52 protein-coding genes, 2 pseudogenes and 1 riboswitch (1 of these 55 running past the window's edge) are annotated in these 57,671 nt (G+C 56.9%); of the genes and pseudogenes, 12 read left to right on the top strand and 42 right to left on the bottom strand.

The annotated features are described in order from the left end of the window. The 5 genes from NYE74_RS26855 to NYE74_RS26835 form a co-directional block, all read right to left on the bottom strand. Positions 1–1,072, bottom strand: partial view of a helix-turn-helix domain-containing protein gene (locus NYE74_RS26855; RefSeq protein WP_341005332.1) — the 5' portion only. It extends 512 nt beyond the left edge of the window; the window shows 1,072 of its 1,584 coding nt (coding positions 1–1,072); the start codon lies at positions 1,070–1,072; the stop codon falls past the left edge of the window. Further along, entirely contained in the window at positions 1,069–3,117 is a 2,049-nt protein-coding gene (locus NYE74_RS26850; RefSeq protein WP_341005331.1) for a sensor histidine kinase, read from the bottom strand. Before NYE74_RS26850 ends, NYE74_RS26855 begins: the two co-directional genes overlap by 4 nt. A 560-nt stretch (positions 3,118–3,677) precedes the next feature. Next, complete coding sequence (locus tag NYE74_RS26845; RefSeq protein ID WP_240752350.1) at positions 3,678–4,556, bottom strand: carbohydrate ABC transporter permease; 879 nt, start codon at positions 4,554–4,556, stop codon at positions 3,678–3,680. A gap of 34 nt (positions 4,557–4,590) precedes the next feature. Next, a complete protein-coding gene (locus NYE74_RS26840; protein WP_036626448.1) occupies positions 4,591–5,469 on the bottom strand; it encodes a carbohydrate ABC transporter permease in 879 nt (292 codons plus the stop codon). 59 nt (positions 5,470–5,528) lie between these two features. Further along, a complete protein-coding gene (locus NYE74_RS26835) occupies positions 5,529–6,863 on the bottom strand; it encodes an extracellular solute-binding protein (RefSeq protein WP_036626449.1) in 1,335 nt (444 codons plus the stop codon). A gap of 513 nt (positions 6,864–7,376) precedes the next feature. Here NYE74_RS26835 and NYE74_RS26830 point away from each other — a divergent pair. Then, positions 7,377–8,291 (top strand): transposase, encoded by a 915-nt coding sequence (locus NYE74_RS26830; protein WP_036626451.1) that lies wholly within the window; start codon positions 7,377–7,379, stop codon positions 8,289–8,291. Positions 8,292–8,839: 548 nt separating this feature from the next. Here the strand turns inward: NYE74_RS26830 and NYE74_RS26825 are convergent. From NYE74_RS26825 to NYE74_RS33415, 5 genes and pseudogenes are all read right to left on the bottom strand, one after another. Continuing rightward, positions 8,840–10,151 (bottom strand): annotated as a pseudogene (locus tag NYE74_RS26825) (family 1 glycosylhydrolase). A 33-nt stretch (positions 10,152–10,184) separates the two neighbouring features. Continuing rightward, on the bottom strand, positions 10,185–10,457 hold the full coding sequence (locus NYE74_RS26820) for a hypothetical protein (protein ID WP_036626452.1): 273 nt from the start codon (positions 10,455–10,457) through the stop codon (positions 10,185–10,187). A 46-nt stretch (positions 10,458–10,503) separates the two neighbouring features. Beyond that, positions 10,504–10,731, bottom strand: a complete 228-nt coding sequence (locus tag NYE74_RS26815) for a hypothetical protein (RefSeq protein ID WP_124332781.1) — start codon at positions 10,729–10,731, stop codon at positions 10,504–10,506. Beyond that, complete coding sequence (locus tag NYE74_RS26810; RefSeq protein WP_124332782.1) at positions 10,695–11,066, bottom strand: hypothetical protein; 372 nt, start codon at positions 11,064–11,066, stop codon at positions 10,695–10,697. The genes NYE74_RS26815 and NYE74_RS26810 overlap by 37 nt, the downstream gene beginning before the upstream one ends. 157 nt (positions 11,067–11,223) lie before the next feature. Next, a pseudogene (locus NYE74_RS33415) lies at positions 11,224–11,289 on the bottom strand (hypothetical protein); the annotation flags it as partial. A gap of 137 nt (positions 11,290–11,426) precedes the next feature. Here NYE74_RS33415 and NYE74_RS26800 point away from each other — a divergent pair. Further along, entirely contained in the window at positions 11,427–11,615 is a 189-nt protein-coding gene (locus NYE74_RS26800) for a hypothetical protein (RefSeq protein WP_036626456.1), read from the top strand. A gap of 185 nt (positions 11,616–11,800) precedes the next feature. Here the strand turns inward: NYE74_RS26800 and NYE74_RS26795 are convergent, their stop codons facing one another. From NYE74_RS26795 to NYE74_RS26755, 9 genes are all read right to left on the bottom strand, one after another. Beyond that, positions 11,801–12,985, bottom strand: coding sequence for a DUF4272 domain-containing protein (locus NYE74_RS26795; protein ID WP_036626458.1), 1,185 nt, complete (start codon positions 12,983–12,985; stop codon positions 11,801–11,803). A gap of 40 nt (positions 12,986–13,025) precedes the next feature. After that, positions 13,026–13,514, bottom strand: a complete 489-nt coding sequence (locus NYE74_RS26790) for a hypothetical protein (protein WP_051985732.1) — start codon at positions 13,512–13,514, stop codon at positions 13,026–13,028. Positions 13,515–13,932: 418 nt separating this feature from the next. After that, a complete protein-coding gene (locus tag NYE74_RS26785; protein WP_051985733.1) occupies positions 13,933–14,817 on the bottom strand; it encodes an SDR family oxidoreductase in 885 nt (294 codons plus the stop codon). A 398-nt stretch (positions 14,818–15,215) separates the two neighbouring features. Continuing rightward, the gene (locus NYE74_RS26780) at positions 15,216–16,535 is read right to left on the bottom strand and encodes a F390 synthetase-related protein (protein ID WP_445323430.1); all 1,320 of its coding nucleotides are present in this window, start codon (positions 16,533–16,535) and stop codon (positions 15,216–15,218) included. A gap of 2 nt (positions 16,536–16,537) precedes the next feature. Next, on the bottom strand, positions 16,538–17,560 hold the full coding sequence (locus tag NYE74_RS26775; protein WP_270620275.1) for an MBL fold metallo-hydrolase: 1,023 nt from the start codon (positions 17,558–17,560) through the stop codon (positions 16,538–16,540). Then, entirely contained in the window at positions 17,554–18,546 is a 993-nt protein-coding gene (locus NYE74_RS26770) for an NAD-dependent epimerase/dehydratase family protein (protein WP_036626460.1), read from the bottom strand. Before NYE74_RS26770 ends, NYE74_RS26775 begins: the two co-directional genes overlap by 7 nt. Then, a complete protein-coding gene (locus NYE74_RS26765) occupies positions 18,543–19,970 on the bottom strand; it encodes a hypothetical protein (RefSeq protein ID WP_051985734.1) in 1,428 nt (475 codons plus the stop codon). The genes NYE74_RS26770 and NYE74_RS26765 overlap by 4 nt, the downstream gene beginning before the upstream one ends. Continuing rightward, positions 19,960–20,961, bottom strand: a complete 1,002-nt coding sequence (locus tag NYE74_RS26760; RefSeq protein ID WP_036628871.1) for a beta-ketoacyl-ACP synthase III — start codon at positions 20,959–20,961, stop codon at positions 19,960–19,962. The genes NYE74_RS26765 and NYE74_RS26760 overlap by 11 nt, the downstream gene beginning before the upstream one ends. Positions 20,962–21,200: 239 nt before the next feature. Continuing rightward, on the bottom strand, positions 21,201–22,085 hold the full coding sequence (locus NYE74_RS26755; protein ID WP_124332784.1) for a TIGR01777 family oxidoreductase: 885 nt from the start codon (positions 22,083–22,085) through the stop codon (positions 21,201–21,203). A 218-nt stretch (positions 22,086–22,303) separates the two neighbouring features. Here NYE74_RS26755 and NYE74_RS26750 point away from each other — a divergent pair, with 218 nt between their 5' ends. The 3 genes from NYE74_RS26750 to NYE74_RS26740 are packed head-to-tail and all read left to right on the top strand — an operon-like array spanning position 22,304 to position 24,773. After that, the gene (locus NYE74_RS26750; RefSeq protein WP_036626463.1) at positions 22,304–22,606 is read left to right on the top strand and encodes a putative quinol monooxygenase; all 303 of its coding nucleotides are present in this window, start codon (positions 22,304–22,306) and stop codon (positions 22,604–22,606) included. Between the two features lie 25 nt (positions 22,607–22,631). Further along, a complete protein-coding gene (locus NYE74_RS26745; RefSeq protein ID WP_036626464.1) occupies positions 22,632–23,807 on the top strand; it encodes an acyl-CoA dehydrogenase family protein in 1,176 nt (391 codons plus the stop codon). 3 nt (positions 23,808–23,810) lie between these two features. After that, on the top strand, positions 23,811–24,773 hold the full coding sequence (locus tag NYE74_RS26740) for an alpha/beta fold hydrolase (protein WP_063836337.1): 963 nt from the start codon (positions 23,811–23,813) through the stop codon (positions 24,771–24,773). Positions 24,774–25,016: 243 nt separating this feature from the next. On the opposite strand, the gene NYE74_RS26735 is transcribed toward NYE74_RS26740, so the two are convergent. From NYE74_RS26735 to ssuE, 7 genes are all read right to left on the bottom strand, one after another. Further along, positions 25,017–25,931 (bottom strand): transposase, encoded by a 915-nt coding sequence (locus NYE74_RS26735; protein ID WP_213511278.1) that lies wholly within the window; start codon positions 25,929–25,931, stop codon positions 25,017–25,019. Between the two features lie 513 nt (positions 25,932–26,444). Next, positions 26,445–27,185: an AAA family ATPase gene (locus NYE74_RS26730; RefSeq protein WP_036628873.1), complete on the bottom strand. Its 741-nt coding sequence runs from the start codon at positions 27,183–27,185 to the stop codon at positions 26,445–26,447. Between the two features lie 245 nt (positions 27,186–27,430). Next, on the bottom strand, positions 27,431–28,033 hold the full coding sequence (locus NYE74_RS26725) for an AAA family ATPase (RefSeq protein WP_036626466.1): 603 nt from the start codon (positions 28,031–28,033) through the stop codon (positions 27,431–27,433). A 407-nt stretch (positions 28,034–28,440) separates the two neighbouring features. Beyond that, on the bottom strand, positions 28,441–30,339 hold the full coding sequence (locus NYE74_RS26720; RefSeq protein ID WP_124332786.1) for a PTS beta-glucoside transporter subunit IIBCA: 1,899 nt from the start codon (positions 30,337–30,339) through the stop codon (positions 28,441–28,443). 214 nt (positions 30,340–30,553) lie between these two features. Continuing rightward, a complete protein-coding gene (gene licT, locus NYE74_RS26715) occupies positions 30,554–31,384 on the bottom strand; it encodes a BglG family transcription antiterminator LicT (protein WP_124332787.1) in 831 nt (276 codons plus the stop codon). A 301-nt stretch (positions 31,385–31,685) separates the two neighbouring features. Continuing rightward, positions 31,686–33,125 (bottom strand): 6-phospho-beta-glucosidase, encoded by a 1,440-nt coding sequence (locus tag NYE74_RS26710; protein ID WP_036626469.1) that lies wholly within the window; start codon positions 33,123–33,125, stop codon positions 31,686–31,688. 226 nt (positions 33,126–33,351) lie between these two features. Then, positions 33,352–33,897 (bottom strand): NADPH-dependent FMN reductase, encoded by a 546-nt coding sequence (ssuE, locus tag NYE74_RS26705; RefSeq protein ID WP_036626470.1) that lies wholly within the window; start codon positions 33,895–33,897, stop codon positions 33,352–33,354. 482 nt (positions 33,898–34,379) lie between these two features. Between ssuE and NYE74_RS26700 the strand changes: the two genes are divergently transcribed. Continuing rightward, positions 34,380–35,279: an SDR family oxidoreductase gene (locus tag NYE74_RS26700; protein ID WP_124332788.1), complete on the top strand. Its 900-nt coding sequence runs from the start codon at positions 34,380–34,382 to the stop codon at positions 35,277–35,279. A 568-nt stretch (positions 35,280–35,847) separates the two neighbouring features. Here NYE74_RS26700 and NYE74_RS26695 read toward each other — a convergent pair. The 7 genes from NYE74_RS26695 to NYE74_RS26665 form a co-directional block, all read right to left on the bottom strand. After that, complete coding sequence (locus tag NYE74_RS26695) at positions 35,848–37,044, bottom strand: IS4 family transposase (protein ID WP_115311341.1); 1,197 nt, start codon at positions 37,042–37,044, stop codon at positions 35,848–35,850. A gap of 438 nt (positions 37,045–37,482) precedes the next feature. Continuing rightward, on the bottom strand, positions 37,483–39,354 hold the full coding sequence (locus NYE74_RS26690; protein ID WP_124332789.1) for an NAD(P)H-hydrate dehydratase: 1,872 nt from the start codon (positions 39,352–39,354) through the stop codon (positions 37,483–37,485). Positions 39,355–39,368: 14 nt separating this feature from the next. Beyond that, positions 39,369–39,515, bottom strand: a complete 147-nt coding sequence (locus NYE74_RS26685) for a hypothetical protein (protein WP_164815296.1) — start codon at positions 39,513–39,515, stop codon at positions 39,369–39,371. Between the two features lie 150 nt (positions 39,516–39,665). Then, positions 39,666–40,343: an NAD(P)-dependent oxidoreductase gene (locus tag NYE74_RS26680; RefSeq protein WP_036626473.1), complete on the bottom strand. Its 678-nt coding sequence runs from the start codon at positions 40,341–40,343 to the stop codon at positions 39,666–39,668. A gap of 203 nt (positions 40,344–40,546) precedes the next feature. Beyond that, positions 40,547–40,924 (bottom strand): DUF1634 domain-containing protein, encoded by a 378-nt coding sequence (locus NYE74_RS26675; RefSeq protein WP_036626474.1) that lies wholly within the window; start codon positions 40,922–40,924, stop codon positions 40,547–40,549. A 1-nt stretch (position 40,925) separates the two neighbouring features. Further along, positions 40,926–41,759, bottom strand: a complete 834-nt coding sequence (locus NYE74_RS26670; protein WP_341005328.1) for a sulfite exporter TauE/SafE family protein — start codon at positions 41,757–41,759, stop codon at positions 40,926–40,928. A gap of 147 nt (positions 41,760–41,906) precedes the next feature. Then, complete coding sequence (locus NYE74_RS26665) at positions 41,907–42,353, bottom strand: GNAT family N-acetyltransferase (protein ID WP_341005327.1); 447 nt, start codon at positions 42,351–42,353, stop codon at positions 41,907–41,909. A gap of 167 nt (positions 42,354–42,520) precedes the next feature. On the opposite strand from NYE74_RS26665, the gene NYE74_RS26660 reads away from it, so the two are divergent. Beyond that, a complete protein-coding gene (locus NYE74_RS26660) occupies positions 42,521–43,453 on the top strand; it encodes a hypothetical protein (RefSeq protein WP_036626477.1) in 933 nt (310 codons plus the stop codon). Between the two features lie 1,083 nt (positions 43,454–44,536). Here the strand turns inward: NYE74_RS26660 and NYE74_RS26655 are convergent. The 6 genes from NYE74_RS26655 to NYE74_RS26630 all read right to left on the bottom strand — a co-directional run bounded on the left by NYE74_RS26655 (position 44,537) and on the right by NYE74_RS26630 (position 50,586). Continuing rightward, entirely contained in the window at positions 44,537–44,785 is a 249-nt protein-coding gene (locus NYE74_RS26655; protein WP_036626479.1) for a YezD family protein, read from the bottom strand. Positions 44,786–44,834: 49 nt separating this feature from the next. Continuing rightward, complete coding sequence (gene cysW, locus NYE74_RS26650) at positions 44,835–45,695, bottom strand: sulfate ABC transporter permease subunit CysW (protein WP_036626480.1); 861 nt, start codon at positions 45,693–45,695, stop codon at positions 44,835–44,837. Positions 45,696–45,736: 41 nt separating this feature from the next. Next, positions 45,737–46,567, bottom strand: coding sequence for a sulfate ABC transporter permease subunit CysT (cysT, locus tag NYE74_RS26645; protein WP_036626481.1), 831 nt, complete (start codon positions 46,565–46,567; stop codon positions 45,737–45,739). Positions 46,568–46,666: 99 nt separating this feature from the next. Continuing rightward, a complete protein-coding gene (locus NYE74_RS26640; protein ID WP_316561180.1) occupies positions 46,667–47,743 on the bottom strand; it encodes a sulfate ABC transporter substrate-binding protein in 1,077 nt (358 codons plus the stop codon). Positions 47,744–48,947: 1,204 nt separating this feature from the next. Continuing rightward, positions 48,948–50,018, bottom strand: coding sequence for a lactonase family protein (locus NYE74_RS26635; RefSeq protein ID WP_124332793.1), 1,071 nt, complete (start codon positions 50,016–50,018; stop codon positions 48,948–48,950). Positions 50,019–50,106: 88 nt separating this feature from the next. Then, on the bottom strand, positions 50,107–50,586 hold the full coding sequence (locus NYE74_RS26630) for an Rrf2 family transcriptional regulator (RefSeq protein ID WP_051985735.1): 480 nt from the start codon (positions 50,584–50,586) through the stop codon (positions 50,107–50,109). 319 nt (positions 50,587–50,905) lie between these two features. On the opposite strand from NYE74_RS26630, the gene NYE74_RS26625 reads away from it, so the two are divergent. Continuing rightward, on the top strand, positions 50,906–51,409 hold the full coding sequence (locus NYE74_RS26625) for a CcdC family protein (RefSeq protein WP_036626484.1): 504 nt from the start codon (positions 50,906–50,908) through the stop codon (positions 51,407–51,409). On the opposite strand, the gene NYE74_RS26620 is transcribed toward NYE74_RS26625, so the two are convergent. Both NYE74_RS26620 and NYE74_RS26615 read right to left on the bottom strand, forming a co-directional pair. Further along, positions 51,406–52,863, bottom strand: a complete 1,458-nt coding sequence (locus NYE74_RS26620) for a GGDEF domain-containing protein (protein WP_036626485.1) — start codon at positions 52,861–52,863, stop codon at positions 51,406–51,408. The two genes, NYE74_RS26625 and NYE74_RS26620, sit on opposite strands and share 4 nt — an antisense overlap. Before the next feature lie 182 nt (positions 52,864–53,045). Further along, entirely contained in the window at positions 53,046–53,258 is a 213-nt protein-coding gene (locus tag NYE74_RS26615) for a cold-shock protein (RefSeq protein WP_036626486.1), read from the bottom strand. Between the two features lie 330 nt (positions 53,259–53,588). After that, positions 53,589–53,699: riboswitch (TPP riboswitch) on the top strand. A 152-nt stretch (positions 53,700–53,851) separates the two neighbouring features. On the opposite strand from NYE74_RS26615, the gene NYE74_RS26610 reads away from it, so the two are divergent. The 4 genes from NYE74_RS26610 to NYE74_RS26595 are packed head-to-tail and all read left to right on the top strand — an operon-like array spanning position 53,852 to position 56,864. Continuing rightward, positions 53,852–54,901: an ABC transporter substrate-binding protein gene (locus NYE74_RS26610; RefSeq protein WP_115311250.1), complete on the top strand. Its 1,050-nt coding sequence runs from the start codon at positions 53,852–53,854 to the stop codon at positions 54,899–54,901. 36 nt (positions 54,902–54,937) lie between these two features. Further along, a complete protein-coding gene (locus tag NYE74_RS26605; protein WP_036626488.1) occupies positions 54,938–55,231 on the top strand; it encodes an MTH1187 family thiamine-binding protein in 294 nt (97 codons plus the stop codon). After that, a complete protein-coding gene (locus NYE74_RS26600; protein ID WP_036626489.1) occupies positions 55,228–56,001 on the top strand; it encodes an ABC transporter permease in 774 nt (257 codons plus the stop codon). The genes NYE74_RS26605 and NYE74_RS26600 overlap by 4 nt, the downstream gene beginning before the upstream one ends. 59 nt (positions 56,002–56,060) lie before the next feature. After that, positions 56,061–56,864: an ABC transporter ATP-binding protein gene (locus NYE74_RS26595; protein ID WP_036626491.1), complete on the top strand. Its 804-nt coding sequence runs from the start codon at positions 56,061–56,063 to the stop codon at positions 56,862–56,864. Here the strand turns inward: NYE74_RS26595 and NYE74_RS26590 are convergent. Beyond that, positions 56,861–57,484: an HD-GYP domain-containing protein gene (locus NYE74_RS26590; RefSeq protein ID WP_227872867.1), complete on the bottom strand. Its 624-nt coding sequence runs from the start codon at positions 57,482–57,484 to the stop codon at positions 56,861–56,863. The genes NYE74_RS26595 and NYE74_RS26590 overlap by 4 nt on opposite strands. Between the last annotated feature and the right edge of the window lie 187 nt (positions 57,485–57,671).

The following is a 57,671-nucleotide window of genomic DNA, read 5'->3' as shown; positions in this document are numbered from 1 at the left end:
CGATGGCCGCGGCCGAATGAAGGCAGGCCCGGAACGATTCGGGCGTGCACTCCGGGTCCGCCGCAAGCGTATCGGCCAATTCCTGCGTCCACGCTCTTAACGTCATCCGGTCATGGTCCAGCAAAATCATCCCCAGGGCGGTTTCCTCCTCCTGGGTCAATACCGTTTTTCCGCCTTTCCGTCCCGCCAAATCGGCATAATCAAACATCGTCCCCGGCAGCAAATCATGGTATCTGAATGCGGCGGCTGCCGTGACGTAACTCCGATGCGCCTGCTCCTCCCCCGCCACCGTCTCTCCCGCGGCCACCCGCAGCCGGCACTTGAGCAAGCCTTCAATCCGCTCGAAGGCGCCTTTAAACCGCTGGACCCCGGAAGGCTCACCGGCGGTAAGCGGGACGGCGCAGACGATGAATTCCCGGTAGATCAGCACCGCGGCGCCAGGGATCAAATCCTCCAGCATGTTCTGCACGGCAAACCGGAGCAGTCCGCCGGCCGCTCCGTTCGTCCCCCAGCCGTCGGCGCACAGAAGCAGCACCTGCCAGCGGTCCGCTTGTTTTGCCGCCCTTCTTCCTCCTGTTTCCGCATCTCCGGCGGCAAAAACGTCCCCGGCTAACGGCTCGCCCTCAACGATCCACTTAAGCAGCAGCCGCTGCCGCTCCTCGCGGGCCAGCCGCAATGCCCGCGAATCTTCGGCGCGGCGCTCCGCGATCCGCTGCTTGGCCTGCAGCACCGTCTTGATGATCTCCTCAGGCTTGCTCGTTTTGAGCAAGTAGTCGCCGACCCCTTGGCGGATCGCCTGCTGAGTATAGGCAAAATCCCCATAACCGGACAGGATGATGACCTCCAGCGCGGGCAGCATCCGTTTCGCTTCCTCGGCCAGTTGGAGTCCGTTTTTGCCGCTCATGCGGATATCCGTCATCAGAATATCCGGCTTCTCCTCCCGGATGCGCTTCAGCGCTTCTTCGGCCGAAGCCGCCGGAGCCAGCAGCGTCAGCCCCAGCTCGTTCCAGGCGATAACGCTCGCCAGTCCGGTCCGGATAATGACCTCGTCGTCAACGATCAACAATTTCATGGCGATACCTCCATGATCGGAATAGAGAACGAAACCTCCGTCCCCTCGCCTTCCCGGCTGTCCACTTCCAGTCCCGAGTCCCGGCCGTAATGCAGCAGCAGCCTTTCGTGCACATTGCCGAGCCCGTATCCGGTGTTGGGGACGGCTTCTCCCGGAGCGTCCCGCACGGTATCGGGATCGGGATCAGGATCAGGATTAGCCTCACTCCGAGCCATCTGCCCCCCATCGTAACCAGCCTCCTCCTGAGTCTCCCGCACAGCAGGAGCAGCAGCTCCGCTACGAGTCTCCAGGCCCCCGCCGGCAGCAGCTCCTCGGACCGCAGCGCCCGCTGCTCCGTGAGCCACAGCGGCAACTGCTCCTTGGGCCACAGCGGCAGCTGCTCTTTCACGAGTCTCCCGAACCGCAGCGGGAACAGCTCCCCCCCGAGTCCGCAGCTCCAGCACCCGGCGCACCTCGGCCAGCCGCTCCGAGGTCATGCCGGGTCCGTCATCCAGGACCGCCACTTTCATCCGCCTTCCTTCCCGCTGGATCAGAACGGTGATCGTTCCGGGACCTTCGCGTTTCTGAATGCCGTGGATCAGCGCGTTTTCCACCAGAGGCTGGAGCAGCAGCTTCAGCATCCATTTGTCCAGCAGCCCTTCATCAACGATATAGTCGACGGCAAATTTGTCGGGAAAACGGATCGACTGCACCCGCGCGTAATTCCGGATATGCGCCAGTTCCTGCTCCACCGGGCAGTACTCCTTGCCTTGATTCAGGCTGATCCGCAAAAAGTCGCTAAGCCCCTCAACCATCTCGGCTATCCGCTTCTCGTCCGCCATCAGGGCGATCCAATGGATCGAGGACAAGGTGTTGTACAAAAAATGCGGGTTGATCTGCGCTTGAAGCGCCCGCAGATCGGCCTCCTTCTTGCGCGCTTCGCCGCGGATGACCTCCCGCTTAAGCCGTTCGATATGCGCGCCAAGCATATTGTAGCTTCGGCCGAGCCGGCCGATTTCATCGCCCGTGGCAACCGGAAAACGCGGCAGCGGCCGCTCCGGATCGATCCGCGACAGATGGCGGGTCAAAACGCGCAGCGGCCGCGTGATCCGGCGCACCGTCAGCCAGATCAGCGCAGCGCAGACCGCCACGGACACCCCTACGACAGCGGCCGTCAGCGTCAGAATGTAGCGGTTTTCGGCGTGGTACTGCTCATACGGCACCGTCCCAAGCAAAATCCAGCCGGTGAGCGGCTCCCGGCGGTACAGGACGGTCGACTTTCCCCCGCCTTCGCCGTATATGACGCTGCCGCTCCCGTTCTGCTGCCGGCCGGCGTCTTCCGTCAGCAGTGCGAGCAGGCCGGGCGCATAGGCGGCCAACGGCCGGCCCAGCCGCGACTTGTCGGCGGAGGAGAGAATGGTTCCCTCCGCGCTGATCAGTTCAATCCTGCCCGCCCCCTGGCCGAAATCCGGCGCATTCCAATTCCGCGATACTTCCCGCTCATCCAGGCTGATCGCCAGCCATCCGAGACGGCGGAAATCGTAGATGCTGCGGATCGACCGAAACAAGGTAATGACCTGCGTATCCCCGGCATAATCACGAATCCGGTAAACGTCCGACCACCTTTTTCCGCCGGCGGCGATAGCTTCCTTAGCGGCCGCGGGAAGCTCGCTTTCGTACCAAGTGGCCGTGGACAAACCGACGTCAAACCGCTCCGGGTAAACGGCGATATTGGCGATATAATGCTTGGAGGCGGCCAGATTCGTCATGCGCCCGACAAGCGCCGTCCGTTCGGCTTCCACATCCTCGTTTCTGCTTAGATAGGCCTGTAAATCGCGCTCCCCGATCAGGAAGATCGACAGCGTCTCGATGTCCTCCAGCATAAACCGCAGGTTGGCGTCCATCTGCTTCAGCATGTCGCTGCCGGTCAGCTTGGTTTTTTCCTCGGTGATGTTGGAGGAGATCAAAAAGGCAAACAGACCAAGCGCCAGCATCGGCACGATCATAGACCCCGCGATCACTACCGACAGCCGCCGCTGCAGCGATGAAGTCAGCCAACCTCGCATGATGCCCCTCCCCTTCTCTCTAAGGTGATATGGAAACCGTCTACTCTGACTTGCTTTGTTGGCCCCCCGCCAAGGCCCGGACTTCGGTTTTGAGCCAAAATAAGGACTTAAATTGTCGTTATCCCAGAAATATCCTTCCATTCGAGAAAAATAAAGGCATTTTATGTCGCTATTTTCTCGACTCGCAAGGAAATTCCCGAATTCTGGTCCGTTCACAGGAAAATAAGTACATAAAACGCCGTTAATGGAAGTAAACACGCTAGAGCTTGGATAATAAGTACACAAAGTGCCGCTATTCTGAAGGGCGATGGTCCTCGTTCCAGATGTTCGTCGTCCCAGATGACTGTCGTTCCAGTGACCGCCGTTCCAGACGATCGCCATTCCAGTTAATCCTCGTTCCAGTTAATCCTCGTTCCAGTTGACCGCCATTTCCGGACGATCGCTCGCCCCAGCAGCCGACTGTCAAACCAAACGCCGCTTACCATATAGCTGAACAATTGATGTTGAACTATTGATTTGAACGGATCAGGGCAGCCGCGCGAAATGCTCTTACCTGCCCCCTATCCTTTCACCGCGCCGGCGGTCATCCCCTTCATCATCTGCTCCTGGAACAGCAAATAAAGCGCGATCGTCGGCAGCACGGACAGCGTCATCGCCGCCAGCGTCAAGCCGTAATCCGTTTGGTAGCCGTCCGCAAAGTTGGCGATGGCCAGCGGCAGCGTTTTGAGCACCGTTTTGTTGATAAACACGAGGGCGAACGAGAAATCGTTCCAAGCGTGCAAAAAGCTGATGATCGTGACCGTGGCCAGCGCCGGCACCGACATCGGCAGCATGATGCGGAAAAACAGACCCCACAGCCCGGTCCCGTCGATAAACGCGGCCTCCTCCAGCTCGCGCGGCACGCTCGTCAAATACGCCGTCAGCACGAAAATCGCCGTCGGCAGCGCAAAAGCGGTATAGGGCAATATCAACGCCCAATAGGTGTTCAGCAGCGACATCTGCTTCATCAGGATAAACAGCGGCACCAGCGTGCTGTGAATCGGGATCAGCATGCCGACCACGAAAAAGGCGAGCACCCCGCCCTTCCAGCGAAACTGGAAGCGGGCCAGCACAAAGGATGTCAGCGCCGCGATAAACAGCGTAAGCGCCAAAGATCCGGCCGACACCACCAGCGAATTGCCGAAGGCCGATCCCAGCCGCGAGCTTTCCCATGCCCGCAAAAAGTTGTCCCCGCGCCACACCTCGGGCAGCCCGAAGGGACGGGCATAAAAATCCGCATTCGTTTTAAAGGCGCTGATCACCAGCCAAAAAAACGGGTACAACGTTAAAATGCCATAGATCGTCAGTCCCGTCCATAGAATTCCATTCCTTATTTTTCGCAGAACGCCATGTCCGTCTCGCGGCGGCGCTTCTGCGGATATCGGCGTAGCCGTGTGCATCCCTGAATCCTCCCTTCTTGATTACGCCGTGCTCTCACGCCGCGCTTTTCCTACGGCTCGTCAGCCATTGGCTCGTTCCGATCAGCAGCAAACTGATCACCATAATCGTCGTCGAGATCGCGCTGCCAAAGCCGTAGCGGTAGGTCGAAAACGTCGAGTTGTACATATACGTCGCCAGCAGCTCGGTGGCGTGGGCCGGTCCGCCTTTCGTCATGATGTACACGAGGTCAAACGACTTCAGGCTCCCGGAAATGCACAGGACGACCGCGACCTGAACCGTGTTTTTGATCATCGGCAGCGAGATCGCCACCAGTTTGCGCCCCCCGGACACCCCGTCGATTTTGGCCGCGTCGTGGATTTCCCCGGGGATATTTTGCAAAGCGGATATGAAAATGATCAAATACAGGCCCGCATAACTCCAGATCAGCGGCGGCAGCAGCGAATAGATGGCGATATTCCCGTCCGACAGCCACTGCAGCTTCCAGCTCTTCAGTCCAAGCGCATCCAGCAAAAAGTTAAGAATCCCGATTTGCGGATGGTAAATGTACTGCCAAATCATCCCGATCACCACCGTCGAAAGCACCATCGGCAGAAAAACGGCCGAGCGCAGGAACCGCTGCACCCCGTTCTCCTTATGCAGCAGCACCGCCAATGCCAGCGCCAGCGGAATTTGCCCGAACACCGAAGCAAGCACGAAAATAATGTTGTTTTTCAGCGCCCGCCAAAAGACAGGATCCCGCAAAATTTCCGCATAATTGCCGAGCCCGTTGTACTTCGCCTCGCCGATGCCCGACCAGTTGAAAAAACCGTAATACGCCGACCAGACGACCGGTACAAACACGAACAGCGCATAGAGAATCACGGCGGGCGCCAGGCCCGTGAAGATAAAACGCCTGCTACGCAGCGCATTCATAAGTCTCACTTCCCCTTGATTAAAATAACCCCCTCCCCTCAAGGGGAAGGGGTCTAAGTTTAGTTCGCCGCTACGGCAGCCTGCGTATCCTGGATTTTACGGGCGATTGTCTCCGGATTGCCGCCCATCAGCAGCTCCTGCAGCCCGTTGTTGACCACCTCGACCGTGGCCGAGCCAAGCTTGGAATCATAGACCGGCACAATTTTGATCCCCTGTACCAAGTCGTACAGTTCCACGAACAGCGGGTGCGCTTTGCTCTTGTCCAGCTCGATGTTGTAGCTGACCAGGGTGCTGCTGTCCAGCGTCGCCTTTTGCCCGTCCGGCCCGGCCAGCGCGTAAAACAGCTTCATCGCCGCTTCCTTTTTGCCGCCATCCAGCTTCTTGCTGACGCCAAGACCCGTTCCCACGACGCCGGAGGTCGTAGCCGGATCGCCTTTGCCGCCCGCAATCGCCGGAACGATCGTGATATGCGTGTTGTCCAGCACCTCAGGCGGCGCGTTGTTAACCAGGTTGGCCAGCGCCCAACCGCCGTTGACGACCATCGCCGCGTTGCCCTGGAAGTACAGCTGCATCATTTGCGTTTCGTCCAGGCTGTTGAAGCCTTCCTGGAACGCGTTGATTTCCCCAAGCTTTTGGAAAGTCTTAAGCGCCTCGATAAATTCAGGGTCGGTAAACTTGGCCCCATTCTGCTCCACCGCTTTCAGAAACCAGTCCGTCCCCGTAATCCGATCCGCCACCGTGCTGAAAAACGTCGACTGCGCCACCCAGTTCGCTTTGTTGCCCAGCGCGATCGGAATCACGCCGTTGTCGTTAAACGTTTGGATCGCCGCCTCCAGCTCCTCCCACGTTTCCGGCACCTTGACGTTGTATTTTTTGAACAGTGTATCATTGTAAAAAATAAAAGAGCTCGGCGCCAGGTTCATCGGTACGGAGTAGATTTTGCCGTCCACGGTGTAACCGTCCAAGGCGTTCGGGATGAAGCCGTTTTTCCAGTCCGGGTTGGCGTTCAGTTCGTCATCGATCGGCTGCAGCAGATCGCCTTTGACGAACTCCTTCGTCATGGCGTCCGGCCACATCACGAACAAGTCGGGCATTTCGTCGGCCGCCGCCACCGTGCGCAGCCGGGTTTTCAGCCCGTCGGTCGGCAGCCCTTCGTCGACCACCTCGATGTCCGGGTTTTGCGCCCGGAAATCTTCAATGATTTTCCGCATCGCTACCGCCTTGGCGTCCTGCCCGGTCCAGTTATGCCAGATCGAGATGCTCACCTTCTCCCCGCCATTCCCGCTGCCGCTCCCGGCGGTTTCGCCTCCTCCGCCGCACCCGGCCAGCAAAAGCGCCAGCATGGCGGCGCTGCATATCATAGCGATCCATTTTTGGGTCAGTCTCTTTTTCATATCCGGTAGTTCCCCCCTCGTTTTATGCTTAACCCCATTGTAATGTTAGCGCTATCAATTTTGTAAGGTGACGATTCGCGGCATGAGGGGTGAAAAATTTCGGATGGGGCCCCGCGCGATTGGAGCGATTGATATGCGGTTTCTACCCGCGAGTAGAGTCAGGTTCTTATCGATCAACCCAAGCAACTGTTGTAAGGCAACCAGCCAATCGAATGTGCCGACTTCGTCGCACAGCAAATAAAACACGCCGCTGAAGGAGCGTGCGTTGTACTTTACCTAGTTTGTGCCTTGGTGCCCCTGCATGCTGCCTGCCTTTGCACGATTATCCCTTTCGTTCATGGAGCAGGGGATGGAGGCTAGAGCAAGGGTTCCAAAAAAAGAGAGAAGAAAAGGAGAGGGGAAAAATGAGGCGGTTCAGGTGACATTTTCGGCTTGATTAGAGAACGTATGTTTGGTATAATGAAATAAACGGAACTTATGTTCGTGTATTCTTGATTCGGGAGGTAAGCGGATATGGAAGCCAATGCGGGAACGGAACTTCAACCATTCAGCAGCCGTTTTAACAGCGAGCAGGACTGCATGGAGGCGCTGATCGCGATGAAGTGGCCAAACGGCTTCGTCTGCCCGCGCTGCGCTCAAACCCGGTGCAGCTATCTGACCTCCCGGCATATCCCTTTGTTCGAGTGCGGAAAGTGCAAGCATCAAACATCGCCTTTGGTCGGCACGGTTTTTGAAGGAACGCCTCTCCCCCTGCTCAAGTGGTTCGAGGCCCTGGATTTATTCCTGCTGGAGGGCGGCATCTCGGCGCTGCGGCTGAGCAAGGTGATCCGGGTCGCCTACAAGACCGCCTGGTCGATGCTGCACAAAATACGTCATGCCGTGGGGGAGTTCGATGCCCGGGAGCTGCTCTCTGGAGACGTGAAAGTGAACAGTGATCAGTATGGGCGTAATCCGTCCCGGTGTCAGCTTTCGCATCCGTACGCCTCGGCGGTCGTAGCCGGCTGCACGGTCACGGAGTCGGGCGAGCCGGAGCAGGTCAAAATCCGCCTGGTGCCGTATAAGCGGGGAGACGGGAAAATGGCAAACCGTCACGATCTAACCGCTTTTATTAGCGGGCATGTGGATGTCCGTACATCGGCGGTACAGTTGTTTCCTCAGGCCTTTCGGCTGTATGCTCCCTTGCGGAAAGTGGTGAGGGAGGCGTGGAAATCGCTGAAGAGTACGTATGGAGCCTTGGGACTGAAGCATCTGCAGGCGTACCTGAACGAGTACACCGTACGCCGCCGGCTGCGCCTGCAAGGAGGACGGCCCGGAGCGGAAGAAACGATGCGGCAGCAGTTGCTGCAGATGTGTGTGGCGATTCCGGCGATCCCTTACCGCCGGCTGATCGCGCGCCAACCGAACCAGCCCCTTGCGGCTGCGGCCTGATCGAGACGCTGGAAACGATGGGGGAGTTTGATGCAGATCAACTTAATGGGTCCTTGATCTCCTGTCTTGATTTTTGTCTTGATTTCCTGTCTGATCTGATTCACCTCCCCTAAACCTGATTCCTTCTCCTAAGCCCGTCTAAATTATCTCGAACCTATCTGCTTCTCCACAAATTTTTTTTCTCCCGAGTTTGTCTTTCTCTCTGCTACCTGATCAAACGGGATAATCGTGCAAAGTCTCCGGACAGCGAGTGTTGATCTGCCGCCCCCCCACTTCCCTGTCCTCAAGCTTTCAACACCCTTCCGCGTTTCTTGCCACGATCGGCTTTCGACTTGACTGGCAAGCAAGGATTATAAGGTTGAGCCAGACACCTCTTCCGTCCGCCTATCTTAATTCTTTGAACACCTTCAGCTCAGGGACTCAAGCTGATTTTTGTTCTCAGAAAGTTGAGTTATAAATTCTAAGGTGAAAAAACAAGGCCGCCCCAACGCAGTTCAACACTGCTCCGGACAGCCACGCCTTCGAATAAAGGTTGCTGAGTTCTTCCCCTAAGGGTTGCCAAGATATTCCCCATTAGAAGCGATGACTTTTTTGTACCAATAAAAGCTTTTTTTGCGGACCCGCTCCAGAGTTCCGTTCCCCTCGTCATCCTGATCCACGTAAATGAATCCGTATCTTTTTCGCATCTCGGAGGTGGAGGCGGAGACCTGGTCGATGCAGCCCCAGGTTGGTGTAGCCCCAAAGCTCCACCCCATCCTTGATCGCTTCGCCCATCTGCTCGATATGGCGGGCAAAATATTCGATCCGGTAATCATCCCGGATGCTGCCGTCCGCTTCGATCCGGTCGACCGCGCCAAGCCCGTTTTCCACGACGAACAGCGGAATCCGGTAACGGTCGTACATCTCCTTCAAAACGATGCGTAAGCCAACCGGGTCGATCTGCCAGCCCCACTCCGAGGATTCCAGATAAGGGTTGGCCAGCCCGGACGACAGATTGCCCGCCGCCTGTCCCGCCCCGCCGCGCACCGCGCCTTCGGGATTGGCGCTGGTCGTGACCGACATGTAATAGCTGAACGCTAGATAATCGACGAGATTGTCTCGCAAAATCGCTTTGTCCCCAGGTTGCATCTCGACCGCCACGCCGGTTCCTCCCAGTACCGCTTGATGAACGACGGGTAAACGCCCGCGCACCTGCACGTCCGTGCAAGCCTGAAAAGCCAACTGCTTCGGATTAACTTCACCTTCAACAAGTACGCCGGCTCCCAAAAAAGGCGCCTTCAAAGTACAATTAATCTCGTTAAAAGTCAGCCAATATTTAACCTTGCCTTTGTAGTGCATAAACAAAGTTTCCGCATAGCGGACGAACAGTCCGATCAGTTCCCGGGAAGCCCAGCCGTTGTAGCGCCGCACCAGCTCAACCGGCATCTCGTAATGAGAGATCGTCACCAAAGGCTCGATCCCGTGCTTCAACAGCTCGTCAAACACCCGGTCGTAAAACGCCAGCCCCGCTTCGTTGGGCGCCTCATCGTCCCCGTTCGGAAAAATCCGCGGCCAGGAGATCGACAAGCCGAACACTTTAAAGCCCATCTCCGCCAACAGCGCGATATCTTCCTTATACCGGTGATAAAAATCGATCCCCCGCCGTTTGGGGTAGTTGCCTTCCGTATCCGCGATCGCCTCCTCCAGCCGGGCGCGGGTCATGCCAAGCAGTTCCTCCAGGCTCCCGCGCTCCTCCGGCGGAACATAACGGACGACATCAGCGGTCGACAGCCCTTTTCCGGCTACGTTATAAGCACCTTCGACCTGGTTGGCCGCAACCGCCCCGCCCCACAAAAAATGTTTCGGAAAAACACTCGCCATAAACGAACCTCACCGCCTTATCATCTAAAAGTTCTAAGCCTGCACCGCCGCCTGCTCCCGCTCCTTCGCCTCGGCCGCTTGCTCATCGGCCAGCGCCTCGGCATCGGCCTTTTTAAAGAACGGATAGTACATCGCCACGCTGATCGCGATCAGCACGATTTGGAACAAGCCGACGCGCCAGCCGCCGGTCATCCAGCCGTTGAAAATGATAGGAATGCCCAGCGGAACCTGTACCCCGTTGAGGACGGACAAGATACCCAAAGCGGTCAGCAGGATGGCCAGTCCGCTCGTAATGATCGGCGTCACGATATGACTGCTTGATGTGGATGACCGGTTTTTTCGTAATCTCGTCCTACAGCGGGATCGTGGTCAGAATCAAGTCCAGCGGCTGGTCCTGCAGCTTGTCCAGCTCCGTGATGGAAGCCGTAATCACCGAAGCTTTGGGAAAAATCGACTCCAATTTCAGCCGGATCAAGTGCGCGCTGCCCCCGCCCGAAGAGCACACGACGGCGATCCGCCGGAACTGTTCGAGCCGCTGCTGCTTCATCCGCTCCAGATGGGTCGCAAAATGAAGGGCCACATAACCCGCCTCGTCCCGGGACATTTTGAAGCCGTATTTGTTCCCGCGAACCGGAACGAAATGACGAAGACGTTGGCGTATTCGCTGTACACATCCTCCACCAGCGGAAACATATGCATCAGCAGCGCCTCCCGCAGCTCCTCATCCCGGTTGAAACCGGTCAAAAACTCCTCGTCCAGCCTTTGTAAAATACGGCTCATCCCGCTGCGGAGCTCCGCTTTTTCCTCGTCCCCGATATGCTGGACGATCGTTTTGCCGGACAAATGCAGCGCCAAATACTCGACCTCGTCCTGCGGCAGCGAAATGGCATATTCGCCGGCGATCCAGTCGGCCACTTCCCTGGCCCTTGTTGTTCAGATCGACGTTGTTTTCACGTTGTTTTTTCATTTGCAGCCGGTAGGCCTTAAAGCTCGTTTCGTCCGTAATCTCCAGACGGTAACCTTGACCGCGGATCATCCGGATGCGAAAGCCGTTTTTCTCGCCGTCTTTGTTCAGGCCTCGGATCAGCTCTCTGACCGTCCGTTCCGCCAGTCCGAGCTGATGTGTCAGCTCGTTCATTTTTACCGGGACCTGACTGCCGGTCAGAAGGTCGACAATCTTGCGTTCCCTCATGATGCAATCCCTCATGTGCGATACTAGTATCTGATGAAGCAACTCAGTTGGTTATAGCTCTAAAGTAGGAGATGCCCGCGCATATGAACAGTTTGGATTCTGCAATTGGGAGCGGCAAAAATCACAGGATAGCGTTGGCCAGCCCCGAAATAGCGTACTTTTTGGGCGTTATTCTGGCATTGTTCCCCTTTGCGCGCAAAATAACGGCAAAAAATGTCTTTATTCCCCCCGCTGCCCTCCGGAAGTACCGCCTTTTTACCGCCCACGACTAAAATAACGACATAAAAGGGCCCTATTTTGCGAAAGGACCGACATATCGCGTAAATAACGCCCTTTTGTTCCGCTATTTCCCCCGCCTGGTCTAGCCAGGAAAACTAGTTTAACAAAAAAGGACCCGCCCCAGGGGCAGGTCCAGGTCCAGCAGTTCCAAATGAGTTCATGTACAGCTAATCACACATCACGTATCCATGCTAATGTCGTCCCACGCTTCATTCCGGTGGCCGATCATCCAGAATAGGCCGCGGCGGCGTTCCATCACGACGCTTTCGATCAGGCCGCCCGCCGGCTCCCGGCCTTGAATCCGGTCGTTAACGCAGGCCCAATGCAGCCGGTAGATTCGGTCGGCCTCGTCCAAAATCTCTTCCGGCCGGCGCAGCGACGTCCGCTCCAGAAACTCCGCAAAGCCGCCGCAGCTTGAAACCGCCTTAATCGCAAAATCGCAGTCGCACGTATGGTCCGGAAAATCGAGCGAATCCACCACCCCAAGCGCCCATAGCAGCGCCCAATAGGCTTCGTACTGCCAGGTCAGGTTGATGGCGTCCTGACGGGCAGGCTCCGCTTGCTCCAACAGCTCTCTCTCCGCTTCGGTCAGTTCATCCGCCACCCCGAATTGATCCAGCAGGCCGGTCACAAAAGCTTTTGACTCCGCCAGATCGCTCTCCTGGGCGACATCGCACGCATATTGGATGACGATCAGCAGAGCCGCCGCCCGGCGGGCGATCTCCTCCCTGGATTTGACCTTAAGCTCGCTTAACGGCGGGAGCTCAGGCAGATGCTCCAAATACGGAATTTGCTTTTCTTTGAGATAAGCCAAATTACTTTGCTTTCTTTCCGCTCCCTCCGGGGTGGAGCGATCTTCGCCCCGAATTTTTCGCGTGCAGGCTCGCGGACTGAAGTCCGCGGCATCGGACCGGCCGTCCGGATACACGATCACCCGGCCGTCCCGGTCCAGCAGCGTACCGTCGGGGATAAACCCGATCCCGTCGACCTTCGCGGCAAGCTTAATGAAGCGTTCCAGGGAGTCCTGGCCGTACTCTTTTTCCGTTTCGATCGCCAGCATCGTGTTGATCACGGAGATTTGGAGCAGCACGCGGCGCTTCAACTCCTCGTCTTCAAACGGAATGCTGTCGTAAAATCCCATCATCCCCGGAATGTTGTTATCGAAATAATCCGGATCGGTATCCTCCGAGGCCACGCGAATCGTGATTTTGTTGCTTTTGAACCAGCCTTTCGGCAGGAGCGAAAACTCCGTTTCGCCCGGACCTCCACCGGTTATTTTAAAACCGTCCCCAAACGCCTCGTGGATCAGCCCGCCGATATCGCGGATATCGTTCCGGGAGGCAAAAATCGTAAAATAAGGCAAAAAGCTTCCTCTCCTTTTACAAAAGCGGCGGTATCGTTCATCATATAAACGGTTTACGCGCTAAAATAAAAAAGCGATGCTCCCGGCTCGTGACGTGCCCGTCCCGTTCAACAGCCTCGTGCAGTTCAAGCAGCCGTTCAAAGCAGCGGTCCACGGAAAAGCCGGCAAATTCCCATTCAATGATTTTGGCGAAAAAAACAAACGCGCCGACATCCTTAAAGCGCAGCTCCGGGAAGTATTCCCGGCGCTCCAGCACCTCAAACCCGGCCGCCTTCAGTTCGCCTGCGGTTTGGGATAAATTATAGTCCGCCGGCGGCGACAGCGACAGCAGAAACTCTCCGCCGCCCGTGCCCATATCCAGCATGACCGTATCTCCGCTCATTCGCGCCTGTACGTTTGCTTTATAATCCCAAGGAAGCTCTTCTTCCTCCATCCGGCCGGCCAGATAGGAGAAATCCCAACCTTGAAAGCCTTTCGTTTCTTCCGCTTGCCACAGTTTTCTTAATTCGTCTCGGTTCATTGCGTTCATCGAACAATTGCCCCTCTCTTTTTTTGAATATTTTAAAAAAACAGAGCGGTGCATTTGCCTGATAACCCATCAATTAAGCCCGGTGAAACCGGTTACCAGTTTGTCAACTGCACCGGGCAATTACCGCAGAGCTTACATCTCATCGTCAAATCACCTCGCTTGTCCTCTCAGAAAGTATTCCCAAGGCCTTGAACCTTGCGCCCAGACCACTTGTTGCGGCCCGATGGGCTATCCCCTTTGCCCCGGACGCTTACTTCAACCATATCATGGGGTCCCACCGGCAACGCCTTCCATATGTACCGTTTTAATCATACCATGCCCGCGATGGGGAGCAACAGTCATCGAGCGCTTTGGTACGGCCTTGGTACGGGTTTGGTACGGGTTTGGCACGGCCTTAACACAGCGCTCTGGCACGACCTTAACGCAGCGCTTTGGCGAAGATCCATTCCAGCCACTTCCACGGCAGCAGCGCTTTGCTCCAAATCAGCAGGCGAGAGCCCTGCCCCAGCGCATACCGCAGGCGCGGAGCGCGCATGCCGGCGATTCGCCCGATCAGATCGGCCACCTCCTGCGGATCGGGCGCCGTCTCAGCCGCCTTGCGCGAATACCGCAGCACCGCCTCAAGCTGCGCTCGGTAGGGTGATCCGGGATCAATGCGAATCTCGCCGATTCCTTTGTTCCAGATCGGGGTACGGTAAGCCCCCGGCTCCACCAGCACGACCCGGACGCCAAACGGCCGTATTTCATGACGCAGGCTTTCCGAGAAGCCCTCAATGGCGAATTTGGAAGCGGCGTAAGGCGCATAACCGGGAAAACCGGCTAATCCGCTGACGCTGGAGACGTTGACCACCAGCCCCCGCCGCTGCGCGCGCATCACCGGCAGCACCGCCCGCGTCACCGCAATGACTCCGAACAGATTCGTCTCCATCTGGCGCCGCCAGTCTTCCATCGGCACCTCTTCGACGAAGCCCCCGACGGCCATGCCCGCGTTGTTCACCAGCATGTCCAACCGCCCGTACCGGCGGACGATCTCGTCCACGGCCGGTCCAATCGACGCGTGCTCCGTCACATCGAGACGGACGCAGCGGATCCGCTCCGCCGTCCCCTCGCGGGCCGCCCGCTGCTCAAGCTCATGCCTGCGCTCCAAGTCGCGCATCGCGGCCACGACCCGGTACCCTCTACGGGCAAGCGTCAGAACTGTGAGCAGGCCAAATCCGCTGGACGTCCCCGTAACGAGAGCGACCGGCAGGCCGCCGCTTACCAGGACGGCACCGTCACCCCGCTCAGCTAGTTGCTCCGCCATAAATCTTCCCCCTGTCTTGGTCTATCCACCCATTGCTACGAACCGCTAACATAACACGTTCCGGAAATAAATGATTATAGCCCGATACCTTCGAGCTTTCCCGCAAAAGCGCAGGCTTTGGAACCGATACGATCGCATGCCGGAAATTTAACGGATGTGTCAGCCGCTATTTTGCATAAAATGACCTTTTCTAATTTCTAACGGTTGTGAGCACCGTTAATAGCCTCAATCTGGGTAAAAGTAGCCGGGTTTCAGTAAAATAAGCGCGATGGCAACCCTTAGAGTTTGAAATCGGCGTTTTTGGAGCAAATAGTGGTTGTGGCAACCGTTAGAAATAACAATGTTGGTCAGAAACATTCGATGCAATGCATCGCTGTTGCTCTATTCTCTCCAAATGCCTATTCAGCAGCCTTTCGTTCCACCCTACGCAGCTTGGTCACCCCCGGAACGAAGCGGTACGGGCTAAAGCGGACCTCGGGCAAGTCGCTTTCCAGCCTGCGGCTCAGTTCCTGAAGCTGCCTGCTTACTTCGGCCTCAACGTCCGCGCGAGAACTGTCCGCCGCAAGCTGCAGCGAGATATCGAGCTCCCCGCCGGCGAGCTGGACAACCCGGTAATGCTCGATCGCAGCCGAGACGGCAATCACCGCCCGCGCCACAAAATCCGGAAACACCGCGACCGGTTCCCCCGTACGGCTATGAGGAAAATACAGGATATCGTCACAGCGCCCTTCGATCCGCACGATGGCGGTGAAGGGGCAGCCGCAGGGGCAGGGCTCCGCCGCTTCGGTCAGCACATCGTTCAGGCGGTAGCGCACGATCGGCTGGGTGGTGCGGGAGAAGTCGGTCACGATCGGCACGAAGCGCCGGGTGGCCGGGTCGAGGTATTCTTTTTCAATGTGGACGACATCCTCGTTCAAGTGCAGCGTCCCCCGCTCGCACGTCGCCCCCAAAAAACCTTCGGTGCACTGGTAGGCCTGGTGGACGGTTTGCCCAAACGTTCTCTCGATAACGTTCCGGTCCAGCGGATCCAGCACTTCGGCGACCGAGATCAGCTTGGACGGCCGCGCCGTCAGTCTGCCCGCCGTGAATTCGTCCGCCAGCATTCTCAGCATGGAGGGCGGGGCGACCCACACCGTTGGCCGGTACGCCTCCATGCGCTCCACCAGTCTGCCGACCGGGTCCAGCAGGTCAAAATACCGGAATTCCAGCTTGCCGCGCCGCACCGATTCGTACAGATTGCTGTTCGCCCGCAAGAAAAAGGCGATCTTCGCCGGCTTCCGCAGCCCTCCGGGCAGCAGCTTTGCCAGCACCGTGCCGGTCCAGGCATTCTGCTCCCGCCCGCTCACCAGAAACAGTCCGCGATTGCCCGACGTTCCGGACGACAGCCCGACCGTGATGCCTTTGATCACAGGGCTGAAATTGCGGGTAGCCTCCCCCGCGGCGGCCAACGCCAGCGCTTCCTCTTTCAGGATGCCGGCCGTATTGATCCGGTCGAAATGCTCCATCATCAGCGCCTTGTCCATCAGGGGAAAGCTTCGCCACGCCGAATCCTCAAGACCGTTCCACCATTCGCGGTAAAAAGCAGAGTTAGCCCGAACCCACCGGATGTGGCGAATCACCCGGCGTTCCTGCCAACACTCAAGACGGACCCGGCTGCTCCATTTTCGTCTCCGGCGCGTAAGCCAGTAATGATATACGATCCGCAGCGTACCCAAGATGCTCAACGTTCCATCGCCTCCGATCCCCACAACCTAAGCGCCTCGGTACAGTGGCTGGGCACGATCCGGATGTCCGGATACTTCCGGTGCAGCTCCGTCAACCGGTCGAAGCTGCGTCCGTATTCCCGCCTGTCCGACATGATGATCCCCGCCGCCGGATGCGGCCTGCGCCCTTCGCGGAACGCCCGGCTGGACCAGACCGCATCCGCGCAGAGAAAATAGTCGGCCTCCTCCGTACTCGCGAACAGTCCGATCATCCCCTCCGCATGGCCGGATACTTCCACGGCGATCACGCTGCCGTCCCCGAAGACGTCGAATCCTTCGGCAAAAGGAAACTCCGGCCCCAAGCGGAATCGCTGCGCACCCGTGTCAATGGGCTCCGATCTTGCGGCGAACCGCTCGGGGTCCGGCAGCAGGCCGGGCAGGAACCCGGCTCTAACGGCGGCCAGGGGACGCAGCGAGCGTACGGCCTCGTAGGCTTGGGGCAAATAAATCAGTTTGGCCTGCGGAAAATCTTTGACGCCCGCGATATGATCGGCATGAAAATGCGTCAAAATCACGTATTTGATCTGTTCCGGCTCCATGCCGAACCTCTCCCGCAGCCAGTTTGCGGCGCTGTCGCGCTCCTCGTACACCACCGGCGTAATATACCGGTACAGCGCATTCGGCAGCCGGGAGGTCTCCTCAAAAAAGCGGAAGCTGTACCCCGTATCCACCATCACCGGCCCGTGCCGCGGATGGACGATGCAGGCAAATCCCGCCGGGAACCGGACCGGGCGCAGCCGTCCGCCGCGCAGGGTCAAAAATTCCGGATGAACGCAGTACCCGGCCGCACCCAAATACAATTGCACCCTGACCTTTGCGGGGAAGCTTGACTGAGCCTTTGACGCTTCTGGCGGAAGGCTTGCTTTAGCCTTGGACGCCTCAGGCGGAGGGCTTGTTTGAGCCTTAGGCGCCCCAGGCGGGAGGCTTGTCAGGACCCCGGCCGCCTTAGCCGGAGCGGTCGTTTGGATGCTCTTCAACATGACCGTCCCCTCCACCATTCCGCAAAACGCCGCAGCCCTTCGTCCAGGCTGACGCGCGGAGCATAACCGAGCAGCGCGCGCGCAGCCGTAATATCAAGCGTCTGGCTGAGGGCGAGCGTCCCGGCGGTATAACGCGTTAGCAGCGGCTCGCCCAGCGCCGGGATCAGCCGGTGCAGCCCTTCCAGCACCGCAGCCGCTCCGTAGGCTTTCCGGTAGGAAATGACGCGGGTTTTCAGCGGCAGGTCCAGCATGCGGAACAGTGTCTCCACCAGCGCGGCGAATTCCCGCGGCTCGCCGTTCGTAATGTTATAGGCCCGGCCCGCCGCATCTTCGGGGGCGTTCCAGGCGTTCAGCAGCGCGTCCACGGCGTTGTCCACGTAGGTCGCGTCGATCAGCGCCTTCCCCCCGCCGATCAGCGGTACGCCGGATTTGCCGCTCGCGGCGACGATGCGCGGGAACAGCGCCTGGTCATTGGGGCCGAATACCGCTCTCGGCCGGATAATGACCGACGGCAGCCCCATGGCGTGATACCGCTCCACAACCTGCTCCGCCAGGCGTTTTGTGACGGCATAATGATTCGCTCCTTTCACCGGCAGCGGCTCGGACTCGCGGATGTCCAGGCGGGGGGCGTAATCGAAATATACGCTTGGAGTCGATACATGAATGAAGCGGCGCACTCCCTCTCGCAGGCTGGCCTCGGCGAGTATCCGGGCTACCTCCACATTGCAGCCGTAGAAGTCGCGGTATTTGCCCCATGGCGAGGATAACGCCGCGCAGTGAAAGACCGCATCCTGCCCAGTGCAAGCGGCGGCAGTGCCGCTCTCGTCACGCAAATCCTGATTGCGGAACCTGATGCCTTCAGCCTCGAGCCGCCGGCCCTGTTCGGGATTGCGTCCGATGCCGGTTACGTCCCAGCCCTCCCGGAGCAGCCGCCTGGCCAGATGTCCTCCCAAAAACCCCGTCGCCCCAGTTACCAATGCTTTCATAACGGTTCACCGTTCCATTCTATGTCGTAAGTTAACGCTTCTGTCAGCGTAATCCCCAGTCTGCGGGCACTGCGGAAGGCATCGTATACGACCAGCGCCTGCTCCAGCCATGGCCTAAAGTCATCCGTCCGGAAGACGGCGTCCCGGCTCCCCCGGGCCGCCGCCAGCCAGGAGCGAGGGTCTCCGCGCAGCAGCTCCCGCCATCCGCAGCCAAGCATCGGCAGAGCCAGCATCGCCTTGCTCCCCGGGCGCGGCCGGATGACGGCGCCTTCGGCCGCCAGCTCCCCGGGGCTGAGCAGCGCCCGTTCCAGGCCGATGCCAGGCTCGAACAGATGAATGCCGCTGGTCGCCCGGGGATTGCATTCGATCCCGTAAAGTTTGCCGCCGTTTTGCTCGATCAAGTCGAAACCGATCTGCCCGCTGAATCCTGTTCCGTTCAAAAAGCGGCGAACCCATTCCTGGGCCCCTTCATGCTCCATATATTCAAAATGGACGCTCGCCCCCGTTTTCCCGGTCCGGTAACGACTGCCGTAGGCGGCATGGGCCACGATGCGTCCGTCGTGCACAACGCTGTAGGTGCACACCGCCCGGCCGGCAATATAATCCTGCGCCACCCAGGGCGCCGCCTCCGACAGCTCGCTTCCTCCCGGAGGCGGCGGCTGTATGCTCCTATGCGGCATAGCCAGGTCGCCCCTTGGGGGCATTGCCCTGCCGCTCCTTAGCGGTATACTCCCGCCGCTCCGTGATGGTATAGCCCTGCCGCTCTCTAGCGGCGTTGTCCCGCCAGGACCGCCTGGCCCGCCACGGCCGTCTGACCCGTCACATTCGCGAAGACCGCGAGGGCGCTCCCCAGGCGGCTCCGCCGCCGCTGGGCTCTTCCACGGCCCCGCTCCCGCAGCCGCCGGCAGGATCACGCGGGAGGCGAAGCGCGAATAGGCCGGCTTCAGCACCACGCTCCTGCCTTCCGCAGCAGCAAGGCTCATCGTCGCCTGCCATGCCTCGCGGCTGTTCAACAGCGTCGTACGCGGGACGGGCAACCTCAGGGAAGCGGCGCGCTGAATAAAGCGGTATTTATGGTGCCATTCGTGCAGCAGCTCCAGCGGCGATACCAGCACACGGCAGCGGATCTTCAGCCGCTCTGCCCCGCCGGCGATAACGAAAGTCTCTTCGCACAGCGGAATCAACAGGTCGATGTCCCACTGCCCGATCACCGTCTCCAGCACGGCCAGGTAATCCTGCGGCTGCTGCCGCGGAGGAGGAACGTGAAAGCTCCGCTCCACCGCCGCGGATCGCCGGCACAGGTGATGACGCGCGCTCTCGGCCGCGAATACCCGGTGCCCGGCGCGATGCAGCAGGCGAGCAAGCTCCAGCGCAATCGGGGCCCGGCCTCCCGTAAGCAAAATCCGCAGCGGCCTAGTAGTCAAGCAGCAGCCCTCCCAGTGACAGGCCTGCCGCCGTCCCCAGCATCAGCACCCGGTCGCCGCGACGGATGCGCCGCTGCGCGATCGCTTCATGCAGCCCCATCGGAATGGAAGCGGCGATCGTGTTCCCATGGTTCCGAGTATTATCGAAGAAGCGGTCCTCCGCAATGCCTAGCTTCTTGCGCAGCAGGCGCATCGCCATCGCGCTGCCCTGATGCGGAATTACGAGCCGGATATCCTCCAAGCGTGTCCCCGACGGAGCCAGCAAACCGTCCAGAAATTCCGGAAGCAGCTTGGAGGCCATGCGAAAAATCGCCTGCCCGTTCATGCTGAACAGGAACGGCTCGGGGCGATCCGCCGAATATTGCGACGCATGGCGGCGCGTCCCGCCGCCAGCGATCTCCGAGTACCGGGCGCCGCGGCTGTATGTTTTCATGGAGGCGTATACGATCCGCGAGGCCTCCCCGGGTTCGGCCTGGCCGATCACCACGGCGGCCGCCCCGTCGCCGAACAGCGCCGCACTTTCCTTATCGGCCCAATTCAGCCCGGCCGAAGCAATCTCCGTCGCCACCAGCAGCACCCGCCGGTACCGGCCCGAATCGACCAGGTACGACATAACGTCAAGCCCGTTCAGGAAGCTTAGACAGGTGGCGTCCATATCAAAGGCCGGTACCCCCGAGTCCTCCTCGCCCATGGCTTGCTGGATGAAAACGGCCGTGCTGGGCAGCGGCTGCTCCTTCGTGCCGCTCGTGCACACCAGGCAGTCGATGTCGGCGAAGTTAAGCCCGGCGCTTTCCAGCGCCATTTCCGCCGCCCTCGCTCCCATATAGGATGACGTCTCCCCTTCGGCCGCATAGCGGCGCTCGCCAACCCCCGTGATTTTGCCGGTCCATCCGGCCGGAACGCCAAGCAGACGGTCCAGCTCCTCATCCGTGACGCGCCGCGAAGGCATGTATTTTCCCGTGCCGAGTATTTTTACTTTTCTAAGCTGCAATTTCCCCATCCCCACTTCTTGTTGTCCATAACTTTATTGGATTCACTCTCGATTCCCGGATGATCCTCCCCCTCGTTCTCCACCCTCTCGTTGGAAAAATCCAATAGATATTACAAAATCCGCAAAGCGAAAAAAGCCCATCCGTGAAACCGCCGGGGCCAGCAACAGCCAGCTCTGCCGGTGCAGCCAGTGCAGCCGGTGCAGCCAGCTCAGCCAGCTCTGCCGGCCGCAGCTGTCCGCTAACGCGACAAGATCTCCTTCAATGCCGCGTCCAGCGTATCGTACTTAAACGTGTATCCTGCCTGCAGCAGCCGTTCCGGCAGGACCCAGCGGCTCTTCAGCACCAGTTCGGTCTCCGTGCGGATAAGCCGCGCCCCGAGCTCCAGCATCCAGCGCGGCGCCGGCAGCCCGATGGGGATGCCCATCGCCCGGCGCAAGCCGGCCATCAACTCCCGATTGGTGACCGGATGCGGCGCTGAAGCGTTAAAGACACCATCCAGCTTGGGATGCTGCTGCAGAAACATCACGATCCGGAACAAGTCTTCCATATGAATCCAGCTGAACTGCTGCCGCCCGGAACCTTGCGGCCCGCCGAGCCCGAAGCGGACCAGATTGCGCATCGGCCCCATCACCCCGCCGTCATCCAGCACGATGGCAATGCGGAGCGCAATCTGCCGCGTGGCCGGAAGGTCAAAAGCGAAGAAAGCCTGCTCCCACGCCTTGGCCACATCAACCGAAAATCCCGCGCCGATTTCGCCGCCTTCCTCGGTCATGGGACGATCTTCCGCATGCCGGTAGATCGTTGCCGTACTTGAATTGATCCACAGCGCCGGAGGACGGCGGCACGCCAAAACGCACTCCCCGAGCAAGCGCGTGGTCTCCGTTCTCGACTCCAGGATCAGCCGGCGGTTTTCCAGAGTATAACGGCAGTTTACCGATCTGCCAGCAAGATTGACCAGCAAATCGGCCCCTTCCAGCGCCTGCGTCATTCCCGTCCGGTCATCCCAGGAAATGTGGGAAGCCTGCCTGGAAATCATGCCGATCTCATACCCCATTTCCCTAAACCGGCGCTCGAAAGCGCGGCCGACAAACCCCGTGCCTCCGGCCAGCACCACTTTGGGCATCGTAATCCACTCCTGTCGCGATAAAATGGAAAAGTCCGTGCTATATTGTCGTCATTATACCATGGTTTCGGAGCTGAATTTGCCCAAAGCCGCCAACCGCGCAAAATGGTCCGCCAGACCCATCGGTTCTGCTTTGCCAAACATTGCTAATCATTAAATTTTAAGCGATAATTTAAGCTGTCCGGATTACAGCCACAACGATAACGGAGGGATTTGCTATGAGCAAATACGGAATGTACGCCAGGTTTACCGCCAAACCCGGGGAGCGCGACAAACTGGCCGACATCTTGTTGGAAGCCGCCGCCGGGGCCGAGCCGGTCCAGGAATGCGAATTATATATCGTCAACATCTCCGATACGGAACCGGATACCGTGTGGGTGACGGAAGTCTGGAGCAATAAGGAGGCGCATGACGCCTCACTCCAACAAGAAGCGGCGAAAGCGTCCATCCAGCGGGCCATGCCGCTGATCGCCGGCGTGGAATCCATCCAAATCCGCCCTATCGGCGGCAAGGGCATATAACTCCGAAAAAAGGGGCGACACGCGAATGGATATTCAATATGATCCGTATATTCGCAGCGATCGGGAGCGTGGGCGCTTGCTCAGGCTGGAGGCGCTCGCGGCGCGGTTTGCGGACCGGGCTGCGGAGCATGACCGGCTGGGTACATTTCCGCACGAGAACATCGACGATTTGCGCGATTTTGGCTATATGAAGCTGACCGTACCTGAGGCGTTTGGCGGCGACGGCATTTCTTTATATGAAATGGTACAACTGCAGGAACGGCTGGCGATGGGGGACGGCTCCACGGCGCTGGCTGTCGGCTGGCATGCCGGCAAGGTGCTGAACTTGCGGGAAAGCCGCAGTTGGCCTGAACCGCTATGGGCGGAGCTATGCCGGGATATTGTGAAAAAAGGCGTCATGATCAACGCGTTCGCCAGCGAGCCGGCGACCGGAAGCCCGAGCCGCGGCGGCCGGCCCTCGACGACGGCTATAGCGGCGGAGGGCGGCTGGGTGCTGAGCGGCCGGAAAAATTTCAGCACACTGTCACCCGCGCTCGACCGCTGCATCGTCACCGCTTATTGTGAAACGACCGGTAAAACCGAAGAGTTCCTCGTCATGATGCAGGACGTAACGATTGAGGAAACCTGGGACACCCTCGGCATGCGGGCTACGGGCAGCCATGACGTCATCCTCGACCATGTTTTTGTACCGGAAAACCATTTGCTGAAACCCAGCGGCGCTGCAATCGACGACGGCGGCGGATGGCTGCTGCACATTCCGGCCTGCTATATGGGCATCGCTCTGGCCGCGCGTGAATTCGCCCTGCGCTTTGCCGCCTCCTGCCGCCCGAACAGCATCAAAGGCCCGATCGCCGAACTGCCGAACATTCGCCAGCTCATCGGCCAGATGGAACTGGAGCAGCGGACGGCCCGGCAGATGCTGTACGCCGCGGCGAACCGTTGGGACCGCCATCCTGAGCTAAGGCCAAAGCTGCGATCCGACCTCGGGCTCGCCAAACTGGCCGCCACCAACGGCGCGATCCGGATCGTTGATCTGGCGATGCGTATCGTCGGCGGAACGAGCTTGTCGAAAAGCCATCCGCTCGAGCGCTACTACCGCGACGTCCGCGCCGGCCTGCACAATCCGCCGATGGACGATGCGGTTATGGCATTGCTGGCGGGCGAGGCGCTGGAGGGAAAGCTGGAACAGAAGGGGCGCTAAAAAATGATTCAACCATGCGTTGTCCGCGGAAAAAAATTGCATGTCGAGATTTTCGGCAAAACAGGCTCGCCCGCAGTACTTTTTTTGCACGGCGGGCCCGGCGAGAGCAGTTACGAATTTGTGTATCACCAAGCGGAGAAGCTTGTGGCAGAACTTTTTGTCATTGCCATCGATCAACGGGGAGTCTGCCGTTCCGACAAGATTTTGGAAGACGAGCCTTTTGGCCTTAAGGATCTCATTGACGATTGCGAAAATCTCAGGCGGCAACTCGGCATCAAGCAATGGTCGGTGATCGGCCACTCGTTCGGCGGTTATTTGGCTTTGATCTATGCAGCGGACCATCCGGACTCTGTTGCGAACGTTATTTTTGAATGTCCCACGTTCGATTTTAAATGGACTGCGCTAAGCCTGTTGACGAAAGCAGCTTCTATTTTCAAAACTCTGGGCGATGCGGAGCGTTCCGAACAATGTTTGCGATTGACGGCGAGTAACCTTTCCGCGAGGGAGCTTTTTGACCGGTACATTCAGTTTGGAGAAGAACTGGGCGAAAAGAAAGAGCTCATTTACTCCCCATATGAGACGCTGACGGATGATTCTTTGTACACAGAAGAAGAATGGGACGAATTCGGAGAAAGAACGGATATTCACCTCAGCCGGCTAAGGGAAGAAGGGAAAATATTTGAATCTGCAGTTCCGCTTCTGTCCCGGTTGTCGGTTCCATCCCTCCTTATTCTGGGGGAGCACGATCCCGTCACATGCGAGCGTCATATTCGGGCGTATAAGGAAGCCGCGCAAGGCGAGATCATTATGATGAAGGGCTGCGGGCATACGCCGCATAAGGAACAGCCTGCACTATACAGAGATACGGTCAGCAAATTCATTCTTGCAAAGTCGAAAACCGATCGAGGCAAGAACCACGGAAGGGCGCCCGAAAGCTTGAGGATAGGGAAATGGGGTGGGTGTTAGATCAACGCTCGCTGTCCGGGCGCTTTGCACGATTATCCCGCTTGATCAGGTAGCAGAGAGAAAGACAAGCTCAGGAGAAAAAATATTTGTGGAGAAGCAGATAGGTTGAGATAATTTAGATGGGCTTAGGAAAGAAAATCAGGTTTAGAGGGTGAAACAGACCGGACAAGAGGTCAAGACAGGAGATTAAGGACCCATTAAGTTGATCCGCATCAAGTAACCCCTACCGTTCCAGCGTCTCGATCAGGCCGCAACCGCAAGGGGCTGGTTCGGTTGGCGCGCGATCAGCCGGCGGTAAGGAATCGCCGGAATCGCCACACACATCTGCAGCAACTGCTGCCGCATCGTTTCTTCCGCTCCGGGCCGTCCTCCTTGCAGGCGCAGCCGGCGGCGTACGGTGTACTCGTTCAGGTACGCCTGCAGATGCTTCAGTCCCAAGGCTCCATACGTACTCTTCAGCGATTTCCACGCCTCCCTCACCACTTTCCGCAAGGGAGCATACAGCCGAAAGGCCTGAGGAAACAACTGTACCGCCGATGTACGGACATCCACATGCCCGCTAATAAAAGCGGTTAGATCGTGACGGTTTGCCATTTTCCCGTCTCCCCGCTTATACGGCACCAGGCGGATTTTGACCTGCTCCGGCTCGCCCGACTCCGTGACCGTGCAGCCGGCTACGACCGCCGAGGCGTACGGATGCGAAAGCTGACACCGGGACGGATTACGCCCATACTGATCACTGTTCACCTTCACGTCTCCGGAGAGCAGCTCCCGGGCATCGAACTCCCCCACGGCATGGCGTATTTTGTGCAGCATCGACCAGGCGGTCTTGTAGGCGACCCGGATCACCTGGCGCAGCCGCATCGCCGAGATGCCGCCCTCCAGCAGGAATAAATCCAGGGCCTCGAACCACTTGAGCAAGGGCAGATGCGTTCCTTCAAAAATCGTGCCGACCAAAGGCGATGTTTGATGCTTGCACTTTCCGCACTCGAACAAGGGGATATGCCGGGAGGTCAGACGGCTGCACCGGGTGTGAGCGCAGCGCGGACAGACAAAGCCGTTTGGCCACTTCATCGCGATTAGCGCTTCCATGCAGTCCTGCTCGCTGTTAAAACGGCTGCTGAATGGCTGAAGTTCCGTTCCCGCATTGATCTCCATGTTTACTCGCCCCCGAATCAAGAATATACGAACATAAGTTCCGTTTATTTCATTATACCAAACATACGTTCTCTAATCAAGCCGAAAATCTCACCTGAACCGCCTCATTTTTTCCGCAGCTTTTTTTGTGTTTTTTCTTCTCTTTTTTTGGAACCCTTGACTTGCTCTAACCCCACTCCCTGCTCCTTAACGAAGGGGATAATCGTGCAAAGGCAGGCAGCAGGCAGGGACACCACGATACAACCTCTTTAGACAGTCCCCCTCACCTGGCGTCGATTTGTGACACAGCTCGAAACGTCTACGTGCAGAAGGTAGATACGCTGATCGCGCCGGGTCGTGACGCCTCTACATCCACCTCTGATTCAGCGTCAACTCCGGCAATGGATTGCTCTGCTTTATCCGGTTACATCCAGGCTTGCCTGCCGATTTTTTGCTGCGAAAGTTGAGTTACTTAGACCTTTAAGCGGTCACCCCCGAGACGACGCTTAGCCCTTGGCCTTAAGATCCGGCCCCCTAATCCTTAAGCAGCTCCCGCAGCATCCCTTCCCGGTTGTTTAAAAATTCCTTCATAATGATGTAATGATCGGTGTCTTCAAGCTTGACCGTGCGGATGCCGTCCGCCGTCAACTGGTAGATCGCGCTGTCGGGATAAGCCATTAGAACCGGCGAGTGGGTGGAAATGATAAACTGGGAATGCGCACGGACCAAATCGTGGATGCGCGACAGCATCGCCATTTGCCGGTACGGCGACAGCGCCGCTTCCGGCTCGTCCATGATGTAAAGGCCCCGGCCCCCGAAACGGTTCATAAACGCCGCGAAAAAAGACTCCCCATGCGACATCATATGTAGCGACCTCCCGCCGTAAGACGCGATCACAGAGCCCCCGCCCGGTTCACGGTCGAGTTTGTCGATTTCCGTGGCCAGGTTGTAATAGCTCTCCGCGCGAAAAAAGAACCCGTCCCGCGGCCGGAACGCCCCGCGCACCGTGCGGATGTAGCGGTGGAGCTCGGAGTGCGTCTCCGCCGTCGCGAAGTTGAAGTTCAGCGTTCCGCCCTCCGGATTGAAGCCGAGCGCGACCGCCACCGCTTCCAGCAGCGTCGATTTTCCCATCCCGTTTTCACCGACAATGTATGTGACCTTGGGATGGAACTCCATCTGATCCAGCGAAGCCACCGCGGGAAGGTGAAACGGATACCGCTCAAACGAGGGCACTTCCTCCCGCCGCAAGGCGATTTTTCGCAAATAAGCGTTCATATCCAAACCATTCTCCCCCTCCGTCCGAATGCGTCAGACTCATCCATTTTTCACATTTAATCAGCATGCCTGCAACACTATGCCGTTCCATTATAAAACAGATCCGACGGCTATTGTAATCGCCCCATTACCGGTTCAAGTGTAATCCACAACTAAAAACGCCTGTCCCAAAAACGGCCAAAGGCCGCCGGACAGGCGTTGCTGCTATTAGTATGTTATATGAGTTCCCTAGGGTTTTACGGACTCTAAACCTCGACGCCGACGCCCTGCACGAATTGGAATACGGTTTCGAGCTTCTCTTCCGTCAGGTCGCCGCTGTTGTCAAAGACATAAATCGATGAGGACGGGATATCCCAGTTGATTTCCGGCAAGAATTGGACGCGGTGTTTGAAGTCGTCCCAGTGCTCCAGCTTCCACGTATCGCGCTCGGTTTGCCGCTCGATGATCCTTTCTTTTTGCGTCTCCATATCCTTTAAAGTGACGACAACGACCTTGACGTCCACCTCGCGTTTGCTTAACCCCGCCGCCTGAAGCACCTCTTCAATCCAAGCTTTGTTTTTAAGCTCCGCCGTAAACGGGGAGATCATAAACACATTTTGGCCCGCAGCCAAATTTTCGATGCAAATGTCCTTGGTCGTGTCATACTCCAAATCGCGAAGATGATGTTTGTAAAAATCGGAGTCCCGGTCGTTAACGTCCAGCCCGTTCATCTCCAGTATCTTTTCGACGAAACGTCCGCCGACCGTATCGCGGTCCAAAAAAGCCGCCGGCATGCGAAACGCCAGCTTGCGGGCCACCGTCGTTTTCCCCGTTCCGGCGACGCCCACAAAAAAAACCAACTTCTGCATGATGTAGCGATCCTCCTTAAGTGTCTGCCTATTGCCTAATCCCATTGTACTATACAATTTTGAATCGGCACACCTGCAGTTGGACGGGACATGACGGGCGACATGCAACGGTCTGCCCGCAAGGCAAGGCATCCGAGTGAAACGCCAGCGGGCAAGACAAACGGACAAGACCAGCGGGCAAGGCCAACGCAACAGCGAGGAGAGCCTTACTTCTTGTTGCCGGAGCAAGCGCCCGGCCTGTTCTCGGAAATTTTACCGGGGCCTTTCCCACAGCCTATTCCCGAATTCACTGGGGCGATCCTCCTCGACCTATTCCGGATTTACCTGGGCGATATCCCTCGGCTTTTTCCCGGATTTACCAAGGCTATCCCTTAGCTTTTTCCCGGAAAAACCTTGCCGGGCTCCCTTTACGCTTCAGCGTCGTTGCCGACGATCCGTAGCAGTTCGTCCCCTTCGCTAATCTCTCCCTGCCGAAGCGGGAGCACCTCGGAATAATCGAACGTATTGGTGACGATTACCGGGGTAACCGTATGGTAGCCGGCCTCGCGGATCTTGTCCAGGTCGAATTCCAGCAGCAGTTGGCCGGCCGCTACACGATCGCCTTCTTTGATATACGAAGTGAAGTATTGACCATCCAGCTTGACCGTATCGATCCCGACATGGACCAGAATTTCCGCTCCGTTATCCGAGACGACCGCCAAGGCGTGCTTCTTCTTGAACGCCACGGTGACGGTTCCGTCGAACGGAGCGACGACCCGGCCCGCGGCTGGCTCGATGGCCACGCCCTTGCCCATCGCCTCCGCGGCGAAGGCCGGATCGGGCACCTCCGACAAAGGAACCACCGTACCGCCTAACGGGCTGAGCGCCATGTCGCTGGGTTTATCGGAAGCTGGGCCTTGTTCCTGATCCCGGGCCGGTTCGGCCGAAGCGCCGGCTTTGCCTTTGTCTTCTTCTTCAACCGGGTCTTTGAAGCCCAGCACATAAGCCAATACTGCGGACAGCAGGAACGAAGTCGTAATCCCGATGATCAACCCCGGGAAGCCTTGGCCGCCCGGTCCGTAGAAAATCGGCAGCGTCAGCAGGCCGGGAGCCCCGGAAGCGAAAGCTTGCGTACCCGCCTGGCCAATGATCGCTCCCCCGACGGCGCCGCCAATCAGCCCCGCGATAAACGGACGCTTCAGCGGCAGGGTTACCCCGTACACCGCCGGTTCGGTAATGCCGAACAGCGCGGACAGCGTAGCGGAACCGGCCAGCGCCTTCAGCTTTTTGTTTTTCGTTCTCAGCATAACGCCGAGCGCCGCGCCCGTCTGAGCGAAGACCGAAGCGGTAGCCGCCGGCTTGATGCCATCTTTGCCATAAACCGCGATGTTGTTAATGAATACCGGGACCAAGCCCCAGTGAACGCCGAAAATAACGAGCAGTTGCCAGGACGCGCCCAGAATGGCGCCGGCGATCAGCGGGCTGAACGAGAAGGCGGCCAACAGTCCGTCGGCGATGGCGTTGCCGACATACACGCCAAACGGCCCGAACACGATCAAGGTCAGCGGAACCATAACGACGAGTGAAATCAGCGGCGTCACGAAGTTTTTGACGCTTTCATGAATCACGCGGTTGCAGAACTTCTCCAGCTTGCTCATCACGATAACCGACAAAATAATCGGAATGACGGTCGACGAATAGCTCATCATGATCACCGGGATGCCGAAGAAGTGCGTCTCCGTTCCTTCCGTTTTCAACTGGATGATCTGGGGATAGAGCAGCGCTCCGGCAATCGTCAGCGCCGTAAACATATTGCCGCCGAACTTTCTGGCCGTTGTAACCGCGAGCAGCGCCGGCAGGAAATAGAACAGGCTGTCCGCCGCCGCGTACAGGATGATGTAGGTCGTATCCGTCGTTTGCAGCCAGCCGAAATTGCTGGCGATCAGCAGCAGCCCTTTGAGGATACCGGCTCCCGCCATGACCCCAAGCAGCGGAGCGAAGATGCTGGAAATGACGTCGATCACGGCTCCAAAGCCTTTTTTGCCGCCCTTCGTTGTCTCCTCGGGCTTGGCGTCGCTCAAAATCTTGGAAACCCGGCCGATAGCGTTGTAAACCTCGGGCACCCGGTTTCCGATGACCACCTGGAACTGCCCTCCGCTTTCCTTGACCGTGATGATCCCGTCGGTCTTCTCCAGCTTGGCTTTGTCCGCCTTCGATGTGTCCTTCAGGGTAAAACGCAGTCTCGTCGCACAGTGGACGAGCGAAACGACATTTTTTTCGCCGCCTACGCCCTGAACAATTTCTTTAGCTAAATTCTCGTAATTCATGCTGTGCACCCCCACTATTTTGAATAAAAGCAATAATTTGGTGATTTTTGGCAAATAAAAAACCTAAGCCTTGAAAAATAGTAGACCGCAATGTCTCGCTATTTTTCACGACTTAGGTTTTGCCTGCATCACCAGTAACAATCCCATTAAGATGCTGATATATGGTTTTGATGGCTCTATAATATACCGCTTTCTTCTCTTTGTCAACGCTTTATTAACGGTTTACGACCCGTTCGATATGCACCGTCAAATAAAGCATTTCCTCGTTGGTTAATTTGTGGTTGTACTCTTTTTCCACGAACTTTTTGATTTTCTCGGCGCAGAACGCGGCTTCCCTATGCTTCTCCTTGATCAAATCGAAAAGATTGTCATAGTCTTCCCTATAGTGCGTTCCCTTGAGCACCCGCTGGGCAAAAAACTTCAGATGCGTAATAAAACGCAAATAGCTCAGCGAATCCTCTTCAAATTCCGTCCCGAAATGATATTTGACGATATTGATAATCTGCTGGATGAACTTGGTGATGTCCATCGTGGTGCCGACTTCTTCGTTCATCTCCGCATTGACGATATGAATGGCGATAAAGGCCGCTTCGTCCTCCGGAAGGTCGATGCCCAGTTTAAGCTTGATCCGCTCCAGCGTCTTCAGGCCGATGCTGAATTCTTCCTTGTACAGCTGCTTGATCTCCCACAGCAGGGCGTTTTTGATCTCTAGCCCCTGCTGATGCCGTTCCACCGCAAAGTTGATGTGGTCGGTCAAGGACACGTAGATATTTTCGTTCAGCTTCTTGGGGAGGTTCTTCTTGGCATAATCGATAATTTCCTCGACGATGACGATCAGTTCGATGGGCACCTCGCGCAGCAGCATTTTGAAATTATCGGAGGTCTGCTTGTTTTTGAGCGCAAACACCTTCTCGATCCGGCTCTCGTCGACCTTATCGCCGGGCTTCTTTTTAAAGGCGATCCCCCTGCCCATGACCACCAGCTCCGCCCCGTCCTCCTGAAGCACGCTGATGACGTTGTTGTTAATGACCTTGGCTATTTTCATATGACCCCCCGTCCTTTATAGCCGGCCGACAGCCGGCTCATGCCCTCTTCGTTATATCATTTTCTCCGGTAAAAACAGAAAAAACCCCGGCACGTCAAAACGAATCAAGATCGCTTCGATCTTGACCTTTGGCGGCTTAGGTTTTGCCTGCGGCGCAGTAACAATCCTAAAAGATCTTTATTCGGCTTGGATTCAACTCAAGTGTAGCTGGCGAACCTTGAATTGTCAACGCTTTCAGCGTAAAAAGGGAAGCCCCGGGCACCCGGGACCTCCGATTTTCCATTTTCATCAAACCGGCGCGTTACTCGCCGAGATTTTCGCCGTTCGATTGGATGACGTTTTTGTACCAGCCGAAGCTTTTCTTTTTGATCCGTTTCAGCGTGCCTTTGCCCTCATTGTCCCGGTCCACGTAGATGTAGCCGTAGCGTTTTCTCATTTCCCCGGAGGAGGCGCTGACGATGTCGATCGGCCCCCAGCTCGTATAGCCGAGGATCTCGCATCCGTCCTGGATCGCTTCGCCCAGCTCGGCCAGGTGGCGCTTCAGATAGTCGATCCGGTAGTCGTCGTTCACTTCTCCTTCCGGAGTGACCTCGTCGTGCGCGCCGAGCCCGTTCTCCACTACAAACAGCGGCTTCTGGTAACGGTCGTGGAGCTGGTTGGCCGTAATGCGCAGGCCGAGCGGATCGATGGTCCATCCCCACTCGGATTTGTCCAGATAAGGGTTGGCGACGGAACCGAATACATTGCCGCTGGTCATTTTTTTGTTCACTTCGGGATCCGTGCTCGTCGTGCGGCTCGAATAGTAGCTGAAGCCGATATAGTCGACGGTATGTTTTTTCAGAAGCTCCGCGTCGCCCGGCTCCATCTCGATAGTCAGGCCGTGATCGCGGAAAAAGCGTTTGGCGTACCCCGGGTATTCACCGCGCGATTGCACATCGATGAAGAAATAGGATTCGCGGTCTTTTTCCATGCCCTGGTACACGTCCTCCGGGTTGCACGTATACGGATAAAAGCTGCCGGCCGCGAGCATGCAGCCGATTTTAGCGTCCGGAATCAGCTCATGGCAGGCTTTGACCGCCAGCGCGCTGGCAACGAGCTGATGGTGCGCCGCCTGATATTGAATTTGCTTGACGTTGTCGCCTTCCTCAAATACGAGGCCCGCGCCCAAAAACGGCAGGTGCAGCAGCATATTGATCTCGTTAAAGGTCATCCAATATTTCACTTTGTCCTTATAGCGTTCCAGCACCGTCTTGGAATATCTTTCGAACAGCTCGACCATTTTGCGGTTTCTCCAGCTGCCGTATTTCTCGATCAAAGCCACCGGCACATCAAAATGGGCCAGGGTGACAACGGGCTGAATGCCGTTTCTCAGCAGTTCGTCGAACAGGTCGTCGTAAAATTTCAAGCCGGCCTCGTTCGGCACGGCGTCTTCCCCGGTAGGGAAAATACGCGCCCAGGCAATCGAGACGCGCAGCGCCTTAAAGCCCATCTCCGCGAAGAGAGCAATGTCTTCCTTGTAACGATGGTAAAAATCGATCGCTTCGTGGGACGGATAAAATTCGCCGTCCAGCGGCTTAAACGACGGAACGCTGCCTTTCATGATGCTTCTTCTCTGCTCCCCCGTCGGCAGCAAATCCACCAGGGTAAGGCCCTTGCCGCCCTCCAGATAAGCGCCTTCAGCCTGGTTTGCGGCAATTGCCCCGCCCCATAAAAAGTTGTCCGGGAATCTAAAACCGGTCATGTTCATGCTCCTTTCTTCTTGCTGGCATTGCAGGGACGGACCTGTCGTAACAAAAAAACCCGAACAACCCCGGCCGCACGATCGGTGCGTACTGGAGCGTTCAGGTTATGCCCGAGTGGTAACATCCCCGTGTCATTTTTGATTATGCTTCAACTTTAACAATCATTCGGGGAGGATGTCAACCAAAGAAAGCCGGGTACGCGGCTTCGGCCCGTGAACCGGAAGGCTAAGACGACTGCTGGCGCAGCTTCGTTTCCCGCACCAGTTCCTTCACGTTCTCCTCCAGTCTTAGCTTTAACTCCTCGGCGATTTCGTATCCGCCCTCTTCCTTGCGGACCACTTGCGAGTCGACCGTATACACCCCGCCCAGGATGTAGCGGGCGCCCAGCACGGACAATACCGGCTTTAAAGCGTAATCGATCGTCAGCAGGTGAGCCAGGCTGCCTCCGATGAACAGCGGCAGTACAACCTTGCCGGCCAGCCCCTTTTGCGGGATCAGATCGAGAAAAGTTTTGAGCACGCCCGTATAAGAGGCCTGGTATACCGGGCTGGCCACAACCACCGCGTCCGCCTCGGCCACCATCGCATTCGCCTTGACGATCGCCCCGCTTTCGAATTTGGTATGAATCAAATCTTCCGGCGGCAGCTCGCCGACATTCAAATGCCGGACCTCGAACCCTTCCTTACCCAGCAGCTCCTCCGTCAGGGAAAGGACAGCCGTCAGCCGGGAGCCCGGCGTGGGACTGCCGTTAATGATCGTAACTTTTGCCATATGGATTCTCTCCTTTATGCAACAGATGGTTTATTTTCAAAATCGGTATACGGACCGCCGTCAGGCCAAACGGCCTGCCGCATCAAGTGTAATGTGCACTAGGTGTACTGCGTAATAACGTACTGCGTGCTAGGGGTACTGTGCACTAAGTGTACTCGGATTAAGTATACTGTGGACTATGTGTACTGCCGCCGCACTATGTGTACTCGCGCTATGCGTACTCGCGCTAAGTATACTGCACACTAGGTTTACTGCCGCCATGTGTACTGTCGCAATAAGTGTCCTACCGCACCAGGCGGTCCGTCACACCAAGCCTTCTGTCAAATTCCGATGAACCTGCTAGGTTTAAAAAAATGCTATCAATATTTTAAGAAAAAGTCAATGAAGCGCTTCGTGGCTGCTGCCGTCTGGGCACATCCCCATGGGCGGTTGCATACGATGAAGCAAAATTACCGTTTTTAGGAAGGGGCTTGTTAGTAATCATGAATCCCGCGTATCCGTATATCGGCAAAAAAACGGTCTGCAAGGAGCAGCCGATCGCTTTTCCGCCGCAGCATCAGGCAAAACAGCCCGGTCTGGAAAGCTTAATGCGTCCGCGGCCGATTTTCGAAAATCCCGAATACCGCGGCAGCGGCAAATTGCGGGGGAAAGTAGCCGTCGTGACCGGCGGCGACAGCGGCATCGGGCGCGCCGTGGCGGTGGCGTTCGCCAAGGAAGGGGCAGACCTCGTCATCCCTTATTTATGGGAAACCTCCGACGCGGAGGAAACGAAAAGGAGAATTGAAGCGCTGGGGCGGAGCTGCCAGCTCATCGAAATCGATTTGCGCCGCAAAGCCAACTGTGAGCGGGTGATCCATGAAACGATGCGCCACTTCGGGCGGCTCGATGTCCTGGTGAACAACCACGGTGTTCAGTACCCGCAGCTCAGCATCGCCGACATCTCCGAAGAGCAGTTGTACCATACGTTTCAAACAAACATTTTTCCGTACTTTTTCCTCGTGCAAGCCGCCCTGCCCCATCTCCGGCGCGGCAGCTCGATCATCAATACCGCTTCCATCGTCGCTTACAGAGGGCACAAAACACTGATCGATTATTCCGCTACCAAAGGTGCTGTCGTTTCGTTCACCCGTTCCCTGGCCCTTTCCCTGATCGATTTCGGCATCCGCGTCAACGCTGTCGCCCCCGGCCCCATTTGGACGCCGCTCATCGTCTCCAGCTTCTCCGCCGAGGAAGTTGCCACGTTCGGAACGGATACCCCGATCCGCCGCGCCGGGCAGCCGTATGAGCTGGCTCCCGCCTACGTGTACCTGGCCAGCGGCGACTCCTCCTACGTCACCGGCGAAACCGTGCACGTCAACGGCGGCGATATGGTAACGGCCTAGATAGAAGGACGCCAAGGGGAGGCGCCGAGAGAGGGCGCAAGGGGGGCGCCGGGGGAGAACGCCGAGAAGAGGGCGCCGAGGGGCGCACCAGGGGAGAACGCCGAGGGAGAACGCCCAGGGGCGTGCCGGGGGAGAACGCCGAGGGAGAACGCCCAGGGGCGTGCCGGGGGAGAACGCCGAGAAGAGGGCGCCGAGGGGACAGCTCGACCAAAATAGCGGCATTTTATGCCGTTATTTTCAAAAATTTAATTATCCGGTCCCCCATAACGGCAATTTATGTACTTATTTCTCTCCATTCCTGGTAAAAATGGGCTCCCCACGCCTGCATCGGATAAATAACGACCAATATGTCCCTTATCTTGCGCCAATACCGTAAAAAGTCAGAAATAACGGCGTTTTTTGCACTAGCGTTGCAAGAACACTAACATCAATTTTCAGCAAAACCCACATTTGGATTATTGAAACTATAAATGGATTTTTTTACAGTCATTTTTTAAGCTTAAGACCAAAAAGCCAAGGTTACCTAATGCGTAGGTCGCGATGTCCCATTAAATGTATATAATGGATATTATTCCTTGAACTTGCTTGGCTTAATTATCCCAACCATTGTGCGCACCGATAACGCTTTGGGACCTGACCCCGGACGTCTCCCCGGACTACTTCGACTGGGTTTCCGATCCAGTTCGGTTCGAAAGGATCGCCATGAACGGTACAAATACTCGCGGAGAATCCGGAGCACTTGCCAGTTTGTTTTTGCCGTTTGGGTGCTGTGCCGGATGTGCTCCACGAGCAAGGCAGTAATTAAAGCCAAGAATAACTGGTTCCAAATAGCCTGTGGTTTATGACTGTGCAGCTTCTTCAATCGCAAATGTTGCTTCAGCCATTTAAAATACAACTCGATGAGCCAGCGATTTTTGTAGATCTGCGCGATTTCTTCAGCGGTCTTATCCCATACCGATGTAAAAATACGATAAGTCCGTTCCTGCTCGTCATAAAACTCCACCAAACGAACGGAATGTTCCATGGATCGGAAGGAACTGCCCACGCAAACCTTGGCGTCCCGCGTGATGTTCGAGCCTTCCGGAACAGGATACTCCTCAATGACGGTGGCAAGCGCGCGATCTCGCATACGGATCACAAACTGGATGTTGTCCTGGACCCATTGATCCATCCGGGCATAATCATCATAACCGCGATCCATCACATAAATCGCATCCGAGGGGACGACCAGTTCAACGGCCCCCGCACGATCCCCTACATTGAGCGAACTGGGGATCATGGCATCAGGAAATAGCTTGTCGGGAGCTGTAACAACGAGGCGCAGATGCATCTTGACGCCGCTACTCTTATTTGACATCTTGGCCCAACTTCCAAGTTGAAGCGGCAGTCGAATGCTGGAAGAATCAATGATGTGCAATTTCCCGCTCTGGCCCTGGTGGCAAGCACGTTGCTGTGTTTGTGATGCCAGATGCTGAAACATCCACTCCAACAGCTCCGTTGGGATCTGATCGAGTTTTCGGGATAATTGCGAGCCGCTGATACTCTCCAACTGTAGAAGCTGCTGAAGTTTCGGCTCAGCACGAAGTGCAATTTCCATTTCACCGTAAGATGACCATTGTTTCAACTGAGCATTGATGAAGAGCATGATCGCTTTCATCGTGGTAAGTTTCTTGGTGTAATGGTCGAAGAGTAAACGTTGATGCACATCGATGGGCAGTAAGGAAATCAGTTGACGAATGACCGTTTTAGCTTTAACGTTATCCATGGATGGTCTCCTTTTGTAGAGAGTTATGGACAACGTACCTACCTCTTTACAATAGGAGATTTTTTATGCTTTTTCCATGAAAAATGATCATAATTACCCATATTTAACTAATATTTGATTATTCGCGTTAGGTTTTATGCAACGCTAGTGCGTTTTTTGTCGTTATTCTGGGTAGGGCGATGACGTGACTTTCCTTTTGCAATATCCAGGTAGGTGATACCGTAACTTTCTTTTGCTATGTCCCAGGTAGGCGATGCTACGGCTATTCTACTTCAGTCTATCCCGGTTGAGCGATGCTGCGGCTTTCTATGGCTATTTCCGGGGCTACGATTCTACGAGAGCGCAACAGGCTCCCCGAGTTTTCGCGGTCCTGGGGAGCCGTTCGACTAATGACAAATGATCTTCCGGAAGGCCAAAAGAGTCAATAGATTCGGCCGCTTACAGCGCTTCGATGATGTCTCCGGCCAGCAAAGAGGCGGGATATCCAGGCCGGGCGGCAGCGGCGCGTTCGCCGGCGAGGCCGTGCAGGTGCACGCCAAGCGCCGCCGCCTGAACGGCGTCCAGGCCCTGGGCCAGCAGCCCGGCGATGATGCCCGTCAGCACGTCCCCCGATCCCCCAGTGGCCATGCCGGGGTGCCCGGTGACGCCCACGAAGACGCGGCCGTCCGGGGCCGCCACGACGGTGCGCGCTCCCTTCAGCACGAGCGTGACGCCGTGCTGAAGGGCGAAGCGGCGCGCCAGGCCGATGCGGTCCCGCTGCACTTCGGCCGTCGCCAGCCCTGCGAGCCGGGCCATTTCGCCGGGATGCGGCGTCAGAACCGTCGCCGCGTCCCGGCGCTTCCACGCCGCCAGGCCGCCGGCCGCGGCGAGAATGTTGAGAGCGTCCGCGTCCACCACCAGGGGACGCTGAGCGCCCTCCCACAAGGCGCGCAGGAAGGCGTCCTCGCCCGGGAAACGGCCCAGCCCCGGGCCGACCGCGAGCACATCGCGCGCCGCCAGCAGCCGCAGCACTTCGCCCGCTGCGGCTGCGTTCCAGGCGCCGGCGTCGCCGCTGGCGGCCGGCGCCAGCATCAGCTCGGGCACGGCCCCGAGCACATGCGGCAGCAGCGCCGCCGGCAGCGCCCACGTCGCCAGCCCGCAGCCGGCGCGGAGCGCGGCTTTGGCGGCGAGCAGGCCGGCGCCGCTCAGCGGCAGGCTGCCCGCAGCGAGCAGCACGTGCCCGTACGTGCCCTTGTGGCCGTCGGCTTCGCGCCGCAGGCCGGGGTCCACCCCGAGCTCGCCGCGCAGCGTCTCCTCGGCGAGGACAAATCCCGCTGCCTCCACGCCCTGCGGCAGCTCCCGGGGGATGCCGATATAGCGGACGATCACATCCCCTGCCATCTTGGCCGCCGGATACTGCGTCAACCCCGCCTTCAAAAAGGCGAGGCATACCGTAATCCGGGCCCGGATGCACGGGTCGTGCGCTTCGCCCGTATCGGCGTCCAGCCCGCTGGGGATGTCGGCTGCGACGATCGGCAGCCCGCTTTCGTTCGCCTCCCGGATCAGGGAGGCGTAAGCGCCGCGCGGCGCGCCTTTGGCGCCGGTGCCGAGCAGCGCGTCAACGATCCCGGTCACGCCTCGTGAGCGGGCCGACGCCACGGCACCGGGAGCGTACACCGCGCCCGCAAGCCCCAGCGCTTCCGCAATGCGCTGCTGCAGCGCCGCTTCCCCGCCGAGCTTCTCCGGCGCTTCGGCGTACACCAGGCTTACCCTTACGCCCGCATCGGCCAAATGCCGGGCGCACACCAGGCCGTCGCCGCCGTTGTTCCCTTTGCCGACCAGGATCAGCCAATGCTCCGGATACCCGTCCGTCGCGCCCAGCTCGCCAAAGCCTCCAGCGTTAGGGCAAACCGGCCCAAAAGGCGGCTCGCTGCCCCCAAACGCACTTTTTCCATGCCGTCGTACGTCTCCCCGTATGGACCCGCCCATGCGGACACCCGATTGGCCCGCCCGCGCAAGCTGATGAATAGGAGCGTTACCTCCGTCTCCGTGTCTGGCCCCACTCTCGCGGGTGTCCGGTCCAAATGCCTGCAAAGGCTTGTTCACGCCAATGTCCCAGCCGTCATCGTAAATTCGTTCAGCAGCGGCCTGATCCACGCTCCACTGTCTTGACCATTTCCCGGCTTGTTGCCGGCGCTCCCGGCAAAACGCCAGCACCTCTTCGGCGATCGCCCGTCCGGCGTTTTCCATTAACGCGGCCGACGGAATTCCCATATGTACAATCGCATGCCGGTCAATCTCCCGCATTTGCTCCGCTGTCACAAATCTCATCCCTGCTCCTCCCTTCACATCCAGCCGCCAAATTCGCGATCAACGGAATCGGCCGCCTTCCCCGAATCACTGCCCATCGCCAGCGTAACTCTGGCGTAACTCTTTAGCAACATCCCGTTTATGCACAGTTTTTTCCGGTTCGTCTTCTTTCCGCCATCCATCCCGCATGCCAGTGCTCCCCAGCACTCCAATCGCATTCGATTTCCATACCGCGCTTAAAACTTTAATCGCATTCCAATTTCCATGCAGCGCTTAAAGCTTTAATCGCATTCCGATTTCCGTCGCACCTAAAGCTTTAACTAGTTCCTCTCTTAATAAGCAACGGTAAACCTTGCGCCCTGGAACTGCGGGTCTTCGACCTCGTCCAGCAGCGCCACCGCGTAATCCTCGACGGTGATCCGGCTTTGGTCCCGTTCATCCGTGATTAAACGATCCAGGCCGATCCGGAACTGCCCCGTCCGTATGCCGGGTTCAATGACCGCCGGCGGACAAATTACCGTCCAGCCCAGGTCAGAAGCTTGATACAACGCCAGCGCTTCGTTGTGGGCCCTGGCCAGCGGACGGATCTCCTCCGGAAACTCCGGCGTATCCATCAGCCGGACGCCCGGCGCAACCTCAAGGCTTCCCGCGCCTCCAACGGCGATCAGCCTGCGGGCGCCGCCGCGTCTCGTCCCTTCGATCAGGCAGCGCGTCGCCTCCTGCAGCTCATCCTCATCCCCGAAGCGCGGACCGTAAGCGCTGATGACGGCATCCTGCCCCTCCGCCGCCTTGGCGATGGAATCGGGCATCAAAATATCCCCTTCGATCACGCGCAGCGTTCCCCGTTTGCTTTTCGCCGTCCCCATTTCCGTTCCCGTTTCCTGCAGGTCCGCTTCGGCAAGCCGCGACGGATCGCGCACCACCGCCGTCACATCATGACCGCGCCGCAGCGCTTCACCCAAAATTCTTTTTCCAATCGTGCCCGTGGCCCCAAACAATGCGATATTCATCAGATATCCATTCCGTCCTCTCTACGCTTGTCGTTAACCCAATTTGGCTGCTCTTATTATAATCATCCCAAAACGGCAGTTCAAAACACCGGCTGTCCTATCGGCCTTATAGAAAGAGCCCCCGGCACTTCTGCCGGGAGCTTGACCATAAACCAGTCTATATGTTCGCGGGGCCGTTCAACCGGCCGTTCTTGCCATTCCCTTCAACCTGCTTTGCCGAGCAAAAAACTCGCGATCAAAATGACGAAAACGACCGCCGTAATCAGCACGAAGCGGTAATCTTTTTCCGCCAAAAACACAAACAGCGAAACAAACACGCGGAGCACCGGGGTCAGGATCAGCAGCAGCAGCCCCGCCTGAATGATGGCGGCCGATTTCAAAGCGATCAGCCCGCCCGCGATGTCCCCAAAGCTTGTCGGGTACGTGTCTCCCGGGTAGCCGCTGTCCCCCGTCACCAAAAACAGCAGCAGGCCGGCGATGATCACGGCGGCGGCCACGATGACGCCGATCCGCAGCATTTTGCTGACGACGATCTCCGCTTCGATGGCGCGGTTTTTTTCCGCAGGATGACCTTCGTTCATATTAACCCCTCCATCCTTGGTAGATCATTTGGCAGGCGATATAAATAATGACCGGAATAAACAGCTTGCGGATCGTTTTGCTTTTCAGCCGCTGCATGATCCGCGACCCTACGGTGGCCCCGACGAGAACGCCCAGCGCCACCGGGGCGGAAATGGTCGGAATGATGTCTCCGCGCAGCAAATAAATGCCCGCGCTGGCCGCCGCCGTAACCCCCATCATAAAGTTGCTGGTGGCCGTGGACACCTTCAGCGGCATTTTCATAAACACGTCCATCGCCATCACCTTGAAGCTGCCGCTGCCGATCCCGAGCAAGCCGGAAACGACGCCCGCCCCGTACATGACCCCGAAGCCTTCGTAGACCCGGTCGATGTTGTAGGCTACGCTTTTGCCGATCGCTTTGTCGTAATACTCTCCCTGCAGCCCCAGCTTTTTCGCGACAGGATGAAGCCGGACGCCCTCCGGCACTTCCTCCTTGCCTTTTTTGATCATGGAATAAGCCGAATAAAGCAACAACAAGGCAAAAATGAAAAATAAAACCCGCGGCGCGATCAACGCCCCGACAAAAGCCCCCGTGATTGCGCCGACCGTCGTGGCGATCTCCAGAAACATGCCGACCCGCAAGTTGGTGATCCGATCGCGCAGGTAAGCCACCGCCGAGCCGCTGGACGTGGCGATGACGGATATAATGCTCGCCCCGATCGCATGGTTGATGTCGACGCCAAACAGCAGGGTGAGCGCCGGCGTAACGATAATGCCCCCGCCAAGGCCCAGAATTGAGCCCACGATCCCCGCCAATATGGCGATTAGAAAAATTTCAATAACGATCGTTGTCAAAACTGCATCTCCTTTGCTGATCATTTTTCCGTGACGATTTGCAGAAATGCTGACCACGATGCGCAACGTTGGCGCTAACCGGCGTATGATGCGCGCGGGGAATGGCCGATAAGCAACTTCTGTGCTGAGCAGGTCTTTCTTAATATTTTACGCCCGGTTGCCGATTTGCATAAACATGCCGTGCGACTTGGGCGCCGTGTATTCAAAACCGAACTTCCGGTATAAGCGGTCCGCCGGCGGATCGGCGATCAGGCTCACATAGGCCAGCGGCGGCGCGCTTGTCTCCAAGTAACCGACGATTTCCCCCACGATTCTACTTCCCAGCCCTTGCCCCTGGGCATCCGGGTGGACGGCGATATCGACGACCTGCATAAAACAGCCTCCATCACCGATCACTCGTCCCATGCCAACCAATCCTTCCGGATCATACAGCGATACGGCGAACAGTGAGTTCCTTAACCCGATTTCCGCTCCTTCCGCGCTGCGGGGGCTTAATCCCGCTTGCTCCCTGAGCTTGACGTAATCTTGTACGCTCGGTGCGTCCCGGATGACCCGGATCTCCTGGCTTTCCTGGTTCTCCTGGTTCAATTCCATATGTACACTCCTTCCGATAACCGCCAAAAAACGCCTGCTCCTATCGTCAGCTACCAAGTATAACACTTTGCTTTTCAGACTTCACCCTCAATTTCCGGGAATTGCCGCTTTTTTGACGAAGCGCCTTGAAATTCGCCATGCTCCTGTGCAATAGTGGAAGGAGGAAAATGGAAAGGGGGATCACGGTGTCCTTTTCGGAGTGGATAGCTTGGTTTCGGCTGCATCAGGGGTCCGCTGTAACCGCCTTCCTGGCGCTCGTGATTTTTCTCTGGTTGTACGGAACCGCCCGCCGCAGAGCGGCGTTTGAAGAACATAAACGGCTCGAGCAGTTGAAGATCAGCCTGGAATTGTACGCGGCCGCGGTCGCGGCGCTGCTGCGCGCTCTGGACAAACCCGCACTCTCGGGAGCGGGAAAACGCTTATTGTTGAACAAATTGCTCTCCTTGCGCGCCGCTCCTTATGCGACGGAAAACGCACTGGCGCAAATTTCGGTCTACGCCGCCGACGGCGACGCCGCCCGGCTTGAACTGCTGCTGAAGACGCTGGAAAGGGAAAGCGAGCAGTTGATCGCCGAACGGGACAAGCTGCTGCGCCAGATGGAGCAGCCGGGGTGGGGGCAGTGGTTGTGGCGTTATTTTCGCCCTTCGCTGCCGTTTCTATTTGCGGCCGGGTTGTTTTTCACCTTCTTATGGCTGCTGCGGCTGGTGGACGAGTCCTTTCCGGCCCCGGCCGTAGAGGCTGACCGCTGGCGTCTTTGGGCGTCATGGATCCAGCTCGTTTCAACCTGGCTTGCGCTGGGAGTGTTTTATCCGGCAGTGATGAGCCTCCGCCGCCAAAACGAAAGCTCGGCGCTCGCCCGGATTCTTGCCGCGCTGATCGGCGTATTGGCCTTGTTCCATCTGGGCGGATACGTGTTCGCTCCTTATATATTAGGCCTGCAGCTGCTGCTTTTCGGCTGGGGTTATCGCCTGAACGGCCGCAAACCGCGGAAATCGCGCCCGTATGCCGGCCATCCACCGGCGGCTTCCGGCGACGGCAGCGGTGGCAGCGGCGGCAGCCACTCGAACGTCAAAAAAGACGACGAACCGCGTGACCGATAAAAGTGTATGGACAACTCCCGGCGCTCACGGCGTCGGGATGCCGTCAGAATACACCGTCAGAGCCAGGCCGCAAACAAGTTTCCGCGAAATGCAAAAGTGCAGGCGATTTTTGTCAAAACGCCCCGAAATGGACACTCGAAATGCAAAATCCGCGCATGTCACATCCGCCTATATGACCACATTTTTCCATACCAACTCCAAACAGATGCACTTTTGCATTTCATTCGCCTCCGAGAGGGAAATTACACCCTATGAACTGCACTTTTGCAGTTGGCTGCAACATAAAGAGGCGACGCGCAACAGATACGTATGAGACGTGTATAAGAAAATCATCTACCGGTGTACCCTCAAGGAAGCCAGACCGCATTTAGCGGTAGTTTTTCTTGCGATTATAGAATTGCTCAGCTCCGCCGAGAATTTATAATTCAGCTTTCGCAGTATGAAATTGGCAAGTAAGTGTTGATATAACTGGACGAAGCAGCTATCCAGACCTGGCGTTGACACTGAAAAACTATTCCCGGTTGTCGAGGCGACTTTGTAGATCAGTTCCAGCAGTTGTGGCAAAGCGATCGCTCCATCCGAGCGTACCTGCTTCGTACTCCAGCTTTCTTGGTCTATTGTTGAAAGGAATAGTTGCAAATTGTACAGTTGCTTATCCGGAAATGCTGCCACAGCGCTTGATCAAGTGTAAAACCTGCAATTACTCCGCTATATTTCGATAAAGAAGCAAAGAGACGAGGATGTAGTTGTATGAAATGCAATTAAACAAGTGATTGGGTAAAAAGATGTAAAGTTAGTTGTATGATTTGCAGTTAACGGTCAAGGTTAAGATTTTATTCGTAGTCCATCTGTACAGTTAACAGCGGTTAAGCCGATTTTCGTTCTGCGAAAGTTGAGTTATAATTCTTTAATCTTAAGAAAAACATCTATCGACGTATTCTCAAGGAAACCAGACCGAGCTTAGCGGTAGCTTTTCTTGCGGTATCAGGCAACCGATCGCACGAAGTTTATACTTAAAAACCCCGCTCCTGAAGCAGCACGGCGCGTGGCCTTCGCTGCCTGGAGCGGGGTTGTTTAACAATATCAGTTCGGCACGGATCCCGATTCGCGTAAAGACTTGACTGCGTGGCGGGACGATTTGGCAGTTCTGGCCGAACCGGCCGAGCTTCCCGAACTGCCCGAGCTTAATTCGTACCGCTTGCGTTCCGTGCGTTCGACTTGCACGATCTGCCCCTCGTGAACGACGATGTTCAGGGAGCCGAATTCCATTCCGCCCAACAGTCCGGCAATTCGTTCCAACCAGACATCATCTACCTTTAGTGGTCTTGCCATTTTTATCGCCCTCCCGTTCTTTAGCGAATCTTGGGACTCGCGCCTTGTTTTAATGGCTGCTTTTGCGGGTAAACCAGCTTTTGAGCAGCAGCGTGACGAGCGCCAGCATCAGCAGCAGGGACGCCACCGCAAACGAAGCGGAAAACTGGTATTCGTTATACAAAATTTCCACGTGCAGCGGCAGCGTGTTGGTTTCCCCACGGATATGGCCGGATACGACGGACACGGCGCCAAATTCCCCCATCGCTCTCGCATTGCACAAAATAATACCGTACAGCAGTCCCCACTTAATGTTCGGGAGCGTCACTTTCCAGAAGATCCGGAAGCCTCGCGCGCCCAGCGTTACCGCGGCTTCTTCCTCCTGCTGTCCCTGATCCTCCATAAGCGGAATCAGTTCCCTGGCGACGAAGGGGAAGGTGACGAACAAGGTCGCCAAAATGATGCCCGGCAGCGCAAAAATAATCTTTATGTCATGCTCCTGCAGCCATGGCCCAAACCAGCCGTGAACCCCGTAGACGAGCACGTAAATGAGGCCGCCGATGACGGGCGAAACGGCAAAGGGCAGGTCGATCAGCGTCACGAGCAACTGCTTGCCGCGAAATTTGAATTTAGTGATCGCCCAGGCGGCCGCCACGCCGAAAATCGTGTTCAGCGGAACGGTGATGACGGCGACGAGCAGCGTCAGCCGCAGCGCCGACAAGGCGTCGGGATCGCGGATGGCTTCCACGTAAACCCCCCAGCCTTTTTTCAGAGCTTCCGTGATTACGACGGCCAGCGGCAACACGATCAGCCAAATCAGCACCAGCGCCGCAAGGGTGATGAGCACCCATTTCACGGCGCCCGACCCTTTTCGGGTCTGGCGATCGGGCGCCGTAGGCTTATGGGCAGCTAACGGTACAGAACCCGCCATATGATTTCCTCCTCCATGACTGAAATCTCCTGTTTGACCCGTTATCTCGCGGTTTTGCGCACCCAGCGCTGCAGCGAGTTAATCAGCAGCAGCAGCACGAACGAGATGAGCAGCAGGATCAGCGCCACCGCCGTCGCACCGGCGTAGTCAAACTGTTCCAGCTTCGACATGATCAGCAGCGGGGCGATTTCCGTCTTCATCGGCATGTTGCCGGAAATGAACACGACGGAGCCGTACTCCCCGATGCCGCGGGAAAATGCCAGCGCAAACCCGGTGAGCAGCGGCGGCAGCAGCTCGGGCAGCACGACTTTGCGGAACGTGCGGAACCGGCTGGCGCCCAGCGTGGCCGCGGCCTCCTCCACTTCGGCGTCGAGGTCCTGAAGCACCGGCTGCACCGTCCGGACGACGAAAGGGATGCCGATAAACATCAGCGCCAGCGTAATCCCTATCGGCGTAAACGCAATGCGGATGCCCAGCGGCTCAAGCAAGGAGCCGATCCAGCCGTTCGACGAGTAAATCGCCGTCAGCGATACTCCCGCCACCGCGGTGGGCAGCGCAAAGGGAAGATCGATCATGGAGTCGAACAATCTTTTTCCGGGGAAATCGTATCTGACCAGCACCCAAGCCAGCAGCAGCCCCAGCACGGCATCGATCAGGCCGGCGGCCGCCGCGGTCAGGAAGCTGACCCGATAAGAGGCCAAGACCCGCGGATCCGTGGCGACATCCCAAAACTTTTCCCAGGTAAGTCCCGTAGAATTCAGCAGCAAGGCGGAGAGCGGGATCAGCACGATCAAGCTCAGATAAAGCACGCTGTATCCCATGGTCAGCCCAAATCCGGGCAGTACTCCGCGCTTTGTGGCGCTACTGTGCATGTTTACTTCATCCTTTCTCCTGTTTCAGGCCCGGGATGCGGCTCGGCGGTTTATTCGGCCCGCCTCTCCCGGGACCTATCCTCCGCTTGGTACGGTCGGTTACTTAGGTACGTAAATCTGGCTGAAAATGCCTCCATCGTTAAAATGCTTCTGCTGCGCCTGCGCCCAGCCGCCAAACTCTTCGTCAATCGTAAACAGCTTGATATCGGGGAACTGGTCGGCAAACTTGGCTTTCACGCTTTCCAGCGTCGGCCGGTAATAATTTTCCGCCGCGATCGTCTGTCCTTCCTCCGAGTACAGGTATTTCAGGTAAGCTTCGGCGACTTCCCGGGTTCCGTTATTGTCGGCGTTTTTGTCCACGATCGCCACGGGAGGTTCGGCCAGGATGCTTTCCGAAGGGTAGACGATATCGAATTTGTCCGGGCCGAGCTCTTTTACGGAGAGCCAGGCTTCGTTTTCCCAAGCGAGCAGCACATCGCCGAGTCCGCGTTCGACGAAGGTCGTCGTCGCCCCGCGGGCGCCGCTGTCCAGAACGGGAACGTGCTGGTACAGCTCCTTAACGAATTCCTGCGCTTTGGCCTCATCGTTATTATTATGGTGCAGGGCGTATCCCCATGCCGCCAGGTAGTTCCAGCGGGCGCCGCCCGAGGTTTGCGGGTTCGGCGCAATAACCTCCACCCCGTCTTTGATCAGATCGTCCCAGTCCTTGATCCCTTTCGGATTTCCCTTGCGCACCAAAAACACAATCGTCGAGGTATAAGGAGAACTGTTATGCTCAAATTTCTGCTGCCAGCCCTCGTTAATCAGTCCGCTTTGCTGAATGGCGTCGATATCGTAACCCAACGCCAGCGTAACCACATCCGCCCCCAGGCCGTCGATCACCGCCCGGCTCTGCTTGCCCGAGCCGCCGTGCGACTGCTTGATCGTAACTTTTTGACCCTTCTCTTTCTCCCAATAAGCGGCAAAGGCTGTGTTGTATTTTTCGTAAAGCTCCCGGGTCGGGTCATAGGATACGTTCAGCAGTTCCACTTCCTTAAGCTTCTCCCCGCCGCCTGCAGAACCGGCTTGCGCACTGGCCTCCTCGCCCCGCTTATTATCCGCCGAGCAGGCCGTCATCACCGTCAGCATCGCCAGCACCAAACCCACTAGAACCCCTTGTTTCCACAGTTTGATCATCGTATCACTCCCCTTGCTCTCCTGATATTTTCTTGAAACGCCGGCAAGCTTTATGCCTCCGGCACAGCCCTAAAAGGAGGACGGAGAAACGCCCCAATCCCTACGGTCAAACCGAGCCGCTACCCGTGTCTGCCAAGGCAAGTAGAGCGTTCCTCCGTCCGTACGGTTAGAACATTTTAAATTATTCCTACCTGTTTAGTATGCTATGGTGATATTTTATTATCGGGAGCCTAAAATTGTCAAACATTTTATTCAAAAAAACCAAATTATTTATAAGCTCCCCTTATATTGCGAAAAGCGAATGTACGAGCCGCAAAAATGGGGGGGGGGGTTATTCGTTGAAATGTACGAGTTTGGCGTGGGCGGACCGTCAGGTTTGCGGATGTGCGGCGTACTGCAGAATAGCTCGGATAAGTGTGGTCAGTTGTGATTGGGGTCAAATTGGGGCAAGTAGGGCAACGTCAGGAGGTTAGGTTGGGTTAGCTGGGTTAGCCGGGTTAGGTCAAGTTAGGTCGGGTTAGATGAAATCAGGCTAGGTCGGATCAAGTTATATCGGGTTAGATCAGGTTAGATCAGGTCAGGCTAGGCCAAGTTAACGGCAAAAAATGTCGCTATATCTCGCTTTGTACATTCATCCGGAAAAATAGAGGATTTTTTTGCCGCTATTGTTTGTCCGACACGTATATTTGTTTGATTTCAGCCGATCTGCGCACAAATAGAGACATTTTTTCCCCCTATCTCAACAATCCAGCGTAAACCGAAGGAAATAACGACATAAATTGCCGCTATTCTCAGACAAGGGGCATTACTATTGCATCAAACTTGACAAGACGCGTTTCTCTTTTGCATTCTAACGGTCGCCACAGCGGATATTTACTCCTGCAACGCCATTTTCAAACTCTAACGGTTGCCATGACGCTTATTTCGCTTAAACCCGGCTATTTGGGGTCAAATCAGGGCAAATAGCAGCGTTCACAACCGTTAGAATTTAGAATGGGTCTTTTTTCGCAAAATAGCGGTTGGTACAACCGTTAGATTTCCGGCGGGAGCGGATCCCTGCCTAATTACCTCCGTTAAATGCAACGCCAGTGAAAGGAGGCCGAAAGGGGCGTAAACGGGTGTACTAACATGGCGACGGGGCGCGCGAAAAGGCCTCCGAACGCAGTACGCGCCACGCTTCTGCCGGCATCCCCAGTCCCTGCTTCTACAACGCTCCCGGGTTCAGCGGCTCGATGCAAGCAACCTTGGCGATGGCCAGCTCCCGGCCCGCGGGCGACAGCTGGCCCGTTTCCGCATCCCGCCGGAATGCCGCGATATTGCCGCTGTATTGGTTCGCTACCAGCACATAGCCGTCCAGCACGGCGAAGTTCCGCGGCCAGTTCCCGCCGGTGCCGGTCCATTCCGGGTCGTTAAGCTTGCCGCTGCCCGGATCGATGCGGAAGCGGACGAGGCTGTTGTGCCCCCGGTTGGAGCCGTACAGGAAACGGCCGTCCGGAGACAGGTGAACGTCGGCCGGATAGTTTTCGCCCCGGAAATCCCCGGGCAAAGTGCCGACATGCTCCAAGGGCTCCAGGCGCCCTTGCCCCGGATCGTATGCGTATACGGTCAGCGTGTTGTTTAATTCGTTTATCCCATAGGCGTACCGCTCGGAAGGATGAATGGCAAAATGGCGCGGTCCGGAGCCGTCCGGGAGCCGCAACTCCCCGTGTTTAGCAAGCTTTCCGTCCTCCAGCCGGTATATAGCGATCCGGTCGATTCCCAAATCGGAGACGTAAATGTACTTCCCGTCCCGGCTGGGAACGGCGCTGTGGGCATGTGGCCCCTCCTGCCGTTCCGGATGAACGCCGCCGCCTTCGTGCTGAACGTTCGATCGTATCCCCGCCAGCGCTCCGTCCTCGCCCAGCGCAAAGCTATTCACATTGCCGCTGGAATAATTGGAGGCGAGCAGGCAGGCCCCGCGAGCCTTCGCCAATGCGAGATGGCAGGGATCCGCCCCGAGCGTCGGAAGCTCGTTCAGCTTGGTCAAGCCGCCATCCGCCGGGTCGATCGCAAAACTGACCGTTTTCCCTTCACTCTGTTCGCTGACCGCATAAAGCCGCCATGCCTCCATATCCGCGACCAGGAAAGACGGGTTCGCAATCCCGTCCGTTTGCCCGAGAATACGCATTGCGCCGCTGCGCAAGTCCAGTTCGCATAAATGAATCCCCGGGTCGCCCATCTCCGCGTAAGCGCCCGCAAAAAACAACCTGAAATCCGTTCGCTTAAAAATACTCACCCCATCATTCCCCCTTTGGCTTCCCGCGCTTCCAACAGACCCTCCAGACCCTTCGTATCCTTCAGACCCTGCATATCCTGCATACTCTTCATATTCTCATATTTACCCGTTTCTCATATTTCCCCGTGCAGCGCTCTCTTCCGGCCTGGCTGCCGGTTTCGTCCACCATCCGTTTGACCTCCGACAAGGAAAGCTCATCGAAATACGACTCCAGTCGCTGCTCTCCGCCGCTGAAAATCCGGTCCATGACCGTATGCATGTTGGACGATATTTGGCAGGAGGACTTATCGCTGCCGGAGCACCAGCCCGGGTGCAGCGAACCGCGGGCAAACAGGCGGTACAAATCGCCCAAGGTGACCCGCGCAAGTTCCGTGTTGAGCTGGTATCCCCCGCCGGCCCCCTCCTTCGTGGTCACCAATCCGTGCTTTCGCAGCGAACTAAGCACTTTGCGCACGCGGGCCGGATGGGTCGCGACGCTGCAGGCGATTTGCTCGCTGTTGGCCATTTGCTCTCCTTGATTGTCCAGAAACAACAGACAATGGACCGCAACCGTAAATTCGCTATTCATTTTCCTTCCCCCTTACCTTGCAGGTTTGAAACATGAGCGGCCGATTATGTTATAATGTTCTCGCGAAATACTATTAGAGGTTGTTCAAAAAGTCGTCTTTTGATCACGAAGCAGGTCAGGAAGTGGTCTCGACATCGAATCTTGGATTCAGCCGGGCCTTCCGTTGCTCACGTACCCAAAACGTACGCTCCGCTACTCAGTCCCTAGCTTCATCCAACCTTCTCGGTGCTGAAAACCCGACTTTTTGAACACGCACTATTAACAAGTATTTAGTTTTGTCAAACAATAACTTCCTTATATAGAAAGGGATCGATCTCCCATGCATGCGATTAATCCGTCTTACATGCAAATCGCCTTTACCTTCGGCGCCATGGCCATGGCGATTGCCGTGCTGTTTATCCGCCTTAAGGCAAGCCGCAGGCCCGTGACGATCAAGAAAATCATCATCCCCCCGCTCGGCATGACGACCGGGTTCATGATGTTCATCGTTCCCGAGACGCATATTCCCGTCACTTGGGGAATCATCGCCTTTGCTCTCGGCTGGCTGCTGTTCTCTTATCCGCTCATCCGGACCACGAAATTCGAGAAGGTGAACGGGCAGGTTTATGCCCAGCGCTCGCGCAGCTTTATTTTTATTCTGATCGGCCTGCTCGCTGTCCGCATGCTGCTGCACGAAGCGGTGGAGCAATATATCTCCGTGATTCAGACCGGCGCCGTCTTCTTTCTGCTGGCCTACGGAATGATTGTCCGCTGGCGGCTGTTTATGCTGAAGCAATACCGCGCCATGACGGCAAGCCTCGACAACCCTTCCGATTCCGCTTAAAGCTCCGCGGGCTGCGATTCCGTCCAGCCTTCGACCACAGACCGGTTGCGGCCGGCCTCCTTGGCCTTGTACAAGGAGCGGTCGGCGCTGCCGATCAATTCCTGCCCGTCGACCGGATCAAACGGCTGAATGCAGCAGCCCCCGATACTGATCGTGACTGAGCCGGAAACCGCGGAAACTTCGTGGGGGATGGCCAACCCGGACACCGCCCTGCGAAGCCTCTCCGCTATACTCCGGGCTTCCCCGGCGCCGCAATCCGGCAAGATCACGACAAATTCCTCCCCGCCGTAACGCGCCGCAAATCCGCCCATCGCTTGCACCCTCTTGTGGATCGCTTGGGCGATGGAACGCAGCACCTCGTCTCCGCCCTGATGTCCATAGTGGTCATTGTAGGCTTTAAAACAGTCCACATCGATAATCAGCAGCGACAAGGACGTCGATCTATCCCCCGGCGATACCATTTCCCGCGACAAAATCTCATCAAACCGGCGGCGGTTCGGAATTCCGGTCAACCCGTCCAATTGGGTCAGCCGGGTTAATTTCTCGTTGGCCTTCTCCAGTTCGATGCCGGACGCAATCAATTGCCGATGCTGTTCCGAAAGCCGGATAAAAAGCCGGTTTACTTCGTTAACCACCGAGCAGATTACGACCGTTGCCGCTACGACCGAGTTGATTTTGGCCATGTACCAGCCGAGCGAAAAGCGGGTGCCGGCCAGCAAGGTCAGCGTCACGTCCATCAGAAGCCCAATGATCGCCACCGTCAGCCATAAGTGCAGGACCGTGTGGCCTTTGTTTCGCAAGGCCATCACGAGCAGTGCCGCCAAGTTCAGCAGCCATACGGCAGGGCCGAGTCCGGTCGAATTTAACTGCCGGTAATCGCTGTATCGAATAATTTCGGGCAAGGCCCGCTCCCCAAAGATCGACAAATCAATGAGCCCAAGCGCAAGCAGCAGAGTAAACGAAATCCCCGCCACGCCCCAATTGAAAATATGCTCCTTTTTCCCGATCGGCTTCGGCCATATCGATTGCGTGAGCACGTACAATAATATACCCAAAGAAAAACCGCTATGCCAAAACACCCACAACCATCCCGCGGCCTGGCTGCGCTCGCCAAAATACCAGGCATCGGAAAACAGGCCCGGAAACGTAATGATATGTGCGGCGGTAATGATTCCGGTAAACAGATAGGTACAGGACAAGACCAGCAGCGACGGAATCCCGGACGCCCGGTATTGGCTGTAGGCGATAAAGGCGGTAAGCAGATCCCCGAAGATCAGCCAGGCGATGGCGGCGGCAAAAAAAAGCTCCAGCCCGGGCGAATTTCTCAAACCGAGCGGAATCGCCGCCATCGACACGGCCACGATCAAAATGGCCAGAAAAACCGCGAATTTTCTTTGCTTGCTTCCGGAGGGAATGTCGAAAACCTGCGATGCCACCTTGTAATTTCCATGCATAGGCGGGCAAATTCCCCCCTTCTGGTTGTTTTTCGTGTAGTACCTCCAACATAGTGGATTTTAAATGGAGATGCAATCTTTTTCTCCCGGCTGCCGCAAAACGGCAAACAGCCGCATTCGCTTTGGGGCGAACACGGCTGTTTGGGGGCAAGCAACGGTATTTATACAAAAATCGGATTAGCCTAGGAAGACGTTCTGGGATCGAAGGTGGGATTTTTCAGTTGAGGCAGCATCCTCATCCCCTTCTCCATTTCCGAAGAGCATAAAGGACATACCGGCGTGTAGTCGAACGTAAAATTGTCCCGCATCCAGCCGTTGCAATCCTCGCTGGTGCATGACCAGACCGGGGTGTTCTCCTCGGGAATTTCCTCCAACGGTTTTTTACGGTAGCTCATCATTTTCCTCCTCAAAATGGATGTTGGTCAACCAATTCGGCAAGCAGCCAAACGCCGCTTGTATGAGCTGAATAAAAACGGCTCCTGGCGCTATTGGGGCACACCAAGAGCGTTGAGCCTATCAAAAAAAATCACACATTGAAAAAAGTTCCATCCGCAAAAGCGGCACCCTTTCAATACGTGAAATATCACGTTTTCAAACCATCTATTGGTTCAATTATAACGGTTTTCCAAATAGAAAGCAAATCTCCTGATATTTCAAACCTCCTCCCTTTGCCGGGCTGGACAGACGCGCCGGAGAAAATTATAATGACTATTGAACTCTGCAGTTGAATCGTTCAGGGGTGCTGGAATCGGCCGGCTGAGATTGTATCCCTCCAAGATACTGACCCTTAAACCTGATCTGGATAATGCCAGCGTAGGGAGCCGTCATGGATGGAATGATTTTGGATGTTTTAAATTCCGCCCGCCGATCAGCGTCCCGAATCCGGGACGTTTTTTTATTGTCCGGACCTTATGGCCATAAAGCTTTCGGGCGCCTTCAGGTTACAGATGAACACAACTAGCGGAAATTTAACGAGATGAAGGAGAGAATGGCTGTGAAAAGAAAAAAACGGACTTCCCTGGCGGCGGCCCTATCCTGCCTCCTGCTGGTCCTGGCCGGCTGCGGCGGCCAAGCCGCCGGCGGCAGCGAAGGCAATCCGGCCGCGGGTGCCGCCGCGGACAATGGAGGGGCCAAGGCGCCGCGCGACGTTAAGCTCGTGCTCGACTGGAGCCCCAACACGAACCATACCGGTTTATACGTCGCCAAAGAGCTGGGATATTTCAAGGAGGAAGGCCTGAACGTGGATATCGTGCTCCCCGGCTCCGGCGGCGCGGAAGCGATGGTCGCTTCCGGCGAGGCGCCGTTTGGCGTCAGCGTGCAGGAGAACGTCACGCAGAGCCGGACGCAAGGCGTTCCGCTCGTATCGATCGCGGCCGTCATTCAGCACAACACCTCCGGCTTCGCCGCTCCGGCCGGCAAAAACATCAAATCGCCGAAGGATTTTGAAGGCAAAACGTACGGCGGTTGGGGATCTCCGGTAGAAGAGGCCGTCATGAAGTCGATCATGGACCTGGAAGGCGCCGACGTCGGCAAAGTCAAATTCCTCAACATCGGGGATGCCGACTACTTCACCGCCGTGAAGCGCGACATCGACTTCGCCTGGATTTTCTACGCCTGGACCGGCATTGAAGCGGAGCTCCGGGGCGAGCCGCTCGATATGCTGTACGTCAAGGACTACTCCGATAAGCTCGACTATTACACGCCGGTTATCGTGACGAACGAGAAAACGATCGCAAACGATCCGGAGCTGGTCAAATCGTTTATGCGCGCCGTGTCCAAAGGATACAATTACGCCGCCGATCATCCGGACGAAGCCGCGCAAATTTTGCTGAAGGCGGTGCCTGAACTGGACCATGACCTGGTCGTCGCCAGCCAGAAGTGGCTTAGCCCGAAATACCGCGATGACGCGGCCCGCTGGGGCGAGCAGAAAAAGGAAGTATGGCAGAACTACTCCGACTGGATGCACGAGCGCGGGCTGCTGGAGAAGCCGCTTGATGTCGGCGCCGCGTTTACAAACGATTTTTTGCCTGCCGAGTAAAAAGAAAAATAAACCCAAGAAAGGATGCTGAATTTTATGCCAAATGCACTGCTTAGCATTCAGATCATTCCGAAAACGCCAAACGGCGAAGACGTCATTCCGTATGTCGACCGCGCAATCGAGGTCATTCAGGCCTCCGGGGTCAAATATCAGGTGAATCCGCTGGAGACCACGATGGAGGGCGATTTGGACGAGCTGCTGGCCATCGTCAAAAAGATGAACGAAGCCGTTATCGAGTTTGGCAGCACCGGAATCATTTCGCAGATTAAAATCTCCTACAACCCGCAGGGCGTCAGCATGGATAAGCTGACCGCGAAATACCGCCCATGAATTTCCGCAGCCTGTGGAACAGCGTATGGCCGCCGCTTGCGGCGGTCATCCTGTTTTTGCTTGTTTGGCAAGGGGCTACGATCTTCTTCAATATTGATAAATGGGTTTTGCCCAGCCCGCTCGACATCGGCCGCGAAGCGGCTGCCGAGGCGGCCGGTTTAAGGGAGCATACCTTCGCTACGCTGCGCCTGATGCTGGCCGGATTCGCCATCGGCACGCTGGTCGGCCTGCTGGTCGCTTTTGCGCTGCATTATGTGCCGTTTCTGAAAGCATCGCTTTACCCGCTGATCATCTTGAGCCAAAACGTGCCCAGCATCGCGCTGGCTCCGCTGCTTATGATCTGGTTCGGCTTCGGCATGCTGCCCAAAATCATCGTCATTACGCTCGTCTGCTTTTTCCCCGTGGCCGTTGCCGCCATGGACGGACTGGACCGCACGGACCGGGTGATGCTGAACTACATGCGGATGATCGGGGCGTCCAAAGGCCAGATTTTTCGCAAACTGGAAGTCCCCCATGCCCTTCCCGCCATCCTCTCCGGCGTAAAAATCGCCGCGACCTATAGTGTGATGGGGGCCGTTATCGCCGAATGGATCGGCGCGGACAAAGGGATCGGCTACTATATGCTGCTGCAAAAATCGTCGTTTCGCACGGATAAAATTTTCGTTGCCATCGCCATCATCGTCGCCATCAGCCTGGCCATGTTCGTCTGCGTCGCCCTGCTGGAAAAATGGCTGGTCCGTTACAAGCCGGCGAACGGGAAAGATCGTTAAAGCATGCGCCGTAAAAAACAACCATCATCCGTTTGGCGGAAGAAAGGGGAGGTGCCCGCATGAATGCTCATATCGGAGAACAAACGGCTGCCCCGTTAGCGCTTGAGGTGCGCCATATTCACAAAACGTTTCGTGAACGTCGCAAGGAAGTTCCCGTCCTGCGGGATATTTCGCTGGAGGTGCGCGCCGGCGAATTCGTCTCTATCATCGGCCCGTCCGGCTGCGGCAAAAGCACCTTGTTCCACATTGTCGGCGGTTTGACCGCCCCCGGTCAAGGAGAGGTCTATTTGCAGGGCGCCAAGGTGACCGGACAGCGCGGCCACATCAGCTATGTGCCGCAGCAGCCGGCGCTGTTCCCGTGGCGCAGCATCGAGGACAACGTCGTGCTGGCGCGGGAGATCGCCGGAATGAAGCGCGCGGGCTCGCGGAGCGAAGTGCGGGAATGGCTGGAGAAAGCGGGGCTGGGCGGCTTTGAAAAAGCGTATCCCCATACGCTGTCCGGCGGCATGCAGCAGCGTGCTTCCTTCCTGCGGGGCTTGCTCGCTCCCCAGGAGGTGATGTGCCTGGACGAGCCGTTTAGCGCGCTGGACGCCTTGACGCGCAGCGACATGCAGCGCTGGCTGCTGGAAATGTGGGAGGAAAACAAACGCTCCGTCCTGCTGATCACACACAGCATAGACGAAGCGCTGATGTTGTCGGATACGATTTATCTGTTTTCGGGCCGTCCGGCCGGGGTGCTGCATACCGTCAAAGTCCCCTTTCCGCGCCCGCGCCGCGAGGATGTGGCCGAAGACCCGCTGTTCCTCGAGCTGAAGCGCGACATCGCCCAGCGCATGGCCGCGGAACAGCAGCGCCAAAATTAAAGCATCGAATAAATGTTCAGCATGTCGTCGGACAGCTTCATCAATGCGTGAACGATGTCGGGGTCGAATTGCGTCCCGCTGTGCCGCAGCAGCTCCAGCTTGGCCTCGCTCATCGTCAGCCTTTTCAGGCGGTAATGCCTGTCCGATGTCATGGAATCGAACGCGTCGACCACGGAACAGACCCGCGCGTTAAAAGGAATCTCCTCTTCTTTTAAGCCGTCGGGATACCCGCCTCCGTCCCAACGCTCATGATGCCATCGAACGACAGCGACAATATCCGGCCCAAAGGCCGGATTCACCTCCACCAACTCGGCGCCAACCACCGGATGAAGCTTGATGATATTCCACTGCCGCTGCGTCAAAGGCCCGCAATGCTCGATAATGTCGCGCGGTATCATCGTTTTTCCGATGTCGTGCATGAAGCAGCCCCGTATTAAACTGTCCTTCTCCGCCCCGCCGATGCCCAGCGGCTCCGCAATCTTCTCCGCAAGCATGGCTACCCGTACGCAGTGATGATAGGTTTCTGGATGTTTTCGCATGAGCATGTCAAACCACTTCACCGTATCGGGGTTATTATCCGTATACAAGTCATCCACGAATTCATTCGGACCAATCAACAAGTTTTGCCCCCTAAACCCTGTGTCGTCACTTGCCCGTCATATTCCTAGGTGGTTTTTCTAACATCAACGCTACAGGTCAATAAGAAAAAATCACGATTTTCCGTCAACTTTCACCGCGCATCACCTCATAATTTCAGAGCCAACGGTCAAAAAACGGTAAATGTCGTACAATAACAATTATGCGACA

The sequence above is a fragment of the Paenibacillus sp. FSL P4-0127 genome (assembly GCF_038007325.1).
GTDB classification, from domain to species: Bacteria; Bacillota; Bacilli; order Paenibacillales; family Paenibacillaceae; genus Fontibacillus; species Fontibacillus macerans.
The sequence above is the reverse complement of the archived record's forward strand: the minus strand, read 5'-3'. Positions and strand labels throughout refer to the sequence as shown.

Excerpts from the sequence above, each read along its gene's own strand:
- NYE74_RS26830 (WP_036626451.1), top strand. The coding sequence starts at position 7,377 with ATGGAAGCCAATGCGGGAACGGAACTTCAACCATTCAGCAGCCGTTTT.
- NYE74_RS26655 (WP_036626479.1), bottom strand. The coding sequence starts at position 44,785 with ATGGCAAGACCACTAAAGGTAGATGATGTCTGGTTGGAACGAATTGCC.
- cysW (WP_036626480.1), bottom strand. The coding sequence starts at position 45,695 with ATGGCGGGTTCTGTACCGTTAGCTGCCCATAAGCCTACGGCGCCCGAT.
- NYE74_RS26850 (WP_341005331.1), bottom strand. The coding sequence starts at position 3,117 with ATGCGAGGTTGGCTGACTTCATCGCTGCAGCGGCGGCTGTCGGTAGTG.
- NYE74_RS26835 (WP_036626449.1), bottom strand. The coding sequence starts at position 6,863 with ATGAAAAAGAGACTGACCCAAAAATGGATCGCTATGATATGCAGCGCC.
- NYE74_RS26620 (WP_036626485.1), bottom strand. The coding sequence starts at position 52,863 with ATGCATGGAAATTACAAGGTGGCATCGCAGGTTTTCGACATTCCCTCC.
- NYE74_RS26700 (WP_124332788.1), top strand. The coding sequence starts at position 34,380 with ATGAATCCCGCGTATCCGTATATCGGCAAAAAAACGGTCTGCAAGGAG.
- NYE74_RS26630 (WP_051985735.1), bottom strand. The coding sequence starts at position 50,586 with ATGAATAGCGAATTTACGGTTGCGGTCCATTGTCTGTTGTTTCTGGAC.
- NYE74_RS26660 (WP_036626477.1), top strand. The coding sequence starts at position 42,521 with ATGGAAAGGGGGATCACGGTGTCCTTTTCGGAGTGGATAGCTTGGTTT.
- NYE74_RS26790 (WP_051985732.1), bottom strand. The coding sequence starts at position 13,514 with ATGAACGCAATGAACCGAGACGAATTAAGAAAACTGTGGCAAGCGGAA.
- NYE74_RS26755 (WP_124332784.1), bottom strand. The coding sequence starts at position 22,085 with ATGCCCAAAGTGGTGCTGGCCGGAGGCACGGGGTTTGTCGGCCGCGCT.
- NYE74_RS26720 (WP_124332786.1), bottom strand. The coding sequence starts at position 30,339 with ATGAATTACGAGAATTTAGCTAAAGAAATTGTTCAGGGCGTAGGCGGC.
- NYE74_RS26675 (WP_036626474.1), bottom strand. The coding sequence starts at position 40,924 with ATGAACGAAGGTCATCCTGCGGAAAAAAACCGCGCCATCGAAGCGGAG.
- NYE74_RS26665 (WP_341005327.1), bottom strand. The coding sequence starts at position 42,353 with ATGGAATTGAACCAGGAGAACCAGGAAAGCCAGGAGATCCGGGTCATC.
- NYE74_RS26605 (WP_036626488.1), top strand. The coding sequence starts at position 54,938 with ATGCCAAATGCACTGCTTAGCATTCAGATCATTCCGAAAACGCCAAAC.
- NYE74_RS26740 (WP_063836337.1), top strand. The coding sequence starts at position 23,811 with ATGATTCAACCATGCGTTGTCCGCGGAAAAAAATTGCATGTCGAGATT.
- NYE74_RS26625 (WP_036626484.1), top strand. The coding sequence starts at position 50,906 with ATGCATGCGATTAATCCGTCTTACATGCAAATCGCCTTTACCTTCGGC.
- ssuE (WP_036626470.1), bottom strand. The coding sequence starts at position 33,897 with ATGGCAAAAGTTACGATCATTAACGGCAGTCCCACGCCGGGCTCCCGG.
- NYE74_RS26710 (WP_036626469.1), bottom strand. The coding sequence starts at position 33,125 with ATGACCGGTTTTAGATTCCCGGACAACTTTTTATGGGGCGGGGCAATT.
- NYE74_RS26730 (WP_036628873.1), bottom strand. The coding sequence starts at position 27,185 with ATGAACGCTTATTTGCGAAAAATCGCCTTGCGGCGGGAGGAAGTGCCC.
- NYE74_RS26595 (WP_036626491.1), top strand. The coding sequence starts at position 56,061 with ATGAATGCTCATATCGGAGAACAAACGGCTGCCCCGTTAGCGCTTGAG.
- licT (WP_124332787.1), bottom strand. The coding sequence starts at position 31,384 with ATGAAAATAGCCAAGGTCATTAACAACAACGTCATCAGCGTGCTTCAG.
- NYE74_RS26725 (WP_036626466.1), bottom strand. The coding sequence starts at position 28,033 with ATGCAGAAGTTGGTTTTTTTTGTGGGCGTCGCCGGAACGGGGAAAACG.
- NYE74_RS26610 (WP_115311250.1), top strand. The coding sequence starts at position 53,852 with ATGGCTGTGAAAAGAAAAAAACGGACTTCCCTGGCGGCGGCCCTATCC.
- NYE74_RS26775 (WP_270620275.1), bottom strand. The coding sequence starts at position 17,560 with ATGTTGAAGAGCATCCAAACGACCGCTCCGGCTAAGGCGGCCGGGGTC.
- NYE74_RS26615 (WP_036626486.1), bottom strand. The coding sequence starts at position 53,258 with ATGAGCTACCGTAAAAAACCGTTGGAGGAAATTCCCGAGGAGAACACC.
- NYE74_RS26600 (WP_036626489.1), top strand. The coding sequence starts at position 55,228 with ATGAATTTCCGCAGCCTGTGGAACAGCGTATGGCCGCCGCTTGCGGCG.
- NYE74_RS26845 (WP_240752350.1), bottom strand. The coding sequence starts at position 4,556 with ATGCACACGGCTACGCCGATATCCGCAGAAGCGCCGCCGCGAGACGGA.
- NYE74_RS26745 (WP_036626464.1), top strand. The coding sequence starts at position 22,632 with ATGGATATTCAATATGATCCGTATATTCGCAGCGATCGGGAGCGTGGG.
- NYE74_RS26695 (WP_115311341.1), bottom strand. The coding sequence starts at position 37,044 with ATGGATAACGTTAAAGCTAAAACGGTCATTCGTCAACTGATTTCCTTA.
- NYE74_RS26735 (WP_213511278.1), bottom strand. The coding sequence starts at position 25,931 with ATGGAGATCAATGCGGGAACGGAACTTCAGCCATTCAGCAGCCGTTTT.
- NYE74_RS26750 (WP_036626463.1), top strand. The coding sequence starts at position 22,304 with ATGAGCAAATACGGAATGTACGCCAGGTTTACCGCCAAACCCGGGGAG.
- NYE74_RS26640 (WP_316561180.1), bottom strand. The coding sequence starts at position 47,743 with ATGATCAAACTGTGGAAACAAGGGGTTCTAGTGGGTTTGGTGCTGGCG.
- NYE74_RS26690 (WP_124332789.1), bottom strand. The coding sequence starts at position 39,354 with ATGAGATTTGTGACAGCGGAGCAAATGCGGGAGATTGACCGGCATGCG.
- NYE74_RS26770 (WP_036626460.1), bottom strand. The coding sequence starts at position 18,546 with ATGAAAGCATTGGTAACTGGGGCGACGGGGTTTTTGGGAGGACATCTG.
- NYE74_RS26785 (WP_051985733.1), bottom strand. The coding sequence starts at position 14,817 with ATGGCGGAGCAACTAGCTGAGCGGGGTGACGGTGCCGTCCTGGTAAGC.
- cysT (WP_036626481.1), bottom strand. The coding sequence starts at position 46,567 with ATGCACAGTAGCGCCACAAAGCGCGGAGTACTGCCCGGATTTGGGCTG.
- NYE74_RS26685 (WP_164815296.1), bottom strand. The coding sequence starts at position 39,515 with ATGGATGGCGGAAAGAAGACGAACCGGAAAAAACTGTGCATAAACGGG.
- NYE74_RS26680 (WP_036626473.1), bottom strand. The coding sequence starts at position 40,343 with ATGAATATCGCATTGTTTGGGGCCACGGGCACGATTGGAAAAAGAATT.
- NYE74_RS26800 (WP_036626456.1), top strand. The coding sequence starts at position 11,427 with ATGAACAGTTTGGATTCTGCAATTGGGAGCGGCAAAAATCACAGGATA.
- NYE74_RS26840 (WP_036626448.1), bottom strand. The coding sequence starts at position 5,469 with ATGAATGCGCTGCGTAGCAGGCGTTTTATCTTCACGGGCCTGGCGCCC.